56 protein-coding genes and 1 pseudogene (1 of these 57 cut by a window edge) are annotated in these 55,027 nt (G+C 65.2%); 30 read left to right on the top strand and 27 right to left on the bottom strand.

Going from position 1 to position 55,027, the window contains the following annotated elements; genetic code table 11:
* Positions 1-20, bottom strand: the start of a protein-coding gene (locus DFP85_RS00280; RefSeq protein ID WP_133634269.1) for a polysaccharide export protein. It extends 1,111 nt beyond the left edge of the window; 20 of the gene's 1,131 nt are visible here — the first part of the coding sequence; the start codon lies at positions 18-20; its stop codon lies beyond the left edge, outside the window.
* A gap of 385 nt (positions 21-405) precedes the next feature.
* Between DFP85_RS00280 and DFP85_RS18825 the strand changes: the two genes are divergently transcribed.
* The 5 genes from DFP85_RS18825 (at position 406) to DFP85_RS00255 (ending at position 4,997) form a co-directional block, all read left to right on the top strand.
* The gene (locus tag DFP85_RS18825) at positions 406-771 is read left to right on the top strand and encodes a hypothetical protein (RefSeq protein WP_166644556.1); all 366 of its coding nucleotides are present in this window, start codon (positions 406-408) and stop codon (positions 769-771) included.
* A 20-nt stretch (positions 772-791) separates the two neighbouring features.
* Positions 792-1,466 (top strand): YjbF family lipoprotein, encoded by a 675-nt coding sequence (locus DFP85_RS00270; RefSeq protein WP_166644555.1) that lies wholly within the window; start codon positions 792-794, stop codon positions 1,464-1,466.
* A gap of 20 nt (positions 1,467-1,486) precedes the next feature.
* The gene (locus DFP85_RS00265) at positions 1,487-2,248 is read left to right on the top strand and encodes a capsule biosynthesis GfcC family protein (protein WP_133633800.1); all 762 of its coding nucleotides are present in this window, start codon (positions 1,487-1,489) and stop codon (positions 2,246-2,248) included.
* Positions 2,249-2,352: 104 nt separating this feature from the next.
* Entirely contained in the window at positions 2,353-4,479 is a 2,127-nt protein-coding gene (locus tag DFP85_RS00260; protein ID WP_133633798.1) for a YjbH domain-containing protein, read from the top strand.
* 299 nt (positions 4,480-4,778) lie between these two features.
* Positions 4,779-4,997 carry a hypothetical protein gene (locus DFP85_RS00255; protein ID WP_133633796.1) on the top strand — a complete coding sequence of 73 codons (219 nt, stop codon included), beginning with the start codon at positions 4,779-4,781 and terminating at the stop codon, positions 4,995-4,997.
* Here DFP85_RS00255 and DFP85_RS00250 read toward each other — a convergent pair.
* Both DFP85_RS00250 and cysQ read right to left on the bottom strand, forming a co-directional pair.
* A complete protein-coding gene (locus DFP85_RS00250) occupies positions 4,982-6,400 on the bottom strand; it encodes an MBL fold metallo-hydrolase RNA specificity domain-containing protein (RefSeq protein WP_133633794.1) in 1,419 nt (472 codons plus the stop codon). The two genes, DFP85_RS00255 and DFP85_RS00250, sit on opposite strands and share 16 nt — an antisense overlap.
* Positions 6,401-6,496: 96 nt before the next feature.
* The gene (gene cysQ, locus DFP85_RS00245; RefSeq protein WP_133633792.1) at positions 6,497-7,372 is read right to left on the bottom strand and encodes a 3'(2'),5'-bisphosphate nucleotidase CysQ; all 876 of its coding nucleotides are present in this window, start codon (positions 7,370-7,372) and stop codon (positions 6,497-6,499) included.
* 117 nt (positions 7,373-7,489) lie between these two features.
* Between cysQ and DFP85_RS00240 the strand changes: the two genes are divergently transcribed.
* Positions 7,490-7,672 carry a hypothetical protein gene (locus DFP85_RS00240; protein ID WP_133633790.1) on the top strand — a complete coding sequence of 61 codons (183 nt, stop codon included), beginning with the start codon at positions 7,490-7,492 and terminating at the stop codon, positions 7,670-7,672.
* Positions 7,673-7,772: 100 nt separating this feature from the next.
* Entirely contained in the window at positions 7,773-8,219 is a 447-nt protein-coding gene (locus tag DFP85_RS00235) for a CopD family protein (RefSeq protein WP_133633788.1), read from the top strand.
* A 35-nt stretch (positions 8,220-8,254) separates the two neighbouring features.
* Here the strand turns inward: DFP85_RS00235 and mscL are convergent, their stop codons facing one another.
* A complete protein-coding gene (gene mscL, locus DFP85_RS00230; RefSeq protein WP_133633786.1) occupies positions 8,255-8,695 on the bottom strand; it encodes a large conductance mechanosensitive channel protein MscL in 441 nt (146 codons plus the stop codon).
* Between the two features lie 193 nt (positions 8,696-8,888).
* Here mscL and DFP85_RS00225 point away from each other — a divergent pair, with 193 nt between their 5' ends.
* A complete protein-coding gene (locus DFP85_RS00225) occupies positions 8,889-10,601 on the top strand; it encodes a PglL family O-oligosaccharyltransferase (RefSeq protein ID WP_133633785.1) in 1,713 nt (570 codons plus the stop codon).
* 188 nt (positions 10,602-10,789) lie between these two features.
* Here DFP85_RS00225 and DFP85_RS19025 read toward each other — a convergent pair whose 3' ends face one another.
* Positions 10,790-11,263, bottom strand: a complete 474-nt coding sequence (locus DFP85_RS19025) for a pilin (protein ID WP_208108418.1) — start codon at positions 11,261-11,263, stop codon at positions 10,790-10,792.
* A 396-nt stretch (positions 11,264-11,659) separates the two neighbouring features.
* On the opposite strand from DFP85_RS19025, the gene pilB reads away from it, so the two are divergent.
* Both pilB and DFP85_RS00210 read left to right on the top strand, forming a co-directional pair.
* Positions 11,660-13,426 carry a type IV-A pilus assembly ATPase PilB gene (pilB, locus tag DFP85_RS00215; protein WP_133634266.1) on the top strand — a complete coding sequence of 589 codons (1,767 nt, stop codon included), beginning with the start codon at positions 11,660-11,662 and terminating at the stop codon, positions 13,424-13,426.
* Positions 13,427-13,727: 301 nt separating this feature from the next.
* Positions 13,728-14,960 carry a type II secretion system F family protein gene (locus DFP85_RS00210; RefSeq protein ID WP_133633783.1) on the top strand — a complete coding sequence of 411 codons (1,233 nt, stop codon included), beginning with the start codon at positions 13,728-13,730 and terminating at the stop codon, positions 14,958-14,960.
* A 116-nt stretch (positions 14,961-15,076) separates the two neighbouring features.
* On the opposite strand, the gene DFP85_RS00205 is transcribed toward DFP85_RS00210, so the two are convergent.
* The gene (locus DFP85_RS00205) at positions 15,077-15,595 is read right to left on the bottom strand and encodes a L,D-transpeptidase (RefSeq protein ID WP_133633781.1); all 519 of its coding nucleotides are present in this window, start codon (positions 15,593-15,595) and stop codon (positions 15,077-15,079) included.
* Entirely contained in the window at positions 15,595-16,263 is a 669-nt protein-coding gene (locus DFP85_RS00200; RefSeq protein WP_133633779.1) for a TetR/AcrR family transcriptional regulator, read from the bottom strand. Before DFP85_RS00200 ends, DFP85_RS00205 begins: the two co-directional genes overlap by 1 nt.
* A gap of 403 nt (positions 16,264-16,666) precedes the next feature.
* Between DFP85_RS00200 and lexA the strand changes: the two genes are divergently transcribed.
* The 3 genes from lexA (at position 16,667) to DFP85_RS00185 (ending at position 19,236) form a co-directional block, all read left to right on the top strand.
* Positions 16,667-17,320 (top strand): transcriptional repressor LexA, encoded by a 654-nt coding sequence (gene lexA / locus DFP85_RS00195; protein ID WP_133633777.1) that lies wholly within the window; start codon positions 16,667-16,669, stop codon positions 17,318-17,320.
* Positions 17,321-17,344: 24 nt separating this feature from the next.
* Positions 17,345-18,403, top strand: a complete 1,059-nt coding sequence (gene dinB, locus DFP85_RS00190) for a DNA polymerase IV (protein WP_133633775.1) — start codon at positions 17,345-17,347, stop codon at positions 18,401-18,403.
* 137 nt (positions 18,404-18,540) lie between these two features.
* A complete protein-coding gene (locus tag DFP85_RS00185) occupies positions 18,541-19,236 on the top strand; it encodes a hypothetical protein (RefSeq protein WP_133633773.1) in 696 nt (231 codons plus the stop codon).
* A 71-nt stretch (positions 19,237-19,307) separates the two neighbouring features.
* Here DFP85_RS00185 and DFP85_RS00180 read toward each other — a convergent pair whose 3' ends face one another.
* Positions 19,308-20,285 carry an IS110 family RNA-guided transposase gene (locus DFP85_RS00180; protein ID WP_133633771.1) on the bottom strand — a complete coding sequence of 326 codons (978 nt, stop codon included), beginning with the start codon at positions 20,283-20,285 and terminating at the stop codon, positions 19,308-19,310.
* Between the two features lie 254 nt (positions 20,286-20,539).
* On the opposite strand from DFP85_RS00180, the pseudogene DFP85_RS19015 reads away from it, so the two are divergent.
* Together DFP85_RS19015 and DFP85_RS00170 are read left to right on the top strand one after the other, a co-directional pair.
* Positions 20,540-20,710, top strand: a pseudogene (locus tag DFP85_RS19015) (transposase); the annotation flags it as partial.
* A 449-nt stretch (positions 20,711-21,159) separates the two neighbouring features.
* Complete coding sequence (locus DFP85_RS00170; RefSeq protein WP_133633769.1) at positions 21,160-21,597, top strand: REP-associated tyrosine transposase; 438 nt, start codon at positions 21,160-21,162, stop codon at positions 21,595-21,597.
* 163 nt (positions 21,598-21,760) lie between these two features.
* Here the strand turns inward: DFP85_RS00170 and DFP85_RS00165 are convergent, their stop codons facing one another.
* Positions 21,761-22,432, bottom strand: coding sequence for an energy-coupling factor ABC transporter permease (locus DFP85_RS00165; RefSeq protein ID WP_133633767.1), 672 nt, complete (start codon positions 22,430-22,432; stop codon positions 21,761-21,763).
* A 244-nt stretch (positions 22,433-22,676) separates the two neighbouring features.
* Here DFP85_RS00165 and DFP85_RS00160 point away from each other — a divergent pair, with 244 nt between their 5' ends.
* On the top strand, positions 22,677-22,877 hold the full coding sequence (locus tag DFP85_RS00160; protein WP_243737163.1) for a type II toxin-antitoxin system HicA family toxin: 201 nt from the start codon (positions 22,677-22,679) through the stop codon (positions 22,875-22,877).
* A 17-nt stretch (positions 22,878-22,894) separates the two neighbouring features.
* The gene (locus tag DFP85_RS00155) at positions 22,895-23,299 is read left to right on the top strand and encodes a type II toxin-antitoxin system HicB family antitoxin (protein ID WP_133633763.1); all 405 of its coding nucleotides are present in this window, start codon (positions 22,895-22,897) and stop codon (positions 23,297-23,299) included.
* A gap of 76 nt (positions 23,300-23,375) precedes the next feature.
* On the opposite strand, the gene purU is transcribed toward DFP85_RS00155, so the two are convergent.
* Positions 23,376-24,230, bottom strand: a complete 855-nt coding sequence (purU, locus tag DFP85_RS00150; RefSeq protein ID WP_133633761.1) for a formyltetrahydrofolate deformylase — start codon at positions 24,228-24,230, stop codon at positions 23,376-23,378.
* A gap of 231 nt (positions 24,231-24,461) precedes the next feature.
* On the opposite strand from purU, the gene DFP85_RS00145 reads away from it, so the two are divergent.
* The 7 genes from DFP85_RS00145 to DFP85_RS00120 all read left to right on the top strand — a co-directional run bounded on the left by DFP85_RS00145 (position 24,462) and on the right by DFP85_RS00120 (position 28,944).
* Positions 24,462-24,740, top strand: coding sequence for a CopG family ribbon-helix-helix protein (locus tag DFP85_RS00145; protein ID WP_133633758.1), 279 nt, complete (start codon positions 24,462-24,464; stop codon positions 24,738-24,740).
* The gene (locus tag DFP85_RS00140) at positions 24,728-25,018 is read left to right on the top strand and encodes a type II toxin-antitoxin system RelE/ParE family toxin (RefSeq protein ID WP_133633756.1); all 291 of its coding nucleotides are present in this window, start codon (positions 24,728-24,730) and stop codon (positions 25,016-25,018) included. Before DFP85_RS00145 ends, DFP85_RS00140 begins: the two co-directional genes overlap by 13 nt.
* A gap of 44 nt (positions 25,019-25,062) precedes the next feature.
* Positions 25,063-25,191, top strand: a complete 129-nt coding sequence (locus DFP85_RS19175) for a hypothetical protein (protein ID WP_279512908.1) — start codon at positions 25,063-25,065, stop codon at positions 25,189-25,191.
* Between the two features lie 111 nt (positions 25,192-25,302).
* On the top strand, positions 25,303-26,337 hold the full coding sequence (gene dctP, locus DFP85_RS00135; RefSeq protein WP_133633754.1) for a TRAP transporter substrate-binding protein DctP: 1,035 nt from the start codon (positions 25,303-25,305) through the stop codon (positions 26,335-26,337).
* Between the two features lie 120 nt (positions 26,338-26,457).
* Entirely contained in the window at positions 26,458-26,907 is a 450-nt protein-coding gene (locus DFP85_RS00130) for a TRAP transporter small permease (RefSeq protein WP_243737162.1), read from the top strand.
* Positions 26,904-28,181: a TRAP transporter large permease gene (locus DFP85_RS00125; RefSeq protein WP_133633750.1), complete on the top strand. Its 1,278-nt coding sequence runs from the start codon at positions 26,904-26,906 to the stop codon at positions 28,179-28,181. The genes DFP85_RS00130 and DFP85_RS00125 overlap by 4 nt, the downstream gene beginning before the upstream one ends.
* Before the next feature lie 16 nt (positions 28,182-28,197).
* Positions 28,198-28,944, top strand: a complete 747-nt coding sequence (locus DFP85_RS00120) for a M15 family metallopeptidase (RefSeq protein ID WP_243737161.1) — start codon at positions 28,198-28,200, stop codon at positions 28,942-28,944.
* Between the two features lie 136 nt (positions 28,945-29,080).
* Here the strand turns inward: DFP85_RS00120 and DFP85_RS00115 are convergent, their stop codons facing one another.
* The 8 genes from DFP85_RS00115 to DFP85_RS00080 all read right to left on the bottom strand — a co-directional run bounded on the left by DFP85_RS00115 (position 29,081) and on the right by DFP85_RS00080 (position 37,504).
* Positions 29,081-30,349, bottom strand: coding sequence for an amidase (locus DFP85_RS00115; protein ID WP_133633745.1), 1,269 nt, complete (start codon positions 30,347-30,349; stop codon positions 29,081-29,083).
* 68 nt (positions 30,350-30,417) lie between these two features.
* A complete protein-coding gene (locus DFP85_RS00110) occupies positions 30,418-31,818 on the bottom strand; it encodes an amidase (protein WP_133633743.1) in 1,401 nt (466 codons plus the stop codon).
* A gap of 16 nt (positions 31,819-31,834) precedes the next feature.
* Complete coding sequence (locus DFP85_RS00105) at positions 31,835-32,305, bottom strand: RidA family protein (protein WP_133633741.1); 471 nt, start codon at positions 32,303-32,305, stop codon at positions 31,835-31,837.
* On the bottom strand, positions 32,289-33,572 hold the full coding sequence (locus DFP85_RS00100) for a M20 family metallo-hydrolase (protein WP_133633739.1): 1,284 nt from the start codon (positions 33,570-33,572) through the stop codon (positions 32,289-32,291). The genes DFP85_RS00105 and DFP85_RS00100 overlap by 17 nt, the downstream gene beginning before the upstream one ends.
* Before the next feature lie 9 nt (positions 33,573-33,581).
* Positions 33,582-34,859: a TRAP transporter large permease gene (locus tag DFP85_RS00095; protein WP_133633737.1), complete on the bottom strand. Its 1,278-nt coding sequence runs from the start codon at positions 34,857-34,859 to the stop codon at positions 33,582-33,584.
* Between the two features lie 41 nt (positions 34,860-34,900).
* Complete coding sequence (locus DFP85_RS00090) at positions 34,901-35,422, bottom strand: TRAP transporter small permease (RefSeq protein WP_133633735.1); 522 nt, start codon at positions 35,420-35,422, stop codon at positions 34,901-34,903.
* A 3-nt stretch (positions 35,423-35,425) separates the two neighbouring features.
* Positions 35,426-36,427: a TRAP transporter substrate-binding protein gene (locus tag DFP85_RS00085; protein WP_133633733.1), complete on the bottom strand. Its 1,002-nt coding sequence runs from the start codon at positions 36,425-36,427 to the stop codon at positions 35,426-35,428.
* An 84-nt stretch (positions 36,428-36,511) separates the two neighbouring features.
* The gene (locus DFP85_RS00080) at positions 36,512-37,504 is read right to left on the bottom strand and encodes an asparaginase (RefSeq protein WP_133633731.1); all 993 of its coding nucleotides are present in this window, start codon (positions 37,502-37,504) and stop codon (positions 36,512-36,514) included.
* Between the two features lie 266 nt (positions 37,505-37,770).
* Between DFP85_RS00080 and DFP85_RS00075 the strand changes: the two genes are divergently transcribed.
* On the top strand, positions 37,771-38,502 hold the full coding sequence (locus tag DFP85_RS00075; protein ID WP_133633729.1) for a FadR/GntR family transcriptional regulator: 732 nt from the start codon (positions 37,771-37,773) through the stop codon (positions 38,500-38,502).
* A 14-nt stretch (positions 38,503-38,516) separates the two neighbouring features.
* On the opposite strand, the gene DFP85_RS19010 is transcribed toward DFP85_RS00075, so the two are convergent.
* Positions 38,517-42,500, bottom strand: a complete 3,984-nt coding sequence (locus tag DFP85_RS19010; protein WP_243737160.1) for an EAL domain-containing protein — start codon at positions 42,498-42,500, stop codon at positions 38,517-38,519.
* Positions 42,501-42,862: 362 nt separating this feature from the next.
* On the opposite strand from DFP85_RS19010, the gene DFP85_RS00065 reads away from it, so the two are divergent.
* From DFP85_RS00065 to DFP85_RS00050, 4 genes are all read left to right on the top strand, one after another.
* Positions 42,863-43,621 (top strand): amino acid ABC transporter substrate-binding protein, encoded by a 759-nt coding sequence (locus tag DFP85_RS00065; protein ID WP_133633727.1) that lies wholly within the window; start codon positions 42,863-42,865, stop codon positions 43,619-43,621.
* Positions 43,622-43,638: 17 nt separating this feature from the next.
* Positions 43,639-44,313, top strand: coding sequence for an amino acid ABC transporter permease (locus tag DFP85_RS00060; protein ID WP_133633725.1), 675 nt, complete (start codon positions 43,639-43,641; stop codon positions 44,311-44,313).
* A complete protein-coding gene (locus DFP85_RS00055) occupies positions 44,310-45,071 on the top strand; it encodes an amino acid ABC transporter ATP-binding protein (RefSeq protein WP_133633723.1) in 762 nt (253 codons plus the stop codon). The genes DFP85_RS00060 and DFP85_RS00055 overlap by 4 nt, the downstream gene beginning before the upstream one ends.
* A gap of 169 nt (positions 45,072-45,240) precedes the next feature.
* Positions 45,241-46,884, top strand: a complete 1,644-nt coding sequence (locus tag DFP85_RS00050) for a ribonuclease J (RefSeq protein ID WP_424955068.1) — start codon at positions 45,241-45,243, stop codon at positions 46,882-46,884.
* 305 nt (positions 46,885-47,189) lie between these two features.
* Here the strand turns inward: DFP85_RS00050 and DFP85_RS00045 are convergent, their stop codons facing one another.
* The 7 genes from DFP85_RS00045 to mobA all read right to left on the bottom strand — a co-directional run bounded on the left by DFP85_RS00045 (position 47,190) and on the right by mobA (position 52,563).
* Complete coding sequence (locus tag DFP85_RS00045; RefSeq protein ID WP_133633719.1) at positions 47,190-47,480, bottom strand: H-NS family histone-like protein; 291 nt, start codon at positions 47,478-47,480, stop codon at positions 47,190-47,192.
* A gap of 260 nt (positions 47,481-47,740) precedes the next feature.
* On the bottom strand, positions 47,741-48,733 hold the full coding sequence (gene moaA / locus DFP85_RS00040; protein WP_133633717.1) for a GTP 3',8-cyclase MoaA: 993 nt from the start codon (positions 48,731-48,733) through the stop codon (positions 47,741-47,743).
* The gene (gene moaE / locus DFP85_RS00035; RefSeq protein ID WP_133633715.1) at positions 48,730-49,185 is read right to left on the bottom strand and encodes a molybdopterin synthase catalytic subunit MoaE; all 456 of its coding nucleotides are present in this window, start codon (positions 49,183-49,185) and stop codon (positions 48,730-48,732) included. The genes moaA and moaE overlap by 4 nt, the downstream gene beginning before the upstream one ends.
* 2 nt (positions 49,186-49,187) lie before the next feature.
* The gene (moaC, locus tag DFP85_RS00030; RefSeq protein WP_133633713.1) at positions 49,188-50,063 is read right to left on the bottom strand and encodes a cyclic pyranopterin monophosphate synthase MoaC; all 876 of its coding nucleotides are present in this window, start codon (positions 50,061-50,063) and stop codon (positions 49,188-49,190) included.
* Positions 50,064-50,075: 12 nt separating this feature from the next.
* Positions 50,076-51,329 carry a molybdopterin molybdotransferase MoeA gene (gene moeA, locus DFP85_RS00025; RefSeq protein ID WP_133633711.1) on the bottom strand — a complete coding sequence of 418 codons (1,254 nt, stop codon included), beginning with the start codon at positions 51,327-51,329 and terminating at the stop codon, positions 50,076-50,078.
* Entirely contained in the window at positions 51,326-51,922 is a 597-nt protein-coding gene (gene mobB / locus DFP85_RS00020; protein WP_133633709.1) for a molybdopterin-guanine dinucleotide biosynthesis protein B, read from the bottom strand. Before mobB ends, moeA begins: the two co-directional genes overlap by 4 nt.
* The gene (mobA, locus tag DFP85_RS00015) at positions 51,919-52,563 is read right to left on the bottom strand and encodes a molybdenum cofactor guanylyltransferase MobA (RefSeq protein WP_133633707.1); all 645 of its coding nucleotides are present in this window, start codon (positions 52,561-52,563) and stop codon (positions 51,919-51,921) included. Before mobA ends, mobB begins: the two co-directional genes overlap by 4 nt.
* Positions 52,564-52,756: 193 nt before the next feature.
* Between mobA and DFP85_RS00010 the strand changes: the two genes are divergently transcribed.
* Positions 52,757-53,341, top strand: a complete 585-nt coding sequence (locus DFP85_RS00010) for a cupin domain-containing protein (RefSeq protein ID WP_133633705.1) — start codon at positions 52,757-52,759, stop codon at positions 53,339-53,341.
* A 158-nt stretch (positions 53,342-53,499) separates the two neighbouring features.
* Here DFP85_RS00010 and DFP85_RS00005 read toward each other — a convergent pair whose 3' ends face one another.
* Positions 53,500-54,741: a uracil-xanthine permease family protein gene (locus DFP85_RS00005; protein ID WP_166644553.1), complete on the bottom strand. Its 1,242-nt coding sequence runs from the start codon at positions 54,739-54,741 to the stop codon at positions 53,500-53,502.
* Positions 54,742-55,027: the final 286 nt, after the last annotated feature.

The following is a 55,027-nucleotide window of genomic DNA, read 5'->3' as shown; positions in this document are numbered from 1 at the left end:
AAGGGCGTTGAATGGCGCATGGTGGTGACTGCCTGTGAGGTGGGAAGGCCGGAGCGTTCGGGCACGCTACCGCCCCGAGGTGTCATGGCGCATCCTCGAGGCCTGTCGTCGTTTGGCAACATGCAAGTATCTGCAAGTGACTGTAGGTATTGGAAAATACCGCCTGAAAGCGTGCGGACTTTACAGGCGCCCGAAGGATATTTCCACCGCCTGAGGATGACAAACCAGTTATTGTACGAGATCTCCTACACGCCGCATCGGCAACCTCGCATTTCAGGAAAATGTCATGCATCTTTTTGCGATATAGCCAAGACATCCCCGTATCCAGGACCTATCATGGGCCACGGTGACGCCTCATGATGGGCAGCCAATCATGAGTAGCCGCAACGCATAGGGAGAGACAGGATGTTCAACAAGACCGCTGCTTTGATCGCCATCACCGGCATGCTGGCATCGCCGCTGGCCGTGGCCCAGACGGAAACCGGCACCGCCGCAGGCGCTGGTTCCGGCGCTGGTTCCGGCGCAGGAGCAGGAGCTGGCGCAAGTGCGGGCGCTGGCGCCGGGGCGGCCTCCGCGACCGGCGTTGCTGCCGGCGGCGCCGCCACCTCTGGCGGCCTGGCCGGGCTGGCCGCCGCCACCGGCCTTTCCACCGCGGCCCTTACCGGCCTGGCCGTCGCCGGTGCCGTGGCCGTGGGGGTCGGCGTCAGTGCCGTGGGTGGTGGCGATGACGGTGGCAGCTCCGGCACCACGGGGACTACCGGCACCAACTGATCATGCTTCGAAGGTCCAGGATGGATAAGCACCGAGGCCGCCTGCGGGCGGTCTTGTCATGCATGCTGCCCCTGCTGCTGGCCGGCTGTGCCAGTTCGGGCACTACCCCGCTGGCGGCTTCGCTGCAGGCACTCCTGCCGGATGATGATCGCGTCGAGGCGCAGGCGGCCGCGATTCCCCACGCCACGCTCTCGGCGCGACTGGGCGACGTGCAGGGCCTTCTGGTGATGGGTGCCCAGGCGGGGGACGTCAGCTACTGGCCTTCCCGCGGCGGTGGCGTGCTCGAGCTTCACGATGGCGGACTGCACGCCACCGCCGGCCTGCCGGAGGATCTTCTCGGCACCCGCTATGGCAAGGTCCGGCATGGTCAGAGCCAGTATGGTTCCAGCCGGCCCTGGCGCCAGGACACCCCCACCCCGTTCACGCTGGTGCGCCACTGGCGCGACGATGAGGGGCAGGTGAGGCGCGGCGAGGCGCACGGCGAGTTGCGCTGCGCAGGGGCCGAGCCGGTCGCACTTCCGCTGGGGGAGCGGTCATTGGAGCGCTGCGAGGCGATCCTGGCCTGGGCTGGTGGCGAGACGACCAGCTCGACCTTCTGGCGTGACCCGGTCAATCGCAATCTCTGGGCGGTGCGTGAGACGCCCTGGCCCGGGGCCCCGACGATGCAGTGGCAAGTCGCCCGCCACTGGTGGTAATCCGCAAGGCACCCTTTCCCATGTACAGAACCCCGTTACTGGCCGCCCTGCTGGCCCTGCTCCCCCTTGCGGCCCAGGCCCAGCCGGCAACCGCCCCCCCCACCCTAGTGGAGGCCTGGCTGGCCTGGCAGGAAGAGCGCCAGGCCCAGGGCCAGCCGCCCTTCGACTGGGCCTACAGCTATGCGCTGCGCGAAAGCGATGCCGCCGAGCTGGAGCGTCGCCAGGCGCGCCTGGCGGCCGAGCTGGAGGGGCTGGCGGCGGTGGTGAGGGCGCAGGGCAAGCCCTCCACCGCCCGAGGCCTGGCCGCCTGGGGCCGGAACGTGGCCGAGCATGACACCCTGCCCGCCCGCACCCCGGAGCCGCTGGGTCTGCCGGCGCTTGCCAGCGACCTGCGCCATAACCCCGCGATGAGGGGCATCAGCCTGCTCGGCACCTGCACGCCACCGGCCTGGATCGAGGCCTGGACACGACACGGGGTCGAGCGGCTGGCGTGGCAGCCCGGCATGACGCTGGATGATGCCCTCGCCGCCCTGCCCGCCGGCGCCACCCGCGGCATCGACAGTGCCGTGGTGATCTCCCCCCAGGGCGTTCGGCACGAGCGGGGCTTTGCCGCCTGGAACCACCAGGCCGCCCCCCTGGCACCCGGCGCCCGGGTCGTTATCCAGCTGCCCGAGCGCGGTCTCGGTGGCACTCGCGAGGGCGACCTGATCAACCGCGAGCTCGCCGCCTGGCTCGCCACCCGCCTGCCCGGCGAGGACTGCAGCCTGTGGGAGGTGGAATGACACAGGCAAGGGGCAGGGGAATGAGTCAGCATTTGAAAGTAGAAAGTTGCGAGTGGAAAGTGGAAAGTGGAACGGAGGAGTTGGCAGCTATCGAATCGTCCAGTATGCAAGGGGTTAGGGGGTGCCTTTCTTCTTGTCACTTTCTACTTTCTACCATCCCGCTGCTTTCTACTTCCCTACCCGTGCTATTGGCCGTTACCCCTCTGCCATCGTTCGCTGCTGGCCTGGGCCCCGGCCAAAGTGACTTCGGCGGCATCGGCCTGATGCAGACCCCGACCGCTCGCATGGCTGAGACCGGCCACTTCGCGGCGAGTTGGAGCCGTACCGCGCCCTATCGCCGCTACTCGGTGTTCGTGCAGCCCACGGACTGGCTGGAGGCGGGCTTTCGCTATGTCTCGGTGGAGAACCGCCTGTTCGGCCCCAGCATCGCGGGTGAGCGGGACTACCTCGACAAGGGCATTGATGCCAAGCTGCGCCTGCGCGAGGAGAGCCGCTACTGGCCAGAGCTGGCGGTCGGGCTGCGGGACGCCGGCGGGACCACGCAGTTCGGCGCCGAGTACCTGGTGGCCAGCAAGCGCTGGCACGATCTCGACTTCACCCTGGGGCTGGGCTGGGGGTACCTCGGCAACGCCGGGGATGTGGATTCCCCGCTGGGCTGGCTGGACGAACGCTTCGATAGTCGCCCCGGGGATGCCGGCGGCGACCAGGGCGGCGAGTTCGCCCTCGATCAGCTGTTCCGCGGCCCCATGGCGCTCTTCGGCGGCGTGGAATACCAGACCCCCTGGGACCCGCTGGTGCTGCAGCTGGAATATGAGGGCAACGACTACGCCAACGAGCCCCAGCAGAACGACCAGCCCCAGGATTCACGCGTCAACCTGGGGGCCCGCTTGCGGCTCACCGACAACATCGAGCTGCGCACCGGCTGGCAGCGCGGCAACACCGCCATGGCCGGGGTGAGCTTCTCCACCAACCTGGCGGGGCTCGCCCAGGTGAAGCGCGACCCGCCTCCCCGGCCGCTGGATGCCGCGCCGGAAGAGAGCTGGCCGGCGGTGGCGAACCGTCTGCAGGAAAACGCCGGTATCCGCGTGCGCGAGATCCGCCAGCAGGGGGACGACCTGACCGTGACCGGCGAGCCCACCACCTTCCGCAACCTGGCGAAGAGCGAGGCCCGCGCCGGGCGAATCCTCGAGGCCAATGCCGACGAGACGGTGGAGACCTTTAGCTACCGCTGGCAGAACCGCGGCCTCGACCTGCGCGAGGACGTCCACGACCGGGCGGCCTTTACCGCCGCGGCGGCTTCCAGCGAAGAGGCGCGCGACCACCGTTATGGCCTCTATGCCCACGCCAACCTTGGCGAGCCCACCGGCGAGCTGCTCTACCGGGCCGAGCCTCGCCGCTTCAGCTGGTCGGTCGGCCCCGCCATCGAGCAGAACTTCGGCGGCCCGGACGGCTACCTCTATCGCCTCTCGGCCTATGCGTCCGCCGAGTATGCCACGGACCCCAACGGCTGGTTCTCGGGCAGCCTGACCGCGACGCTGGCCGACAACCTCGACGAGTACGACTACATCGCCGATTCCGAGCTGCCGCGGGTGCGCACCTTCATCGGCGACTACCTGGCCGAGGCCGACGTGGGGATCAGCAACCTGCAGTACACCCGCACCGCCCGGCTCGGCGACGACTGGTATGCCATGGGCTATGGCGGCCTGCTGGAGATGATGTATGCCGGCGCGGGGGGCGAGCTGCTCTACCGCCCCTTCAACAGCCCGCTCGCCCTGGGCGCGGACCTCAACTGGGTGCGCCAGCGCGAGTTCGACCAGCAGTTCGGTCTGCGCGACTACGACACCTGGACCGGCCACCTCAGCGCCTTCCTGGAGACGGGCATCGAGGACGTGCTGGCCGAGGTCAGCGTGGGGCGCTACCTCGCCGGCGACATCGGTACCACCCTCGACCTCTCCCGGGAGTTCGACAACGGCGTGCGGGTGGGCGCCTGGGCCACCTTCACCGACGCCGGCGACAACTTCGGCGAGGGCAGCTTCGACAAGGCGCTCTACCTCTCCATTCCCATGGATGCCTTCTTCGTGCGCTCCAGCCGCAACCGCGCCAGCATCGCCTGGCAGCCCCTCACCCGCGACGGCGGCGCCCGCCTGAATCGTCGCTACCGGCTCTACGACCTCACCGAGGAACGCGACCTCGGACGCTACTGGGAGGATTACGACCGCAGCTGGGAGTAATCGCCTGAGCCAGGCTGGGATCGTAGGAGCGGTTGGTTTACGTGGAAGCGTTGGTTTTCGTGGGAGCGGTGCTTGCACCGCGAATAACCAACACCATGCACCAAATCGCCGTGCAAGCACGGCTCCTACAAGTTGACTCGAACCTGATGTGCAAGCCGATGGTTCGACACCTCGACTGGCACCGCGAAGAAACCTAAACCACAACCGACGAGATCGCCTACACGCCGCAGCCGCGTTCTCGTACGAAGTCGGGCGGTGCGATGGCGTACCATCGGGGCAGATCCAGGGAGGGATTGCCCATGAGACCCATCACGCTCGACGTCGACCCCCAGGGCCGGCGCATCCTGTCCTGCGCCTGCGGCACCATCGAGATCGCCCGGGCCAATGACTGGCAGGAGTTCACGCTCGAGGCGGTCGACAACGACCTGGCCGTGGTCACCTGCGCCAATTGCGAACGGAATACCCGACTGGGCCGCCTCGGCGCCGAGGCGGAGACCTCCCCTCACTCCATCTGGTGATCCGCCCCCAGGCTCACCTCAACCTCCCGGCCGGCGTCCCTCGCCCACTGTTCGATCCTCGCCTTGAAGGCAAGTTGGGCGTCGCGCTCGCCGTGCACCAGGCGCACCTGGCGCGGCGGGTGGCGCATGCGGCGGATGAAGTCGAGCAGGTTCTGCTGGTCGGCGTGGGCGGAGTAACCGCTGACGGTCTCGATATGCGCGCGGATGTCAATGCGCTCGCCGTCGAGTTCCACCCAGCCGCCGCGGGGCCCGTAGCGCTGGATGTCGCGGCCCGGGGTGCCGGCGCCCTGGTAGCCGATGAACACCACGGCGTGGCGCGGGTCACCCAGCATGCGCTTGAGGTAGTTGACCACCCGCCCGCCGGTGACCATGCCGCTAGCGGCGATCACCACCGCCGGGCGATGGGTGCGGGCCAGGTACTCCACCGTCTGCTCGTGTTCCTCGTGAGAGTTAACGGTATAAAGATTCTCGAAGCTCAGCGGGTGGCGTCCGCCGTGTAGCCGGCGCTGGGCCTCGGCGTCCCACCAGGGCCTGAGTTCGCGGTAGACCCGGGTGAAGCGCGCGGCCAGCGGTGAGTCGACGATGATCTCGAGCTCGCGCCAGCGCGCATCCGTGGCGCCGTGGATCAGCCCCTCGAGCTCATAGAGCAGCTCCTGGGTGCGGCCGATGCTGAAGGCGGGGATCACCACGCTGCCGGCGTTCTGCAGGGCCCGGTCGATGGCGCCCTTGAGCCGCGCCCGGCGGGTGGTGCGGTCCTCGTGGGTGCGGTTCCCGTAGGTGCTCTCGATCACCAGGGTGTCGGCGCGATAGGGTGATCTCGGCGCCGGCAGCAGCGGCGCATAGGGCGCGCCCAGATCGCCGGAGAAGACCGTGCGGCTTGACTCGCCCGTGGCGTGGTCGCGCACGTCGACCTCCACATAGGCCGAGCCGAGGATATGCCCGGCGCGCTGCAGCTTGACGCGTATCCGGTGGTGATCGTCATCGATCACCGTATGCCACTGCCGGTACTCCAGCGGCACCAGCCGCCCCTCCACCTCGCCCAGGAAGCGCTCGATCAGCGCCCGGTCGCGGGTGAAGCCGATCTTCAGCGCGTCCTCGATCACCAGCGGCAGCAGCCGCGCGGAGGGCACCGAACACAGGATCGGCCCGCGGTAGCCCGCCGCCAGCAGGTAGGGCAGCCGGCCGATATGGTCGATATGCACATGGGTCACCACCAGCGCCAGCACGTCGTCCACCGGGAAGCGCACCCGGTGCTGTTCGAGGCTATCGAGGTGGTCGGCGTCCTGGCCCTGGAAGAGCCCGCAATCCACCAGCAGCGCGCGCTCCTCGCTCACCTGCAGGCGGTGGCAGCTGCCGGTCACGCCCTCGGCAGCGCCGTGGTGAACAATCCGTGGGGTCTGCATCCGGGTGGCCTCCCTGCCGCTATCCAATATCCATCTCCGATGCCCTCAGTGTAGGCAAGGTTGGTTTCCGGGGTAGCTGCCATGGGGCGCAGCCCCTCAGCGGCTCCCCGGGTCGACCTGCAGGGCCTTGGCCAGCGCCGCCTCCGAGCGCGCATCGCGCTGCCCGCAGGCGATGAAGCCGGGGTTGAGCAGGCTCTCCTGCTGGTTACAGCGCAGAGGCTGGAGCGTCTCGGCGTCGAGCACCTGGCCGCCGGCGGCGGTAACGATGGCCTGGGCCGCGGCGGTATCCCACTCGCAGGTGGGCGCCAGGCGCGGGTAGAGGTCCGCCCTGCCCTCGCCGATCAGGCAGAACTTCAGCGAGCTGCCGATATTCAGCGTGGCGTGGGCCGGCAGCGCCTGGCAGAAGGCCTCAAAGGCTTCCCGGCCATTGCGGCGGCTGCCCACCACTTGCCAGGGCTCGATGTCGGGATCGGGCAGAGCACGTACCCGGATCGGCCGGTCGCTGCTGCCTGGCTGAGCGCTTTCGCCCTCCCCCGCGATCTCACGCCGAAAGGCACCCTGCCCCACCTGTCCCCACCAGGTCACCGCGCCCTCCGGCAGCGCCGGGGCATGCACGATGCCGAACACCGGCACGCCCTCCTCCACCAGCGCCAGGTTGAGGGTGAACTCGCCGTTGCCGGCGATGAACTCGCGGGTGCCATCCAGCGGGTCGACCAGCCAGTAGCGCGCCCACCCGCGCCGGGTGGCAAAGGGGATCTCGCCGGACTCCTCGGAGAGCACCGGGATGTCCGGCGTCTCGCGCGCGAGCAGCGCCAGCAGGGCGTGGTGGGCGGCCATGTCGGCCTCGGTGAGCGGGCTGTCGTCGGCCTTGTGCTCGACAGCAAAGCCCCGGCGGTAGATCGCCATCACTTCCCGCCCAGCGGCCGCCACCCCGGCAATTAGCCGCTCGATGGTCTCCTGGTCCAGCCTCATGCATTTCCTCCCTTGCCATTACCTACGACCTAGGTCGTAGACAAGCGTTTGACCTTGGGTATAATGGAAAAAACTTCCACATATATTAGCGGGCCATCATGGCCCCGGAGACGCCACATGACCAACACCACCTTCGCCACCATCTGGGACCAGCCCCTTCCCGCCCGCCCGCTGCGCTCGGCCCGTCGCCGCCGCAGCACCGAGCGCTTCCTGACCATCTGGAGCCGCCCCGTGGCCTACCTGCCGAAGAAGGGCGCCCAGACATCCCGAGGCCGTCACCTGCCTCAGTTCTATATCTGAGCGCCCTCTTTATCTAAGCACCCGCTCTGATAGCCTGATTTCTCGCGACCAGCCCCATCGGGCCCCTGGGGCCTGATCTCACCGTGACCCAGGAGCCACCATGACCGCCATCCTGCTGTTGCTGCACCTGCTGGGCGCCACCGTCTGGACCGGCGGGCACCTGGTGCTGGCGGTGACCATCCTGCCGCGGGTGCTGAAGGGCAAGGACGTGGCGGCGCTGACCTGGTTCGAGCAGGGCTACGAGCGGATCGGCATGCCGGCGCTGGTGGTGCAGATCGTCACCGGGCTATGGCTGGCCTGGCAGAAGCTGCCCTCCCTGGCGCTGTGGTTCTCGGCCGAGGGCGGCCCGGTGGCGCAGCTGATCCAGTTCAAGCTCGCCCTGCTCGGCCTCACCGCCCTGGTGGCGGCTCACGCCCGCTTCCGGGTTATCCCGCGCCTCTCCCCCGCTACCCTGCCGCTGATGGGCTGGCATATCCTCGCCGTCACCTTGCTCTCGGTGCTGTTCGTGGTGGCGGGGCTCTCCTTCCGGGTGCGCTGGGGCTCCTGAATAGCCTGTCTTGCCGTCCCCGACCCAGGCGGTATCTACTCCTTGCCTGAAGCCTTGTGCAACGCATCGCGGATCTCGCGCAGCAGCAGGATCTCCTCCGGGGGCGCCGTAGGCTCGGTGGGTGCCTCGGCCTGCTGGCGGCGCAGGCGATTGATGCCCTTCACCAGCAGGAAGACCGCGAAGGCCACGATCAGGAAGCTGACCACATTGTTGACGAACACCCCGACATTAAGGGTCACCGCGCCTGCCGCCGTGGCATCGGCCAGTGTGGCATAGGGCCCCTCGCCCTTGAGCACCAGGAAGATATCGGAGAAATCGACACCGCCCATCAGCAGCCCGATGGGCGGCATCAGAACGTCATTGACCAGGCTCTTGACGATGGTGCCGAAGGCCCCGCCGATAATGATCCCGACGGCCATGTCCACCACGTTGCCGCGTACGGCGAATTCCTTGAATTCCTTGAACTCCTTGAACATGCCCGTTTCTCCTTCGCATCCCAGCGCACTGTGCAGCCGGGTTGATGAAGTGTAACGCGAAAGCATGGGAACCCCTTCCCACAAGGCCTCGCAACGCTTTACATCGGCTGCCCGCCCCGCGACACTAGTCATGTTACATTCCGATACGAATCGGCATTGAGAATACTGAGCCCATAGGGCCGCAGGGACTGCCATGACCACCGACACCGCCCCCAACCGCCGCCTGATCAAGTGGTTCATCGGCACGGCGATCTTCACCTTCACGGTACTACTGCACATCACCTTTCCCAATATGGGCGGCTCCGGGCTGCGCCTGCCCTTCAACGCCACCGTATGGATGGGCTTCGGCCTGATGATGGCGCTCTCCATGTGGCCCGCCACCCGAGGTGTGATCCGTTACAGCAAGTTCCATATCGGGCTCGGGTTGTTGCTGCTGGCCCTCTGGCTACCTTTCCTCTGGTCCTGGAACGAGGCCTCGCTGATTGCCCTGCCGCGAATGCTGACGGTGACCGCCGGCGCCATCCTGCTGCTGGGGCTCGCCCAGCTCCAGCTGACCCGCCGCGACTGGTGGTGGCTGGGTATGGCCATCCTGCTCGGTGTCCTGATGGAAACCATTTTGGGCTATGTGCAGTTCTACCTGCTCGAGCCTGGCAACTGGCTAGGCTACAACCCCGAGACAGGGCGACCTTACGGCATCTTCCAGCAGGTCAACGTGATGGCCAGTTTCCTGGTCACGGGCCTGGTGGTCTCAGCCTGGCTCTTTGGGGAGTCACGTGACAGCAAGCTCGAACGCGGCGTCGTCCTGCTCGCACCGCTCTTCATGCCGGCCCTGATCCTGGTTATCGCCTCACGCACCGGTTGGCTGGCGGCACTGATCGCAGTGCCCATCGTGCTCCTGCACCTGTGGCACCTTGACCGCTCCCGTTTCAGGCCTTGGGCAGGCGCCTTGGCCGCGGGCTGCCTGCTGGCGGTGATTGTCTTGATGACCCAGGGCGAAGGGGGGCGTAGCGCCGAGTCAATCGGGTCGCAAGGCTATCGCCCCCAGGTCTATGAACACAGCCTGCGCATGATCGCTGAGAAGCCCATTACCGGCTGGGGCTATGGTCGTTTCCAGCATGACTTTCTGCAAAGTCATGCCGATTGGCGAACTGCCGAGGAAGGCCGCGCAACGCTCAAGGAACATTACAGCCACCCACATAACGAGTTGCTCTACTGGGGCATCGAGGGCGGGCTGCTGCCGATGTTGGCGATACTGGCCTTCGCGGGATGGGTGGCCTGGCGGTTATGGGATCGCGGGCCACTGAGAGAGAGGCTGCTGATGGCCGCCCTGCTGCTGCCGCTGGCTATCCATGCAATGCTGGAATACCCGTTTTACCAATCCTTGGGCCATTGGCTAGCGTTTCTGTTGCTATTGGGGTTAGTCGCCCGCGTTAGCTGGCAGACGAAGACCAGAGCCAACAGGTATACTTTCGGCATTCGGGCAGGTACTTGGCTGTCGGTACCCATTGTATGGGTTTTCATGACATCCCACTTGCAGACTCTATGGCAGGTCAAGGCCTATTACGAAACCAGTGGCCAGAATACCGACTCCCTGACCAGCGTCATCAACCCACTGGGCATTCCTTACGACCTCGATTTCCTGGTGATGTCACAGAGACTCTCGGCCGCCACGACCCTGGACTCGACCGACATGGTCGAGACTTATCGCCAATGGGCAGAAAGACAAGTCATGCTGTTACCCAACCCTGAACTCTACCAGAATCTGATTCTGGCTGACGAGGCATCTGCTCAAAAGGACGGCGATACCCAACAGCGTTTCGAACAACTCTTCCCGCATTTTGCAAACAAGCTAGAGGCGCAGGACGCGGCCGGACTGGCGAGTCAGCCTGATACGCTGCAGCGATAGAGCACGCGGGACGCTATCAGGAGCGACCGACGGCTGAAGCAAGTCGCGATAAGACGGTCGCATTATAGCCTCAACTGCTTGGCAAGGCCGGAGACTTGGAAAAGCAAAAGCCATCGACCGGCATTTCTGCCGGCCGATGGTTGATTCAAGCTAGAAGGGAAATAGAAGTCTTGCCTCTATTATCGCTGTCACCTACAAGCGCTAGGCATGTGATTCACATCATCTAGACCAGCACAGGTCCAAGAAGCAATTTGATCACTAGCCGCGTTAAGAGTTGGAGTGAGAGTCAACGTATCGCCAGTATGGACACCACGTGCAAAATCTACACTGATAGAAATCGGAGCTGGAGTTGCGTCAATAGACACACCTGTAGCATCCACATATTCCCCTTCTAGGGTCTGGGCACTAGTAGCCAAGGGACTAGTGGCCTCTGCCATGCTTGCAAAAGTCGTGCCTTGAGTAAATTGTTCAGCAATATCTATTCTAAGTCCTCCAGCAAGATTAAGAGCCTCCGTTGCCTGTGCCCTAGCCACATAATCCTGGTATCTCGGAATTGCAATTGCCGCCAAGATGCCGATAATCGCCACCACGATCATCAACTCGATGAGGGTAAAACCGCCCTGCCCGGTCTTCACGTATTTCTGCATGCCTTGTTTCTTCATGGCCCTGCCCCTTGCTCCTGTCCGCCGTGGCGCGTCTGGCGTATGCCTTTTTCTCGTCGCCCGTACGGGTTCACGGTAGGTGGTCAGGATGAGGCGTCTCAGCCTTGCCCCGCCACCGGGTTCATCGGGCTTTATGCCGCCCGGTACGGGTTACATTAATTTACGATCTGCAACCCTGCAAGGGGCATTGTAGCCGAAAGGTGAGTGAGTAGCAGAATTTTCATACCAGCGTATGAGCCGAAGTGCGAGGAAAAGGTTGAATTGGCGTGGTGCCTTGCTGGGCGGGGCCATGCCACAGGGGCTAGAATCAGCCCAGACGACTCACTCTCGCTACCGCAGCACCTTGCTGCGACACCATGAGGCGCCATGAACGACTACCGCCCCCCCTCTCCCGAGATGCCCCCGGCCGCGCCGGAAGCTACACATACGGCGCTGCATGGCGCCACCCACCGCGGCGGGCTGCGCGGGCTGGCCAGGCGGCTTGTGAGCGACGGCCTGCTGGGTGAGGCGGCGGCGGTGCGTGCCGAGGGCGAGGCCCGCGAGGCAGAGATGTCGCTGCTCGAGCACCTGATCGAGGCGGGCATGGTACCTGCGCGCAAGGCCACGCTCTCCGCCGCCTGGGAATATGGCCTGCCGATCATAGACCTGGACGCGATCCGCCTGGAGAGCCTGCCGCCGGCGGCGGACTACCCGGACAAGATCCTGCGCCGGCTGGGGGTGCTGCCGCTGGTGCGCCATGGCCACCGGCTTACCGTGGCGGTGCCCTACCCCTCCACCCTGGCCCTGCTCGACGAGCTACAGTTCGCCACCGGCCTCACGCCTGAAGGCGTGCTGGCCCCGGTGGACCAACTCGGCCCGGTGCTGGAGGGGTACCTCGCCCGCAGCGAGCGCAGCATGCTCGACGAGCTAGGTGACGTCGACGACGCCGTGGGCGAGCTCGCCTTCGACGAGGGTGTCGTGGATGCCACCGACGAGCAGGCGGCGGTGGCCGCGGCCGGCGACGACGCCCCCATCGTCAAGTTCGTCAACAAGATCCTGCTGGACGCCATCCACCGCGGCGCCTCGGATATCCACTTCGAGCCGTATGAAACCAGCTACCGGGTGCGCTTTCGCATCGACGGCATCCTCCACGACGTGGCCCATCCGCCCTTCGCCATGCGCTCGCGCATCTCGGCGCGCCTGAAGGTGATGTCGCGGCTGGATATCTCGGAGCGCCGCCTGCCCCAGGACGGCGCCATCAAGCTCAAGCTTTCCACCACCCGCTCCATCGACTTTCGCGTCAACTCGCTGCCCACGGTGTACGGCGAGAAGGTGGTACTGCGCATCCTCGACCCCAGCTCGGCGCAGCTGGGTATCGAGCAGCTGGGCTTCACCCCCGAGCAGCGCACCATGTACGAGGGGGTGCTCGACGACCCCCAGGGCATGATCCTCGTCACCGGCCCCACCGGCAGCGGCAAGACGGTGACCCTCTATACCGGCATCAATATCCTCAACCAGGTGGAGCGCAACATCTGCACCGCCGAGGACCCGGTTGAGATCAAGGTGCCGGGGGTCAACCAGGTGAACGTGCTGCCCAAGATCGGCCTGGACTTCGCCAGCGCCCTGCGCGCCTTCCTGCGCCAGGACCCGGACGTGGTGATGGTCGGCGAGATCCGCGACCTGGAGACCGCCGAGATCGCCGTGAAGGCCTCCCAGACCGGCCACCTGGTGCTCTCCACCGTGCACACCAACTCGGCGGCGGAGACCCTGACCCGCCTGGCCAACATGGGGGTGGCACCCTTCAATATCGCGAGCTCCGTGAGCCTGATCATCGCCCAGCGCCTGGCGCGGCGGCTGTGCAAACGCTGCAAGCAGCCGGCGGACATCCCCCGCGAGGTGCTGCTGCAGCAGGGCTTCACCGAGGAGGAGGTCGCCGGGGCTACCATCTATGAGCCGGTGGGCTGCAAGCAATGCACCCAGGGCTTTAAGGGCCGGGTGGGCATCTACGAGGTGGTACCGATTTCCGATGACATGAGCCACCTGATCATGACCAACGGCAACTCGCGGGATTTCGATACCCAGGCGCGCAAGGAAGGCCACCCGGACCTGCGGCGCAGTGGGCTGCTGAAGGTGATGCAGGGGCTGACCAGCCTGGCCGAGGTCAACCGGGTGACGAAGGACTAGCGGCCAAGGGCCAAGGGCCAAGGGCCAAGCGGCACGCCATTGTAGGAGCGATGCTCGCATCGCGATGGGCGGAGGCTACCGTCAACAAGGTTGGCATGTCATCGCCGTGCAAGCACGGCTCCCACAATGGGCTCAGTGGCGGCATCAGCACCTGTGGGAGCGATGCTCGCATCGCGATAGGCATAGGCCACCGTCAATGAGGCTGATACTTCAGGCCATACAAGCACGGCTCCCACAAATAACACCAACAACCTCCGGGCAATACGCAGACAACACATAACGCAGGGACGGGACTATGAACATGGCAACGCAGCCCATGCGCAAGTCACAGAAGACCAAGCTCTACCGCTGGCGCTGGACGGGCAAGGGCCCCGGCGGGCGCAAGGTGGGCGGCGAGATCATCGCGGCCAGGCGCGTCGAGGTGGAGAAGACCCTCGGTGGCCAGAACATCATCGTCAAGAACATCCGCCGCAAGGGCGGGATCGGCGGCGGGATGGGCAAGATCAAGCCAAAAGACATCATGCTCTTCGCCCGCCAGATGGCGACCATGATCCGCGCCGGCGTGCCGGTACTGCAGGCCTTCCAGGTGGTGGCGGAGAGCCTCAAGAAGCCGGCTATGAGCGCCCTGGTGCAGGAGCTGATGAACGATGTGGCGGCCGGGGCCAGCTTCTCTGAGGCGCTCAAGCGCCATCCGGAGCACTTCGACCGGCTCTTCGCCAACATGGTGGAGGCCGGGGAGCAGTCCGGGTCGCTCGATCGCATGCTCGAGCGTGTGGCGACCTATAAGGAGAAGATCGAGTCGCTCAAGAGCCGGGTCAAGAAGGCGCTCTGGTACCCAGCGGCCGTCATCGCGGTGGGCATCGGCGTCACCGCCTTGCTGCTGATCAAGGTGGTGCCACAGTTCGAAAGCCTCTTCCAGGGCTTCGGGGCCGAACTGCCGGCCATGACCCGCATGACCATATCGCTATCCGAGTTCGCCCAGCAATACTGGTGGTGGGGTCTGCTCGGCATCGCCGCCTTCATCTTCTTCATCCGCACCGGCATGAAGAAGTCCGAGGCCTTCCGCTTTCGCATGCACAAGCTGGCACTGCGCATACCGGTGATCGGCGACATCCTCGACAAGTCCGCCGTGGCGCGCTATTCACGCACGCTGGCCACCACCTTCGGCGCCGGCGTGCCGCTGGTGGAGGCGTTGGAGACCGCCGAGGGCGCGGCGGGCAACATGGTCTACGAGCGCGCCATCGCCCAGATCCGCGAGGACGTGGCCACCGGCCAGCAGCTCAACTTCGCCATGCGCCTCACCGAGCAGTTCCCGGCGCTGGCGGTGCAGATGGTGGGGATCGGCGAGGAGGCCGGCTCGCTTGACGCCATGCTCAACCGGGTGGCGGACTACTACGAGGAGGAGGTCGACAACAAGGTCGACACCCTCACCTCGCTGCTCGAGCCCTTCATCATCGTGATACTCGGCGTGCTGGTCGGCGGTCTGGTGATCTCGATGTACCTGCCGATCTTCGAGTTGGGGAGTGTGATCTAGGGGCCGAGCGCCCTTGTGGGAGCGGCCGGTTCGGCGATTCGACTTGCACGGCGAAAGGCTGAGAGCACCAAATCGCCGTGCAAGCACGGCTCCTACAACACACTGCCCGCTGCCCTTCAATCATGCAGCCACACCGGCGTGCCCGGCACGGCGATCTCGAACAGCGCCAGCAGGTCATCGTCGCGCACCCGGATGCAGCCATGGGAGCGGGCCACGCCCATCGGCTCGCTGGACGGGGTGCCATGCAGGTAGATGTAGCGACGCTGGGAGTCGACGCTTCCGCCGCGGTTGCGGCCGGTCTCCAGGCCGCTGAGCCAGAGGATGCGGGTGAGGATCCAGTCGCGGCCCGGTTGCGCGGCGGCCAGAGCCTCGCTGAAGACCTCGCCGGTGGGCCGCCGCCCCCGATAGACGGTGCCCGGCGGGTTGCCCGCGCCGATGGCGGCGCGAATGGTGTGCCAGCCCAGCGGCGTGGCGCCGCTGCCCTCCTCCTCCCCGGTGCCGTTGGCCGCCGTGGAGACCGCGCAGGACCACTCGAGCTCGCGCCCCCGCCTGACGGAAAGCCGCTGGGCGGCGGTGTCGATCTCCAGCCACACGCCCTCCTCCGGAGGAAGTTCGGTGAGCAAGGGCGTGCGCATCAGCCCGCCTGGCGCTGGGCCGGGGCGGGCTCGGGCAGCGGCGCGTTCATGGCCGCCACCACCACCGGGCGCAGGCGACGCACCAGGTCGCGTACGCTGACATGCTCGCCATAATCCTTCTCGGCGATGTCGCGCAGAGCATCCAGGCCGGAGAGGGTGAAGATCACCGTGCCCAGCATGAAGTGCAGCCGCCAGAAGCGCTCGGCATCGGGCAGCTCCGGCGTGGCCAGCCGCACCAGCTCAGTGAAGCGGGTGAAGACGCCGCCGTACTCCTCCTGGATGTAGCGGCGCAGGTGGCCCTGGGCCTGGCTGTAGGCGAGCCCCAGCAGGCGCATGAACACCTTGAGGCTGTTGCGCTCTGCCGGCACCTCGAGCACGCTGCGCGCCATGGTCTCCAGCAGCTCCTCCAGCGGGATGACGCCACCCGCGTGGTCCGCCTCGAGTTCGTCGAGGGCGGCATGGAAGCGTACGGTGAAGGGGTCGAGGTAGCGCGCGAACACCGCCTGGATCAGCGCCTTCTTGGAACCGAAGTGGTAGTTGACCGCCGCCAGGTTGACCTTGGCCTTGCTGGTGATGTTGCGCAGCGAGGTCTCGGCGAAGCCACGTTCGGCGAACAGCACCTCGGCGGTATCGAGGATGCGCGTGACGGTGTCGGGCTGCTGGGCCATGGGCAACGGCTCCACGTCATTGGAAACAATTGTTTGAAAGTCCCGCGAGTGTATGACAGCCAGGGGCATGGCTCAATGCCGCAGGGGGCTGGGTGTTTGAAACGGGGGGTGAATAGCGCCAGGGCCCTGTAGGAGCCGTGCTTGCACGGCGATGATGTGCCAGCTTCGTTGACGACGGCCTATGACCAGTGTGGGAGCCGTGCTTGCACGGCGATTCCTGCTAACCGCTTATCGCGATGCGAGCATCGCTCCTACAAAACACCAAACCCACAACACGACCGTTCCTGCAAAGCAGCACCGCTCGGCGCTCCGTGCTTTTACTGGACAGAAAGACATGCTGTATACTTGATCAGACGCGTGGCGAGGCACTCGCCACCCCCTGGTTACCGACCCTGGAGGCCCCATGAGTCGTTCCCTCACGGCCCGGCAGCAGAACGTGTACGACTTCATCGTCAAGACCATGAACGAGCTGGGCTACCCGCCGACCCGGGCAGAGATCTCCCGGGCGCTGGGGTTCAAGTCCGCCAATGCCGCCGAGGAGCACCTGCGCGCCCTGGAGCGCAAGGGGGCGATCAAGGTGATCCGCGGCACTTCGCGGGGCATCCGCCTGCCCGCCCAGGAGCCGGAGGCCGCCAACGACGAGGGGCTGGACGAGCCGGCCCAGGGCCTGCCGATCATCGGCGAGGTGGCCGCCGGCAGCCCGATCCTTGCCGCCGAGCACATCGACCGCTACTGCCCGCTGCCCCCGGAGTACTTCACCCCGCGGGCCGACTACCTGCTGCGGGTGCGCGGCCTCTCCATGAAGGACGCCGGCATCCTCGAGGGCGACCTGCTGGCGGTGCACCGCACCGAGCGCATCCGCGACGGGCAGATCGTGGTGGCGCGCCTGGAGGACGAGGTCACCGTCAAGCGCTTCCATCGCCAGGGCCATGTGGTCACCCTGGAGGCCGAGAACCCCGATTTCGCGCCCATCGAGGTGGACCTGCGCCACGACCCGCTTGAGATCGAGGGCATCGGCGTGGGCGTGATCCGCGGCGGCAGCGGCCAGGCGCTCTGATCGACGCCTACTGCCCCTCACCCCATGACCGAGCGCGTCCGCAAGATCCTCCACGCCGACTGCGACTGCTTCTTCGCCGCGGTGGAGATGCGTGACAACCCCGCCCTGCGCGACATCCCGCTGGCCATCGGCGGCTCGCGGGAGCAGCGCGGGGTGATCGCCACCTGCAACTACCCCGCCCGCACCTACGGCATCCACTCCGCCATGCCCACCGCCCGGGCGCTGCGCCTCTGCCCCCACCTGACGCTGATGCGCGGCCAGTTCGAGAAGTATCGCGAGGTGTCGCGGCAGATCCAGGCGGTGTTCCACGAGCTCACCCCGCTGGTGGAGCCGCTGTCGCTGGACGAGGCCTTCCTCGACGTCACCGAGGTGGAGGGCTTTCGTGGCAGCGCCACCTGGATGGCCCGGTGGCTGAAGGAGGAGTGCTACAGGCGAACGGGTATCACCGTCTCCGTGGGCGCGGCGCCGTCGAAGTTCCTGGCCAAGATCGCCAGCGACTGGGAGAAGCCAGACGGCCTGACGGTGATCCCGCCCGAGCAGGTCGATGCCTTCGTGCGCGACCTGCCGGTCAAGAAGCTCCATGGGGTGGGGCCGGCCACCGGCGCCAGGCTCGATGCCATGGGCATCCGCACCTGCGCCGAGTTGCGTGAGCTTCCCATCGAACGCCTGCTGGACGAGTTCGGCAAGTTCGGCCGCCGGCTCTACGAGCTCTCCCGCGGCATCGATGAGCGCCCGGTGCGCGTCGAGCGCGAGCGCAAGTCGGTTAGCGTGGAGACCACCTTCGACCACGACCTGCCCGACCTTGCCACCGCCAGCGCCGCCCTCGCCCCGCTCTGCGACAAGCTGCAGGGCCGCCTGGAGCGCCATGGCCACCCGCCGATGGCTGGGCTTTTCGTCAAGGTGCGCTTCGACGACTTCAGCCTTACTACCCTGGAGAGCCGCGGCCTCACGCCTACGCCGGAAAGCTACACCCGCCTGCTGGAACAGGCCTGGGCCCGCGCCCGCCGCCCGGTGCGCCTGCTCGGCGTCGGGGTGCGCCTTCTGCCGGAAGATGCCCGCCAGCAGCTGTCCCTGCCGCTGTAAGCCTCAAGAAAACCATGCTGGTGTAACTTTGCGTAACCAGCTTTATTGCAAGGACGGCATGGCAGGGGTGGAGGCTCGGAAGATCGATGCAACGCCGCCGGCCATCACGCTCTCCCTCCAGCTGGTGAGGTGTCGGCATGCAGAGCCTCAAGATGGCACCACTTATCCCCCTCCTGTTGGCCATGTTCACCTCCGCCTGCGCGACGGTGGGGAAGCATGATCCGGATACCTTGAGCACCATCGACTTCGGCCCCGTGGAAACGCTCAGGGTGTGCTTGCTCGTCGACGAGGGGATTACCGAAAGTCGCGCCAGAACATTGTTCAAGAAGGTGGGTGAAGAGCTCTCTGTCTTCGACCTGGAGGTGGAAATCCCCTGGGTGAGGCCATGGAAGCGACCGGCGTTCTTGATGAATGGCATCCTTGAGGATGTCGCGCTTCAGCCCCTGGCACCACCTTGCGACCGGCTGATGGCGGTGGTAGGACGCAACGTCGGTGACTTTTTCGTCTCGTGGCTGGCACCGGAAATACTGGGTGTCGTCGAAACCAATACGCACACCCGAGGGTACGTGGTCGGACAGTCGGTCTCATTCAACCAATTGCTTAACAGGCCAACGGACGTGGCCGTCCATGAAGCGTATCACCTGCTGGGGTGTGCTCATGGGCTGAGCCTGGCGGAATGTTACCCCTATATCCTGGAGCTCAAACGGACTGCGCGCGCGAATCGTGAGGAAGGTAATGACTTCTTCCCGGGCATCTCGCTCGACAGGAAACCCATCACGTCACGCATGGAAACCGACGCGATCATCCGGACAGTGGTTGGACGGGCAGAATGACCCGGCAGAGCGCCCATCAAGGCGTCGAATCGACTAGATACCATCTCTCCTGACCGGCCACAAACATCCCATCAGGCGGTTTGTGGCCGATATTCGGTTTGGGTCTTGAGAACACCATAGGCGATGTGGATCAGCTTCCGCATCGCCGCCCCCAGGGCCGCCATCTTGCTCTTGCCATTTCCTGTTAGCCGCTGGTAAAGCGCTGAGATATCCGGATTTCGCCTAAGCCCGACGACGGCTGCCATGTATAGGCTCTGACGCAGTTTCGGATTGCCGGCTTTCGACAAGCGGGGCCGGCCCCGTACGGAACTACCCGATTCCCAACTGACGGGCACGAGCCCCGAAAACGCTGCGGCCTGACGGGCGCTCTTGAAAACACGGCCACGCAGCATCGTCAATAGTCGGAGAGACACCGCAGGGCCAACGCCGGGAATCGTTTGCAGCAAGGCACGATCATGCTTCAAGCCAGGGTGCTGATCGAGGTGGTCATCGACCTCCTGCTGGAGACGATCCCGCTCACGCGTCAATGCCAGCAGGATGTCATCAATCGAGCGGAGGATATCGGTTGCCATGGCGAACTCGGCTTTCTCGCGCCGGTTTCGCTCACGCTGAATGTCCTTGTCCAGGGCATCGAGTCTCGCTGCCAGCGCCTTGAGCTTGCGCACTTCCTCGGGCTCTGGCTGCCAGGCTTCGGGGCGTTGAGTCGCACCATACCGTGCCAGCACCACACTGTCCTTCTTGTCCGTTTTGCCACGTACCCCCAGGCTACGGGAGAAATCGCGCACCTGCGCCGGGTTGAGGACATAAACCTGGATGCCGGCAGCATGCAGCCAATACGCGAGGGTTTCGTGATAGATACCGGTGGCTTCCATCAACACATGAAACTGATCCTGTGGCTCCCCGGTCTGGTGTTCGAGCCATTCAAGCAAGCGAGGAAAGTCCTGCCGACGATTGGGGAACACCCGGGTTTTGACCTTGCCACTCGCCACGTCGCGCAGCCAGGCGCAGTCGATCTTCTGCTTGCTGACGTCGATACCGATTACAGCCATGCTCTCGTCGCCTTTCCTTGTTCGTGCAGCCTCACTCCGGGTGGGAGGGGCTTGGATACCATTCAAGCTATCGAGATAGAGGGCATCAGGGGGCATAATCTAGGTCCCAGGCTGTTGCGCCTCAGGCTCTGTGGATACTCACCCTGATGCCAAGGCCTGCTGGTAGCTAATCAACAAGCCTGGAGAGACACAAGGCTCTGTCCGAAAACTCGAATTTGCTAATGTCACCTATGCCTCAGCAGCATAAGTGACCCATGGCAGGACGCTACGAGATCTCCGACAACGGCTGGGCCCTCATCGAGGACATCGTGTCGCCGCCGCAGAGAACGGGGCGCCCCCGCCGCGATGACCGCCAAGTGCTGAACGGTATCTTCTGGATCCTCTGTTCGGGCGCCAAGTGGCGTGATCTTCCAGAGCGCTACGGCCACCCGCCAATGGCCGGGCTCTTCGTCAAGGTCCGTTTCGACGACTTCAGCCTCACCACCCTGGAAAGCCGCGGCCTCACCCCCGATGCCGAGAGCTACACTCGCCTGCTGGAACAGGCCTGGGCCTGGGCCCGCGCCCGCCGCCCGGTGTGCCTACTCGGCGTCGGCGTGCGCCTGGTGCCCGAGGAAGCCCGGCAGCAGCTGGCGTTGCCTCTTTAAGCGGCCAAGCATCAAACGGCCAGAGGCTTCAACCCTGCTGTGGGAGCCGTCGGTTCGACGCTTCGACTTGCACGGCGATTGCATGCCGGTCTCCGAAATTCGCGGTGCAAGCACCGCTCCTACAAGGGCAAGACGCTATCTACCTGAAGTGGGAGCCGTGCTTGCACGGCGATGCCTTGCTGCTTTCACGGCTAATCTGAGAACTACAGGAAGTGGAGAGGTCGCGCGGCATGCCACAACCCCACAGCCATGACCTTCGCAAGGGCCGCAGGTCCATTCCCGGGTACTGTTACCTGCTGACAATTGTCACCCAGGATCGGAAACCTCATTTCAGCAACGCGATCAGGGCGAGCCTGGCCTGCCGCTACCTGTATTGCGATGCGGTTCACCGGCATGTGGATACCCTGAGTTTTGTGCTGATGCCTGACCACCTGCACTGGCTGATTCAGCTCAAGGGGTCTTCGATTTCTACCGCGGTAAAGCTCTACAAGGCCAAGGTAGCCCGAGATATCGGCGAAGCCGTGTGGCAGCGCGGTTTTCATGACCATGCCCTGAGGAAGGAAGAGGACCTGAAGTCGGTTGCCCGCTATATCGTGGCCAACCCCCTTCGGGCAGGCCTGGTGGACAATATCATGGACTACCCATACTGGAATGCGGCGTGGCTGTAGGGAGGTGGATGTGGGAGCCGACCGCTCCTACAGATATTCTGAACCTGATGTAGGAGCCGTGCTTGCACGGCGATTTTCTGCCTGTCTCCGGCCTTTCGCGGTGCAAGCACCGCTCCTACAGCTTCGGAGCCCTAAACCTTTCGCGGTGAGGCCGCTTGGCCGCTTATTTAGTATCGATATACCGATGATCGTTGAAGGTCGCGACCCAGCCCGGGTGGTAGACCAGCAGGATGCTCATCAACATGCCAGTGATAAAGGCCTCGCTCGGCATCAGCAGCGGCAGGAAGCGGGCATACTCCAGCGCCTGGCGCAGCGCCTCGGCGTCACTGGCGCCCAGCGCCATCAGGCCCACGGCGGCGAGCCCTGCCGCCAGGGTGGCGAGCGCCGAGCCGAAGAAGCCGCAGACGAACAGGAAGACCATCAGGTTGTCGGGCAGGCGCCGGTCGACGATCCGCCAGACGATGCCCATCACCAGCGCCGGCACCACCCCGGTGACCAGCACGTTCACCCCCAGCAGCGGCCAGTCAATGCGCCCCAGCAGCACCATGGCGATATTGATCGCGGTGATCGAAAGCAGCGCCAGCGGCGCCTTGAAGACCAGGGTCAGCAGGGCGGTAAACATCAGGTGCAGGGTCAGCCAGTCCACCGCCTGTGCGCGCAGCTGCCAGAGCAGCATCACCATCACGGTGGCGGCGAGCCAGCGATGCTGCAGGGCATGGTCGTCGAGCAGCGCCACCCAAGGTCGGCGGCTCAACGCCAGGCCGACCACCGCCAGCGAGACCAGCCCGCAGAGCCACAGCAGCCAGGGAGCGAGCACCGGCTCGGCAATGGTCATGGAATCACTCCGTCAGGCAAGGACAAGCGGCAGGCAGCTGTGGTGGGACGGTAGTCGGGTAACATCGAATGATCCCGGTTTGCGGCTAAGACTGGGGGCGACAGTGTACCAAAACAGGGGCTTCGGGCACGCCCGGGCCTGCGTCGCAGATGTGACGAGAGTCGTCAATGGAGGCCATCCTGGTGGCGGCAAGAGGTAGCGGAGTGTACATCGTAGTACGGCTGGCCGTATAATCAGGGCTACAATGCAGCGGGAGAAAACGGTGAAAAGCAGCGAACTCATCAAAGAGCTGGAAGCTGCTGGCTGGGTGCTGGATCGAATACGAGGCAGCCACCACGTTTTCAAACACCCCAAGAGGCCCGGTGCCCTTCCTGTCCCACACCCGAAGAAAGACTTGCCGAAAGGCACAGTCCACCAGATTCGCAAACAGGCGGGGCTTTCCTGACACTGCGGAGGCACACGATGCAATATCCCATCGCTATCGAGTGGGGAGACGAGAACACCGCTACAGGCATCGTTTTCCCCGACATTCCCGGCGCCATCAGTGCCGGGGATACCCCGGAGGAGGCCTACGATAATGCCGTCGAGGCCGCGCATATTGTGCTTCAAGAGATGGTGGCTCGCGGCGAGCCCGTCCCCAAACCGGGCAGGATCGACGAACACCGCCGGAATCCGGACTTCGAGGGCTGGGGCTGGGGGATGATCGATATCGACCTGACCCCGTACCTGGGAAAAGCCGAGAAGGTCACCGTCACCTTGCCAGGCACGGTGCTCCGGCAGATTGACGAGTACGTGACGCTGCACGGCGTAAAAAGCCGGTCAACGTTTCTGAGCAACGCCGCTCTGGAGAAGCTGCGTCACTTATAGCGAACGAGCGCCCTACCTATAGAGAGATCGCCTGCGCTGACCTGGACACGGTCGATCGCAACGTCACGAGATCACCTCACGCAAAGACCACGGTCTTGTTGCCGTGGATCAGTACGCGATCCTCCAGGTGCCAGCGCAGGCCGCGGGCCAGCACCGCCTTCTCGACGTCGCGGCCGAAGCGCACCAGGTCGCTGGGCGTGTGGCAGTGGCTGACCCGGTGGATGTCCTGCTCGATGATCGGCCCGGCATCGAGCTCCTCGGTGACGTAGTGGCAGGTGGCACCGATCAGCTTCACGCCGCGCTGGTGCGCCTGGTGGTAGGGCCTGGCGCCGGCAAACGACGGCAGGAAGCTGTGGTGGATATTGATCATCCGCCCCTGGAAGCGCTCGCAGAGTTCGGGCGGCATGATCTGCATGTAGCGCGCCAGCACCACGCAGTCGGCGTGGGCCTCGTCCACCAGCCGCTGCACCTCGGCGAAGGCGGCCTGCTTGTCGTCGGCCTTGACCGGGACATGGTGGTAGGTGATGCCGTGCCACTCCACCAGGCCACGCATGTCCTCGTGGTTGGAGATCACGCAGGCGATATCGCAGTCGAGCTCCCCCGCCGTCCAGCGATAGAGCAGGTCCACCAGGCAGTGGGTCTCCCGTGACACCATCAGCACCACCCGCCGGCGCTGGCGGGTGTCGGTGAGCGCCCAGGTCATCTCGAACTCGGAGGCAACGGGCGCAAAGGCCTCACGGAGCGCCTCCGGCGGCATGCCCACCGAGTCCGCCAGGATCTCGTAGCGCATGAAGAAGCGCCCCCCCTCCAGGTCGGAGTGCTGGCTCGCCTCGGTGATCGAGCCGCCGTGCCCGGCGATGAAGTTGGAGACCCTGGCGACGATGCCCAGGCGGTCGGGACAGGAAACCACCAGGCGGTAGTAGTGTGACATCGGATGATCCCGGGTTGCGGCTATGGCTGGGGGCGACAGTGTAGCCAAAACAGGGGCTTCGGGCACGCCCGTGACGGCATCGAGAACCCATCTGATCCCCTTCCAAGGCCCCTGCCCGGCCTGCCGCCTCCAGCCGTGGCACCAGCCAGCCCACCATGGGCTGACCATCGACAGATCAGCCGACAAGACCTATAGTAACAATAGGTATTACCTTTTGCTACGGAGGTCGGCATGGCAAAACCAACATCCATCAAACTCGACGACGATCTGAAAAAGCGGGTGCAGCGTCTGGCCGACGCCCGTCAGCGCTCGGCACACTGGCTCATGCGTAAGGCCATCGAGGAGTATGTTGAGCAAGAGGAAAGAAGAGAGGCGTTCAGGCAGGACACGCTCAACGCTTGGGAGGATTACCAAGCGAGTGGATTGCATGCGACCGCTGACGAAGTGGAGCAGTGGCTGGTCAGTTGGGGAAAGGATGATGAGGTGTCCGCACCAACATGCCACAAGTGATCTTTTCCCCGTCAGCAGTCCGGGATCTGGAGCGACTGCGTGAGTTCCTGCGGCCGAAGAATCCAGCAGCAGCCGAGAGAGCCGCCAAGGCGCTCATCCAGGGCCTCGAGGAGCTTGGCAAATTCCCACATATCGGCCGCCCGATTGATGATCTACCCGAGGAATACCGGGATTGGCTGATTGATTTTGGTGATAGCGGTTACATCGCCCGGTACCGTCTCGATGGGGACACTGTGGTGGTACTGACCATCCGTCACCAGAGAGAAGCCGGCTTCTAACGGGCACCAATCCATAGTGAGCCTACTCACCGCCACGATCTCGCGTGGTTCCCAAGCGGTCTTCAGGAAGCAGGAAGCGCCTTAGCGAGGTCCACCTCAAGGGCCACCATCAGGCGCTCGGCCTCGGCATCAAGGTGATCGAGGCGGGCCGCCTGCTCAGCGCCAAGCGTTGATGTAAAAGCAACGCTCAGGGGGTTGGTCAGTCAACGCCACAACGCCTAGCCTGCTCATATAGCGGCCTACAGGCCGGCCGTTCCGCCAACAACAACGCCCGGAGTTAAAGCATGAATCCCACTCGATCGTTTGCCGTGTCCTCCCTCACCGCTGCCGTCCTGGCCGCGGGTGTGCTGGCCAGCCAGGCGCATGCCGCCACGACCGTGGACCTGAGCTACAACGGCGCCCCGGATCCCGACAAGAACGCCGTGCATGTCTTCGCCACCAACCTCAAGGAGCTGGTCGAGGAAAAGACCGACGGCGACATCGAGCTCAAGCTCTACCCCAACAGCATGCTGGGGGAGGAACAGGAGCGCATGGAGCAGACGATGAACAGTCCCAGCCTGAACATCGCCTCCTTCGCGGGCATGTCTCCCCTGGTGCCGGAAGTGTTCGTGAGCGCCATTCCCTTCCTCTTCGATGACTTCGAGTCGGCACGCACCTTCTTCGACGAAGGCCAGTACTGGCAGGCCGTCGTGGACGCCCTGCGCGAGCGCACCGGCGTGGAGCTGCTGGCCGTGGTCGAGGAAGGCGGCTTTCTGGCCTTCACCAACGACGAGAAACCCATCTCCTCGCCCAGCGACTTCGAGGGGCTGCGCTTTCGCGCCATGGACCCCAGCCAGGTCGCGCTCTATGAGGCCTTCGGGGCCTCCGGCACGCCGATCCCCTGGACCGAGGTCTACATGGCGCTGAAGACCGGCGTCGCCGATGGTCAGATGAACCCGCCGATGTACATCATCATGGGCAGCCTCTATGAGGTTCAGGACTACCTGACGCTGGCCAACATCCAGTACTCCGACCAGTTCCTGGTCGGCAACGGTGCCATGATCGACGGCTGGGACGAGGCGACGCGCGAGGCCTTCATAGAGGCCGTGGAGGAGGCCAACCAGATGGCCCGCGAGCACAACGAGACCCGTGTCGACGAGCGTATCGCCTACCTCGAGGAACAGGGCATGGAGGTGATCCGGCCCTCCGAGGAGGAGCTGGCCGCCTTCCGCGAGCAGGGCCAGCCGGCCTATCTGGACTGGCTCAGCGAGCAGGACATTGACCCGTCCTTCATCGACATGGCACTCGAGGATGCCGGAATGACCCATCTGGCCGATTAAGCCATACCATCCCTCAGACGTCCTGCAGTTCGGGCAGGGGGCTACCCTCCCCTGCCCCATGACAGATGGCATCCCTCCATGACGTTATCGAACTCTCGCGTACTGGCCATCAGCCGGTCCGTGTCACTGACTGTTGCCAGCAGCCTTCTGCTTATCGACCTGGCGGTGATCCTCTTCGGCGTGTTCATGCGCTACCTGGCCGGCGGGGCACCCATCTGGACAGACGAGCTGGCCCGCTTTCTGATCATCGGCAGCGTGCTGCTCGGGGCCGGTGCCGTCTGGGTGGAGGGTGGCCACATGCGCGTCGCGCTGATCGAGCGTCTGCTTCCAGCCCCGCTCTGCCGCCTGCTCAACCTCTACCAGTGGCTCCTCACGCTTGGCATTGCCGTCGTCGCCGCCATCATCAGTTATCGCTACGCGATGTCCGTATCGATGTTCACCAGCCAGGGGCTGGGCATCAGCAGGACCATTCCCATGCTCTCGGTGCCGATCGGTTTCGCGCTGCTGGCCTGGCATGCCCTGTGGCATGGTCCGGCGCCCCTCAAGACGCTCACGGAGGACCCCGCATGACCTTGACCATGCTGGCTGTCTTCCTGGTGCACGTCCTGCTGGGCTTGCCGCTGTTTATCTCGCTGCTTGCCACGGCGGTGGTGGGTTTTCTGTTCGTCGATCCCGCGATGATCCCGCGCATGATGCCCCAGCAGTTCTTCGGCGGCATCAATGCCTTCTCGCTGATGGCCATTCCGCTGTTCATCCTGGCCGGCAATCTGATGAACGTGACGCGGCTGACGGACCGTCTCATGGCCTTCGCCAAGCTGCTGGTCGGCCACCTGCGCGGCGGCATGGGCCATGTCAATGTGGTCTCCAGCATCTTCTTCGCCGGCGTGAATGGCTCCGCGGTGGCCGACACCTCGGCGCTGGGGTCGCTGATCGTACCGCCCATGCGCAAGGAAGGCTACTCCACCGCCTTCGCCGCGGGCCTGACGGCCGGCAGCTCGCTGATCGGGCCGATCATCCCGCCCAGCATCTTCATGATCCTCTACGCCTCGCTGACCAATACCTCGGTCGGTGACCTGTTTCTTGCCGGTGTGATCCCGGGCTTGCTGCTGGGCCTGGCGTTCATGACCATGAACGCCTGGTATGCCTGGCACAAGGGACTGGAAAAGCGTGGCGGACTCCCCTCACGCCAGGAGCTGGTGGTCACGGCGCTGGGCGCCCTGCCCGCGCTGGTGGCACCGTTCATCATCGTCTCGGGGATCGTCATGGGCTTCGTCACGCCCACCGAATCCGGGGCCCTGACGGCGCTCTACGTGGCGCTGTGCGGCCTGGCGCAGGGCAATCTGCGCCTCGCCGACTTCTGGAAGGCCATGGTCGACACCACGCGCCTGACGTCGGCGATCTTTTTGATCATGGCCGCCTCGGCCACCATCAGCTGGCTGCTCTCCTATGCCCAGGTACCCAACGAGTTTGTGGCGCTGCTGGCGCCCTACATCGAGCAGCCGGTGGTGATCCTGCTGCTGCTGAGCCTGATCACCTTCGTTACCGGCATGTTCATGGAGGAGGTCTCGGCCCTGATGCTGCTGACGCCGATCTTCTCGCCCGTGGCCATGATGGCGGGCATCGACCCGGTACACCTGGGCATCATCATCACCTTGAACATCACCATTGCCCTGATTACCCCGCCGATGGGCGCCTGTGTGTTCGTCGCGGCCGCGGTAAGTCGGCTGGAGATCACCTCGCTGTTTCGTACCATCTGGCCGTTCGTAGTGACGGCGATCCTGGTACTGATCCTGCTGATCCTCTTCCCTTCCCTGACCCTCTGGCTACCAACCCAGCTTGGTTGACCTCATGGAGACCCTCGTGAACCGCTCCCTGTCATCGCCCATCGACCGCCATCCCGACCCCGACTGGTCGGTGGTGAGCCGCATCCCCATCACGGGAAGTGATGAGCCATTGGTTCCCTTGAGCCTGGCACCGTCACCGATCAAGATCTTCCCGGTCTATGCCAAGCAGGACATTCCCGGGGCGGTCAACGAATGCTATGTCCGTGAAGGGGTCTACCGGCGGCTGCTGAAGGTGGCACGCTCCCTGCCCGCCGAGTACGGGCTGGTGGTCCTGGACGGCTGGCGGCCCTGGCGCGTGCAGCAGTACCTCTTCGATACGCTGCAGGAGGCTATCCGCTCTCACCATCCCGAACTCAGCGACGAGACACTGCTGGAGCGAACGCGGGAATTCGTTTCCGTGCCCAGTCGCGAGGCGAGTTCGCCGAGCCCTCATCTTACCGGCGGTGCCGTGGATGTGACCCTGAGCGATGCCGACGGGCTGCCGCTGGACATGGGCACTTTGTTCGACGAGGCCGTGCCGGCCTCCCATACCGTCGCGCTGGAAGAGATTGTCCACCCGAACGCCCGACAGCGACAGGCCCGCGACAACCGCCGACGCCTCCATGGCGCCATGCGCGAACAGGGCTTTACCAACTTGCCGAGCGAGTGGTGGCACTACGATGCCGGCGACCAGCTGTGGGCCCATTACAGCGGCCATGACCAGGCTCTCTATGGGCCGGCGGAACTGGAGACCATTGAAAGTCGCTGGCGGCGGCAGCTGTGAACCAAGGGGCTGCTGCGCCGCTGGCCTGACGAGAGTAGCGATCGCGAAAACGCGTCCTGATGCCCGACGGGGGTAGATATCAATACGATCCACGTCGCGTGGGCAACCAGCCGTTCAGTGACCGCATGCTTGGCACCTACCCAGTTGCCGCCACCAGCGTTCGCGCAATCGATAGCAGACGTTCGTCCTGCCAGCGGTCGGCGATCAATTGCACCCCCACCGGTAGCCCTTCTTGCCCCGTGTTCAGCGGCAGGTTGAGACACGGCACGCCGAGCAGCGTCCAGGCCCGGCAGTAGATCGGGTCGCCGGTGGCATCCAGCCCTTGCGGGGCAATCCCCGGGGCGCTTGCCGCCAGGATCACGTCGACCTCCTCGGCCAATACCCGCGACAGCGCCTGTCGGCACGCTTCGGCCGCCAGCAGGGAGGCCCGATACTCGGCATAGGAGGTCGCCAGACCCTGCTCGATCAGCTCGACCAGCCTGGTCCCCATCTCCTCGCCATGCTGCTGGAATTCACTGGCCAGCGTCTGCGCGGCCTCGTAGGCCAGCACCACCTGGTGATGCCTGACGAGATCGTCATAGCGGGTATCCAGCGGCAAGGCAGACACCCGGGCGCCGGCCTGCTCCAGGCGACTGGCGGTGCTGGACAGGGCCTGCGCGACATCGGGATCGAGCGCCCTGTCGCCCGGCAGGCTACGCAGCCCGACACGGATGCCGCCGAGATCGGGCAGCGCCTCGATAGGGTCAGCGCGGGTCAGGGCCGTGAAGGTCGTGCAGATGTCCTCGATGTGGCGGGCAAACCAGCCCAGGGTATCCATCGAGGGCGCAAAGGCCTTGATCCCCGAGAAGGACACCGTATTGACGGTGGGCTTGAAGCCGAAGACGCCGCAGTAGCTCGCCGGACGGATGATGCTGCCGGCCGTCTGGGTGCCCAGGGCAAGCGGTACCATGCCGGCCGCCACGGCGGCGGCCGAACCACTGGATGAGCCGCCCGGGGTCCGTGAGAGATCATGCGGGTTACGTGTCTTGCCGGGCGTGAAGTAGGCAAACTCGGTGGACACGGTCTTGCCGAGCGGCATGGCCCCCTGACGCTTGAGCAGGGTGACCACGGCGGCATCCACGACAGCGCCCGGCGAGACGAGATAGCCACCGGTCCCCCAGGTGGTGGGCATCTCGGCGGTGTCGATGATGTCCTTGATGCCCACCGGCACCCCGCGCAACAGCTGCCCGGCACCCGGCAGGATCGTGCTCGACGTCGCTGGCATGAGGCACTCCCAGGCCTGGACATCCGCTTCACGCGCCTCGATCCGCGCCTGGCAGGCATGCCACCAGGCAAGCTCCTCGCATTCGCCTCGGGCCACCCGGGCCCGGAAGGTGTCTATGGTGTCGTCGACACTGTCCGTCATGCCTGCTCTCCTCTCTGCGCTATTCTGCGCTATAGGTCACCGGCTGCCGTGACCGAGTCACTCTGCTATCACGCGGCCGGCGGGGCGCCGAGGATGGCCAGGCCGTTACCCAGCTCGGCCTCGATGGCCTGACCGATGGCCAGCAGCCGGGCGTCCTGCCAGGGCCCGGCCAGCACCTGCAATCCCACCGGCATGCCCGCCTCATCCTTGCCCACCGGCAATGTCAGCCCGCACAGACCCATGAAGTTTCCCACCACAGTATTGCGCAGGGCCTGCATGTTGGCCCTGGCATAGGCCCCGTCCGGCTCGAGGCTCTCCAGGGTCGGCGGCGTCAGGGTCACGGTCGGGGTCAACAGGGCATCGACACGAGTCAGGCACTCGGCGGCGCTTGCCGACAGCGACTTGAGCACGTCACAACGACGCACATATTCCCAGCCGGGGATGTCGTCGGCTGCCTTGACCCGGGCCGCCACATTGGGATCCAGGCCGTCGATGGCCTCGGGCAACTGGGTCTTCAGGAAGGCGGCCAACTCGACCGCCGCCAATCCGCCCTGCCGAAACAGGGTGAAGAGCTCATCGGTGCGGGGCAGATCGAGACGCACGATGCGCGCCCCCGCGGCTTCGAGCTGACGGATGGCGGCCTCAACGGACTCGGCGATGCCCGGGCTGCACTCCTCCCAGAAATAGGCCTCCGGAACCCCGAAGGTCAGGTCGGCAAGAGATGGGCGCGACGGTACGCGGCGGGATCGCGACGTCAGGGCACCGTCCAGCGCATCGAAGGCAAAGGCCAGATCGTCGACACTGCGGGCCAGCAAGCCCGGCGTGTCCAGCGTGGCTGACAATGGCACGATCTGTGACGTGGACCAGCGCCCGACCGTTGTCTTGAGACCTGCCACGCCGGTCATCGCGGCAGGCACACGTACCGAGCCTGCCGTGTCCGTTCCCAGCGCCAGACTGGCCGTGCCGTTGACCAGTGACACCCCGGCACCGGCACTCGACCCACCGGGCGTCCGATGATGGACCTGATCCCAGGGATTGCGGGGCGCCCCCCAGTGCGCATTGGTGCCCAGGCCGCCGAAGGCGAACTCCACGGTATGGGTCTTGCCCATCACGCTGGGTAACTGCCGCAGCAACGCCGAAACCATGGGACCGGGCGCCTCCCAGTGCCGCGGCAACCGCCGAGCGGATCCGGCATAGGTCGGCAATCCCGGTACCGCATAGATATCCTTGATCGACACCGGCACGCCCATCAGCGGCCCCGTATCACCGCCGTTGGCCAGCACGCGATCGGTGGCCCTGGCCGTCTCCAGGGCGACCTCGCCGTTCCAGGTCAGGTAGGCATGATCCCGCTGGCCGCGGGTTCGGTTGGCCTCCACAGAGGCCTCGGCCAGGGCGGTGGCAGTGAGCTTGCCACTGCGAAGCCCGGCGTGCTGTTCGCTCAGCGGGCGCATCAAGGGTGAATCCGTCATGGCGTGACTCCTGGTATCAGTCGCGAATCTCGAAGATCGCTTCGACTTCGACGGCGGCGTTTCCGGGCAGCGTGGCGACACCGATCGCCGTGCGGGCATGGCGTCCGTTATCTCCGAACAAGGCAATGAAGAGCTCCGATGCCCCATTGATCACCAGCGGCACGTCGTGGAAGCCGGGCGCCACGTTCACGAACCCGTTCATGCGCACACAGCGCACGACACGACTCATGTCGCCAGCCACGGCATCGCTGAGCGAGGCGAGAAGATTGAGCGCACAGGCCTGGGCGGCCAGCTTGCCCGTCGCCAGATCGAATTCGGCGCCCACCTGACCCGGATAGAGGACCTCGCCATCTCGCTCACAGATCTGTCCGGCCAGGAACAGCTGGCTGCCAAGCCGTGACCAGGGCAGGAAGGCGCCGCGGGGAGAGGGGATAGCGGGGAGGGTGAGCCCCCGAGCGGCGACGGCCGCGTCAATGGTCTGGGTCATGGGCGTTATTCCTTGTCATGAGAAGTGTCTCGGCAACATGCGCAAGGGCACGCACCGCGATGTCGGCATCCTGCCGCTCGATATGCTCGTCGGGATGATGACTGATACCCGCTCGACAGGGCGTGAAGAGCATGGCCGTCGGACAGACATGGGCCAGATGAATGGCATCATGGAAGGCACCCGACACCAGTTCCGGCGCCTCTGCACAGACACTGCCGGCACTCTCGCGGAGAACGGCCAGCAGAGGCTCGTGAAATGCCACCGGCGCCACCCGCGAGGTCACCTCGAGGGTGACATCACAGCCACTCCACTGCTCCTCGGCCAGGGCATGGAAGTGACGGTCAAGTGCCTCCAGCAGCTGTGCGTCGGGATGGCGCAGATCGATGGTGAAGGTGGCCCGTTGGGCAATGGTGTTGACGGCATCGGGCCACACAGAGAACTTGCCGATGGTGAAGCGAAGATCATCGTCCTGGTCACGTGTCGCCGCCTTCAGCGCCGTCACCAGCTCATGGGCACCATCGAAGGCATCCCGTCGCGCCTGCCGCGGCGTGGTGCCGGCATGGTTGGCCACCCCTTCTACCTGGATGCGATACCAGTTGACCCCCTGGATGCCGCTGACGACCCCCACCGGCTTGCCCAGCTGTTCCAGCACCGGCCCTTGCTCGATGTGAAGCTCGAGAAAGGCGTGCGGTACAAAGGGGGCCGGACGGTACTCGAGGCCCTCGTCCTTGAGCAGGGTCAGGCACTCCTTGAGGGCATCGCCGAAGCGCAGGCCGTCGCCGTCCAGGGCGTCCACGATCTCGTCATAGTCCCGCTGCCCGGCGAACCAGGAGGACCCCGAGGCACCCGGTGCAAAGCGCGCGCCCTCCTCGTTCGTCCAGGCGACGATCTCGAGCGGGCGAGAGTGCTCGATGCCCTGCTCCTGCAAGGTCCGAAGCACGGCCAGGCCAGCCAGAACGCCCAGGGCCCCATCATGCGCACCGGCCTCGGGCTGACTGTCCATGTGGCTACCGATCAGCAGCGGCGCCAGGGAGGCCTCCTGCCCCTCACGACGCAGGAAGAGATTGCCCAGGGCATCGTAATAGACCTGGCAACCCAGCGCCCTGCCCTGCTCGGCGAGCCACAGGCGAGCCTGATTGTCCTGGGCGTCGAGGGCCAGCCGTCGAATTCCCTTGGGCTCGAGGGCGCCGATGGCCGCCAGCGCCTGGACATCGTCCCAGAGGCGTTGCCCGTCCAGCGCTTCATGTAGATGCGCTATCTGTGTCATGACGCCTCCTCAGCGGTAGATCAAATCAGGCAGAGCGGTGCTGAACCAGGGGACGTAGGTAATGATCACCAGGGACAGCAGCATCAGGCCGATCAAGGGCAGACAGGCCTTGAACACCTCGGGCAATGTCATCCTGGAGATGGCCATGGCCACGAAGAGGTTGAGGCCCACCGGTGGGGTGATCATGCCGACCGAGAAGTTGATCAGCGTGATCACGCCAAAATGGGTCGGGTCCACTCCGACCTGGGCGGCAATGGGCTGCAGCAACGGCGCCAGCACGATGATGGCCGAGGCACTGTCGAGGAAGAAGCCGGCGACGATCATGACCACATTGAACAGTGCCATGACCTGGATGGGGTCCTCGGTCCAGGAGAGCACCTCCCCCGCCAGTTGTGTCGGTGCCCCGGTGATGGCCAGCAACCAGGAGAAGGCCGATGCACCTGCGGTGATCAGCAACAAGGTCGCCGACATCAGCCCCGCACTGTTCAGCGTCGACAGCAGGTTCTTCAGGTTGATCTTCCGATAGACCACCATCCCCACGAACAGGCCGTACATGCAGGCCACGGCGGCGGACTCGGTGGGGGTGAACACCCCGCTGTAGATCCCGCCGAGCAGGATGACCGGCAGGCCCAGGCCCCAGGCCGCTGCCTTGAAGGCCGAGCCGATCTCGCGCAGCGAGGGGAAGGCAGTGCGGCCATAGCCCTTGAAGGACGCATAGACGATGCAATAGGCAATGAGGATCGAAGCAATCAAAAGAGCGGGCAACAGGCCGGCGGCGAAAAGACGCCCCACCGAGGTGCCGGTGACCGACCCGTAGATGATCAGCGCGATACTGGGTGGGACGATGGGCCCAAGGGTGCCGGCCGTGGCAATCACCCCGATGGCGAAACGCTTGTCATAACCGGCCGCCACCAGGGCGGGAAACATGATACTGCCGATGGCCACTACCGTGGCCGGGCTCGACCCCGAAATGGAGCCGAAGAAGAGGCAGGAGAGCACCGTCGCCGCTGCCAGCCCACCGGGCACCCAGCCGACGAGCGCCTTGGCGAGATCGATGAGGCGATCCGACAGCCCGCCGATGCGCATCAGTTCGGCGGCAAGGATGAAGAAAGGGATCGCCATCAGCGAGAAGTTGTTCATGCCTGAGAACATGCGCATCGGCACGATGATCGGGTCGGTACTGCCAAAGAACTGGATGGCCAGCATCACGGAAAAGGCCAGCGCCGCAAAGATCGGCAACCCCAGAAGCAGCACCGCGAAGAAGATGGGCAACAAGGCCGTAATCATGGGGAATCCTCGTGGTTGTCACGTAGCGTGGCGTGAGCCCATCACACCAGGTTTTCTTTCTCGGCAGCGAGCTCTTCCGCCATGCTGACGGGGGGCTTGCGCCAGACCTCACGGATCAACCAGCAATAGCGAATGATCAGCAATACCCCAGACAGACCGATCGGCAGGTATACCCAGGCCATGGGCATGCGCATTGCCGGGGACAGCATGCCCCGCTCGAGTGTCAGGGAGAAAAGCTGAAAGCCGAGGTAGGCCAGCATCATGGCAAAGACGATGCCGAGCACCGCGGTGAGGATGTGCAACCAGCGATTGACGGCCGGTGGCGCGAAGGCATTCAGCACGTCCACCGAGATGTGGGCCCCGTGTCGAACGCCCATGCTGGCTCCGACGAAGCTCATGCAGACAATGGAATAGATCACGACTTCTTCCGCCCAGGAAAGCGAGCTGTTGAAGCCGTAGCGATAGACGACCTGGAAGGTGGTGATGATGGTCGCAATCGACATGAAAGCGACCATCGCCACCTTTTCCAAGCGATCAATGAGCTTATTGAGCGCTTCGAGCATGGCTCAGTACTCGATGCCGACTTCGTCGTAGACCTTGTGCAGGAGCTCAGGAGTCACGATGTCCTTGTACTCCTCATGCACCGGCATGCTGGCCTCGATGAATGCCGCCCTGGCCTCGTCGGTGATCTCGTTGATCGCGATTTCGCCTTCGATCTCCTCGAGAATGCGTCCCTCGTCCTGCAGCGTCAGCTCGCGTGAGGCGTCGCGACCATTGTCAAACGCCTCGACCATGACCTGTTGCAGATCCTCCGGCAGAGAGTCCCAGGCATTCTGGTTCATGACGGCGGCGTAGGCATGGTAGGCATGGTTGGTCAGGGACAGATAGTCCTGAACCTCGTAGAAACGCATGGTGTAGATGTTGGCCAGCGGGTTCTCCTGACCCTCGACAACCCCCTGCTGCAGACCGTTGTACACCTCGGTGAAGGCCATCGCCGTGGCATTGGCGCCGAGGTTTTCATAGGTCGAGATGATGATCGGCGCCTGCATGGTCCGCATGCGAACCTCGGCAAGGTCTTCCGGGGTCTCGATCGGGCGGACATTGTTGGTGATGTGCCGGAAGCCAGCTCCCCAGAAATTCACGCCATACATGTTGTCGTCACTGAGGGTGTCGAGGATCTCTCGCCCCACGTCACCATCGAGCACCTCGACCATGGTGTCGTAGTCAGGCAGCAGGAACGGCAGATCGAGGATCTGCATGCGCGGCTCGAAGTTCCCCAGGGTGGCGGTCGGCGGAATACCGATATCGACCAGCCCCATCTGGATCTGCTCGATGATCTCGACATCACCCCCCACCTGGGCGGCGGGGAGCACCTCGATACTGATGCGCCCATTCGACTTTTCCTCGACCTCCTCCTTGAAGCGCAGTGCCGCCTGACCGTTCGGGGTTTCCTCGATCAGTACGTGGGCAAAGGTGAAGTTGAAGTCTGCCGCCTGGGCCTGGCTGATGCCGAACGATACTGCCGCGATCGCAGCCGCCAGTGATACCTTGGTCAACTTGTTATTCATTGTATGCACCTATCTGTGGTGGTGGGGCCAAGCGCTGGCTTGGCGTCAAGTACCTGTCGAATCGGAACCCCCGACTCAACAGAATCAGGACATCGTTTGTTCGAAGCGAGCCGCCACGCCCTCCGGGCCAACGGAGGAAAGCAGGACAGCCAGGGTCAGACGCGCCTTGCGCGCACTCAAGTCGCGTACGGGGATGGCGCCGTGGGCCTGGAGACTGGCCAGACTCCCGGGGAACTCGTAGCGAGTGTTGACCGGTCCTTCATGGCAGCCGGACACCACGGCAATCGGAATTCCCCCCCGCGTTACCTCACCGATGGACTCCAGCCATGTCGGCGGGACATGCCCGCGGCCGAGGCCCTCAATCACCAGCGCCTGCGCGCCGCTGGCCACCGCGGCCTCGATGAGTTGCGGGCTGGCATCCAGGTAGCTTGCGAGAATGTCGATCCGCGGCAGGCGATCGCCAAGGGGTAGCGGCGCTGACCGCTGCGGAAGTTGTGCGAGATGCATCCGCTGGCCATCCACGTATCCCAGTGCCCCTGCATCCGGGGCACCGAAGCCGTTCACCCGATAAGTGTTGAGTTTACGGACGCTTCGTGCGGCAAAAATCGACTCATTGAAGACGACTGTCACGCCGATGCCTCTTGCTCGGGGGTCAGCGGCAACGGTTATGGCATTGGCAAGGTTGCGAAAGGCGTCAGTGCCCTCCTCGTGCGGGGCACGTTGCGAGCCGGTCATGACCAGGGCGCAGGCGTCGAGCGAGAGCGTGATGTCGAGGAAATGGGCGGTCTCTTCCAGCGTATCGGTGCCATGCGTGATGACGATGCCGATCACATCCGGCTCCTGCTCCAGGGCCTGGCACTGGCGACTGAGCGTGACCAGGTCATCCAGGCTGATGGCATTGCTGGGCTTTTGCAGTATCGAGCGGACCTCGACCTCGAGGTCGGGCGTCTGCGGCACGGCCACACGTTCCAGCAGCGACTCGCCTGACATGGCCCCGGACACGTTGCGTCCGTTCCCGCCGGGTGTGCTGGCAATCGTGCCACCTGTCGTGAGCACAATGACGCGCTGTCTGGTCATGGCATAGCACCGAATCTGGTTGTCTCGTGCCCTGATGGGCCTCTCAGGCAGGTCTTCTTGACGACATTCTCGTTCCTGAACCTGCCAACTGATGAGACATCTGATGTCTGACGTCTTGGGTCATGCTAGACTCAGCCCATGTCGAGATGCAAGCGCCGTTTGTCACGCACCCACATTGCGCAGAGTGATGTCTCGCCACAAACGACCGGGCTCAGCACGCCAGCGATCCCTGCTCTCGTGACTCAACGACAGCAAGAGAACTTTTGATGAACACCTTGTCCCATGCGGCCGCATCGCCTGAGCAGCAGGAACGCTTCGGCGGCTCCCTCGAACGCAGCTCGATCGCCTTTCAGATACTGGAACGGATCAAGTCCGCGCTGATTCGTGGTGACCTCAAGCCAGGTGACTACCTGCCCTCCGAGACCGAACTGACCCAAAGCCTGGGCATCGGCAAATCGAGCGTTCGTGAAGCTATCAAGATGCTCCAGGCGATCGGTATCGTGGAGGTCCGGCGAGGCCATGGCACGATCATCCGGCGCGAGCCGGGAGATCCTCTGGTCGATCCCATGGCCTTCGGCATGATCCTGGCGCGCGGCATGACACGCGACGTGCTGGAATTCCGGGCGATGTTCGAACCCGCCTACACCCTCCAGGCAATGGCCAACGCCACTGATGAGGACCATCAGCGCATTCAGCAGGCCATTGACGACATGGCCACGGCGATTGCCAACGGTGAGCAGACGTCGCGCCACGATGTCAGCTTCCATCGCGCCATCCTGCATGCCACCCACAACCCCATGACCATCCGGGTCGGCCGGACGCTACTGGAGCTGATCGAGGCGGCCCTCGAGACGTCGATGCAGACACTGCCGGAAACCGCCCTCAACGATCACCAGGCGATCTATGCTGCCTTCCGGGCGGGTGACGCCGAAGGGGTAAGACGGGCGATCGAGCACAGCGCGGAAAGCTGGGAAACCAACCTGACGTATCGGGATTGAGCTCGACGGCAACACTACTCTTCCAAGGAGACCGATCGGCGCTCGCCGAGGAATTCGATGAGCCGCTCCAGGGGCATGGGACGCGCAAGGTAAAAGCCCTGGAAGAGATCGCAGCCATGGGTCATCAGCACGTCGTGCTGCTCCTCATGCTCGATGCCTTCGGCGACCACCTGCAGACCGAGGTGGTGCGCCATGGAGATGATGCCCTGGATGATGGCGGCATCCTCCGCACTGCGCGTGACCTCACTGACGAAGCTGCGATCGATCTTCACCGTGTCGATGGGCAGGTGCTTGAGGTAGCTGAGGCTGGAAAAGCCGGTCCCGAAGTCGTCGATGGCGACGCCCACGCCCATGCCCCTGAGGGAATGAAGGATGTCGATGGCACTCTCGGTATCGTTCATCAGCACGCCTTCGGTCAGCTCCAGGGAGAGTTTCGGTGCCGGTAAGCCGGAGACGGCCAGGGTCTGGCGCAGGTTGCCGAGAAAGCTCGAGCGGCGGAACTGCAGCGGCGAGAGGTTGACCGCGACACTCAGGATGCCCTGCCCTGCCTGGTCGAGCATGCGCAGGTCATGGCAGGCCCTCGAGAGCACCCACTCGCTGATCGGGATGATCTGGCCGGTCTCCTCGGCCAGGGGAATGAACTGTGCGGGCGAGACATAGCCGCGCAGGGGGTTTGGCCAGCGCAACAGCGCCTCCACGCCCACTACCCGCCCATGGCGATCGATCAACGGCTGATAGTGCAACTCGAAGGCCTGCACATCGATCGCCTCCTGGAGCTCATTGCGCAGCGCGACGCGATCACCCAGCCGATGGGTGATCTCGGGCGTGAACCAATGGCAGGCGTTACGCCCTTGCTGCTTGGCGAGGTACATGGCCATGTCCGCCTGCTGGATGAGCTCGTTGGGCTGGGAGAGCTCCGCATTGCTGACGGCGATGCCGATGCTGCAGGAGAGCGAAAGCTCATGCTCGCCGACCCGATAGGGCCGCGCAATGAGCGCCAGCAGCCGCTCTGCCACCTGCAGCGCCTGCTCCTCATCGTGCAGGTCCGGCAGCAGCACCACGAACTCGTCGCCCCCCAGGCGCGCCAGGGTATCGCCCGCGCGCATCGCCGCGGACAGGCGCTGCGAGACCCCCAGCAACAGCTGGTCCCCGATGGCATGCCCCAGGCTGTCGTTGATCGGCTTGAACTCGTCGAGGTCGACGAAGAGCACCGCCAGCAGAAGCCCATGACGCCTGGCCAGCTCGAAATCATGGACCAGCCGATCCTCCAGCAGCGTGCGGTTGGCCAATCCGGTCAGGGCATCGTGGCTGGCATGGTAGGCCAGGCGGGCCTCATAGGCCTTGCGTTCGGAGATATCATGCTGGATGCCCACATAGTGGGTGACCTGCCCCTCCTCGTCGCGCACCGGGGCGATGTAGAGGTCGTTCCAGAAGGGGGTGCCATCCTTGCGATAATTGCACAGGGTGACATGCACCTCGCGCTTGAGAGCCAGCTGCTGGCGCACCTGCTGCACTACCGCCATGTCGGTCTCGGCGCCCTGCAGGAAGCGACAATTGCGGCCGATGATCTCGTCGCGCGTGTAGCCTGTCATGCGCTGGAAGGCGTCGTTGGCATAGATGATCGGCAGGTCGGGCTCGCCTGCGTCGGCGATCAGCACCCCGTTGACGCTGGCCTCCACCCCACGCTCGAGGATCCGCAGCCGGGTCTCGTGTTCCCGGCGTTGCGTCACGTCCTTGGCGATGCCGTATACCCCCTGGATACGCTCATCGACCACGATCGGCAGGTTGGTGATATCCAGGCGGCGGGTCTTGCCATCCCGATGAGGAATCTGCAGTTCGTAGCGGCAGGGTTCGCCGGCCGCGGTGGTCTCGAATTTCTGCTGAACATGCGCCAGGTCGTCGGGCTTGAGGAATTGCGAGAAGTGAGCGCCCAGGATCTGCTCGATGGGGAAGCCGGTCAGCGCAGCGCAATGCTCATTGGCCGTGGCGAAGTGTCCACCCAGATCCAGTGAGAACACCGCATCCGGGTTATAGGCGAAGAGCGAACGGTAGCGCTGCTCGCTCTCCCACAGCGACCGCCGGTCCTGCTCGCGCTCCACCGCCAGCGCCACTAGATCCACGGCCTGACGCGTCATTTCCAGCTCGGCAGCGTCTGGCCTGGCCGGCCGCCGATAGTAGGTCGCAAAGGTACCCAGCAACCGGCCATCACGGGCGATGACCGGATAGGACCAGCAGGCCCTGAGCCCCTGCGTGGCGGCCAGGGTCCTGAAGCCCTTCCAGCGGGGGTCACGTTCGAGGTCCTCGCAGACTACCACCTCACGGCCATGGGCCGAGCTGCCACAGGCGCCCATGCCGGCGCCGATGGGAATCGCGCCGATCGCCTCCCGGTAGCCCACCGGCAGGCTCTGCCCCGCCACCAGGCGCAGCTCGCGGCCTTCGTCGTCGGCCAGCATGATCGAGCACAGCCCGCCGTGCAGCTGCCCCTCGAGCAAGCGGCAGATGGCGTCGAGGGTCTGACCGAGCGGGACCTCCTCGGCAATCATCGCCTGAATGGCGTGTTGCTGCTCGAGCTGCTCCCGTGTTGCCATCAGCTGCCGGGAGTGCCCCAGGACCAGGCGGACCATCCCCAGGCTGAAGACCAGCAGATAGGTCAGCGTCAACCCGCCCAGGCCCACGGCTGACGGCACGATAGCGGCCTGCAGCCAGCTCGCCTGCGACGCGGGGTGCACGGAAGGGCTGAGCATCGGTCCGCCCGGCAGACCGATGTGGCGTGCCGCGAAGGTCGGGGACTCCGTCACATCACGTGCTGCCCTCCCCGGCGCCGCCAGGGAGAGAAGCACCTCGTCATCACGGGAAAGGTTGACCTGGAAGCCGTCCAGTTGAAGGCGCAGCCCACGGGACAGGAGCGCCGCCATGTCCAGCACGGCCACCAGCTGTTGGTCACGACGCGGTACCGCGATCGCCATGATCGCCAGACTCGGCGCGCTATCATCGGGCACGATCATGCGCGGCTGGGGAAAGGGCATCGCCAGCCAGTCGCTGACGCGCGCGGCATCCATCCAGTGCGCCAGCCAGCGCCGAGCCTCATCGCTGCGCGCCCGATGCCAGAGGAGGTCCTGGTCGCTGCCCAGCAGGCCGATCACCTCGAGGCTAGGGGTATCACGCAGGTAGTTGTCAGCATCGCGATTCAGCACGGTGGGTTCCAGGCCAAGGGCTGAGGCATCCAGCCGCTCCGCCATGCGTTGCATCAGCATCAGATGCGACCCCATCACCTGCTCGGCATTGAGGCGAACGTTGTCGAGCAGATGCTCCGCCTGCTGGTTGATCCGCTGTTGCTGCTGCCAGCCAAGCAGGTACCACGCCAGACTGCTCGCCATCACCCCGGCCAGGCCCGCCATGACGGCCGCCCTTCCCAGCTTGAGCTGCCGCTTCACCGACCTGGCACTCGCCGCCAGCATGGCGCTGCCAAACATCAACGCGAACAGGGCCACCACCGGCGGAGACGAAGTCATCGCCATCCATCCGGGACCATGCGCCGAGACGACGAGCATCATCCCCAGCACGACGAGCCCGAAGAGCAACATCAGGCACCCGCACAGCTGCCACAGCCGGCGCAGCGCCTTCCGCTCGCACCCCGCCAGGAGACAGGCGGCCACCATCACCAGCAGGAAAGCCAGGAGGGAGGCAACCCGCGACTCCCCGGAGAGCCAGGAGACGCCCGCCAGGCTCCCGCCGAGCAGGGCATTGTGAATCAGGGTGTAGCCCATCAAGGCCAGCAGACCGCCACCTGCCAGAAGGCGCGTGCACTGCCAGTGCTGCACCACGGCCAGTAGGCCAACACCGGACAACATGGCGGCCAGCGAGGCATCCGGGACCAGCAGCCTTTGCGGGGGGAAGTGTACCCACTCCAGCATCCCGGCCAGGCCCATCAGCACGAAGGCCGCCGACACCATCAGCAGCCAGCTATCCAGGGCGATATCGCGGGTCTTGAACGGCATGAACGGGGTGCTCCCTGCGCGTGATCAACAAGGTATCTGGAAGAGCCCGCTGCAGAGGCCTGCTTGTTGCGGTGCTCAAGATGGTGCAGTGCTACGCTTGGGAACACCAGCCTGTGTTCTCATCCAATAGGCTGAGAGTCCTCAGCTTACCACTCCCGAACCATGCTGTTGTCGGCATCCGTCCGTTGGGCAGCCGGGCAGGGGCCATTGCCAACCGGAAGGAAGTTTCGACGGCTGCCCACTCGACTCATAACCAAAGGCTATTGGAAAAACGATCTCTTATTCTCTAGTGTATTTTTCCAAAGACGCCACGAACACCGTGACGTCTTCCCTCGTTTCAGCGAAATCACAGGAGCAATCCCATGCTCAAGCGCATAGCCCTTACCGCCATCGCCGCGGGCCTGATGACCGCCGGCAGCCTGGCCCAGGCCGATAACCACGCCATCAGGGTCGGCATGTCCGGCGGCTACTTCCCCTTCACCTTCGTCGAGCAGGACAAGCTCCAGGGCTTCGAGGTGGATGTCATGGAGGCCGTGGCCGAGGAGATGGACGTCGAGGTCGAGTTCGTCACAGCGAACTTCTCGGGACTGTTCGGCATGCTCGAGTCCGGCCGGATCGACACCATCGCCAACCAGATCACCATCACAGAGGAACGGGCCGCGAAGTACGCCTTCACCGAGCCCTACGTCTATGACGGCGCCCAGGTCGTGGTCAAGGAAGGCAATGAGGTGATCCAGGGCGTCGAGGACCTGAAGGGCAAGACCGTTGCCGTCAACCTCGGCTCCAATTACGAGCAGTTGCTGCGCGAGTTGCCCTATGCCGACGAGATCGACATTCGCACCTACGAGAGCAACATCGAGCAGGATACCGCCCTGGGCCGCGTCGACGCCTTCGTCATGGATCGGGTGAGTGCCAGCCAGGTGATCAAGGAGAAGCCGCTGCCGCTGGCACTGGCCGGCCAGCCCTTCTCCGAGATCCGCAATGCCCTGCCGTTCCGCGACACCGAGGAGGACCGGGCCCTGCGTGACCGGGTCGACGCCGCGCTTTCCAGCCTGCGCGAGTCGGGCGAACTCACGGCCATCTCGGAAGAGTGGTTCGGCACCGACATCACTCGTCCGTGAGGCATTGAGTCGCTCCCATGCCGTTGCTTGATGTCGACTACATGCTGGGGCTGGTGCCCATCCTGCTGCGCTACCTGCCGCTGACCCTGCAGATGGCCGCCGTGGGGATGGCACTGGCCCTGGTGCTGGCCTGCGGCCTCGCCGTGATCCGCGTGCTGCGCATCCCGGGCCTGAATGCCGCCACCCTGCTGTTCATCTCCTTCTTCCGCGGCACGCCGCTGCTGGTGCAGCTGTTCCTGTTCTACTACGGCTTGCCCCAGCTGCTGGCCTTCCTGACCCAGATCAACGGCATCACCGCCACCATCATGGGCCTGACCCTGCACTTCTCGGCCTACATGGCGGAATCCATCCGCGCCGCCATCGTCGGGGTCGATCGCAGCCAGACGGAGGCCGCCCTCTCCATCGGCATGACCAACGGCCAGCTGATGCGGCGCATCGTGCTGCCCCAGGCCACGCGTGTCGCGGTGCCGACGCTGATGAACTACTTCATCGACATGATCAAGGCGACCTCCCTGGCCTTCACCCTGGGGGTCACCGAGCTCATGGGCGCCACCCAGAAGGAGGCCGCCGGCAGCTTCCTCTACTTCGAGGCCTTCATCACCGTGGCGATCTTCTACTGGGTGATCGTCGAGCTGCTGGCCTGGTTCCAGCGGCGCCTGGAAACCCGACTCAACGAGGCCTATCGCCGATGATCAAGGTAGAAGGACTCATCAAGCGCTTCGACGGGACCGCCGTGCTCGACGGCATCGACCTGGCCATCGAGCAGGGCGAGATCATCGTGGTGATCGGCCCCTCGGGGACCGGCAAGTCGACGCTGCTGCGCTGCCTGAACTTCCTCGAGCGGCCGGATGCGGGCCGGCTGACCATCGGCGACCTGGATGTCGACGTCACCCGGGCCAGCCGGGCCGACATCCTGGCGGCACGGCGGCGCACGGCCTTCGTGTTCCAGAACTATGCGCTGTTCGCCAACAAGACGGCGCTGGAGAACATCGCCGAGGGACTGATCGTGGTCAACCGCTGGCCCAAGGCGAAGGCCCATGCCCGCGCCAGGGAGATCCTGGAGCGCATTGGCCTGGCCGACAAGGCCGATGCCTACCCCGCTTCCCTGTCCGGTGGCCAGCAGCAGCGAGTGGGCATCGGCCGCGCCATGGCGGCCCAGGCCGAGGTGATCCTCTTCGACGAGCCGACCTCCTCGCTGGACCCGGAGTGGGTCGAGGAGGTGCTGGGGCTGATGAAGCAGCTCGCCCGTGAGCGCCAGACCATGCTGGTGGTCACGCACGAGATGAGCTTCGCCCGGGACGTGGCGGACCGGGTGATCTTCATGGAAGGCGGTCGCATCGTCGAAGAGGGACCGCCCGGCCAGCTCTTCGGTTCGCCCAAGGATCCCCGCACCCGGGACTTCCTGCGCAAGGTACTGGCGACACAGGTGTCTATCGACTCCCCGACCTGAGCCGAACGCCTGATGGCCGCGTTGTGGGCCCCGGCGGGCTTCCCGTATAGTGTTGGTACACTTTTCCAGGCCCGCGCCCTCCTCGATGCCACAACCACGCGCCCAGATCCGCCCTCGCCGCCGCCCTCCCCTGCATTTCCTGCCGCTGGGCGGATGTGGCGAGATCGGCATGAACCTCAGCCTCTATGGCCTGGGTCGTGAAGAGAGAGGTCACGGGGAGAGGGGTCAAAGGGAGAGGGACCACAAGGCTGAGTGGATCGCCGTGGACTGCGGCATGATGATCCGCCAGGACCTCCCGGACAATCCGCTCCAGGTGCCGGATCTCTCCACCCTGGAGACGCTCGGGATCCGTCCGCGGGCGCTGATCATCACCCATGGCCATGAGGACCATATCGGCGCCGCCGCCTGGCTGTGGCCCAAGTGGGGCTGCCCGATCCACGCCACCCCGCTGGCGGCCGGCCTGCTGCGCGCCAAGTTCGCCGAGCGCGGGCTGGCAACCGACGCCATCAAGGTCATCGAGCCCGGCGAGGCGCTGGAGACCGGCCCCTTCACCCTGCGCTTCCTGCCGCTGACCCATTCGATTCCGGAGAGCTGCGCGCTGCTGATCGCCGCCGGCGAGCATCGGGTGTTGCACACCGGGGACTGGAAGCTCGACCCCGAACCGCTGATCGGCCCGGCGATCTCCGCCGCCACCTTCCGCGCCATCGCGCCCGTGGACCTGGTGGTGGGCGACTCCACCAATGCGCCGATGCCCGGCCACTCGCGCAGCGAGGGCGAGGTCGCCGAGGCGCTGACCCACGCCATCGCCCGCTGTGAGGGACGCGTGGTGGTGAGCTGCTTCGCCAGCAACCTGGCGCGGGTGCTGGCCATCGGTCGCGCGGCCGAGCGTTGCGGGCGCCGGGTCAGCCTGATGGGGCGCTCCATGGAGCGCATGGTGGGCGTGGCACGCCAGCTTGGCTACATGGACGACCTGCCGCCGCTGGTGCCGGTGAGCGACCTCGGCTACCTGCCGCCGGAGGAAGTGCTGGTGATCGCCACCGGCAGCCAGGGCGAGCCGCGCGCCGCGCTGTCGCGCCTCTCCCGGGGACGCCATCCCCATTTCGAGCTGATGGCCGGCGATACGGTGATCTTCTCCGCCAAGGCCATCCCCGGTAACGAGCGACTGATCGAGCGCCTGAAACGCGGCCTCAAGCACTTCAGCGTGGCGATCCTCGACGACGAGAATCACCCCGAGCTGCATGCCTCGGGCCACCCGGCCCAGGACGAGCTGCGCACCTTCTACGGCTGGGTGAAGCCACGCCACCTGCTGCCGGTGCACGGCGAACCTCGCCACCAGCAGGCCCACCAGGCGCTGGCCGAGGAGCTCGGCATAAAGGCGCCGCTGGCGCCGGTGAACGGCGACCTGATCCGCCTGGATGCCGAGGGGCTCTCCCTGGAGGCGCGCCACCCCCAGCAGCCGCATATCGTCAGCCAGGATGCGGTCTCCGCCCTGCCCGGCCTGGGCGGCCACGACGGAGGCAATCGTTCACGCCATGGCAGCCTCTATCTCGCCATCTCGGTGGCCGCCACCGACACCGGCTGGACGCGTATCGGCCGACTGATGCTCGACGCCAGCCAGACGAGCCCCATGGATGAGACCGCCTTTGCCGACTGGCTGGATGACTGCCTGGAAGAAACCCGGGTGGACTCCCTGGCGGAATTACGCCTGGCCCTGCAGCCGAGGCTGCTCGGCTGGCTCGCCGATCACCTGCACCGGGTACCCGAGGTGCACCTGCAGATACTGGCGGTGGAAGCCGAGATGCTGGGGAAGTAGAACGGAGAAGTCTCAGGTCATTAGTAGGAGCGGTGCTTGCACCGCGAATAGCGGGGACCAACACCCAATCGCCGTGCAAGTCGAGACGTCGAACCGACGGCTCCTACATCGGGTTCAGATTATCAGTAGGAACCGACGGTCTGGCGGTTTAGCGGTTTGCCTTGCACCGCGATAAGTGAGGATCGGCAAACAATCGCCGTGCAAGCACAGCTCCTACGATTGGCGCATAGCCTCTGTGGGAGCGGTGCTTGCACCGCGAAAGACAGGCAAACGGTAATTCGCCATGAAAGTCGAACTCTAAAACATCAAGCCTTGCTGGCATTCTTCGGCGGACGACCGCGCTTGCGCTTGGGCTGCTCGGTCACCAGGTCGTCCAGGGAAAGGCCGGCTTCATTGATCTGTTCGCGGATCTCGGCGAGTTTCCTGGCCTTCTCGGCTTCCTCTTCCTGGCGCTGAACTTCTTCGTCCTTCTTCTGCTCGATCACCTCACCGATGACCTCGGCCAGCTTGTGGAGCTGTTCCATGCTCAGCTGGCGTGCCGCGGCACGAGCCACGTTCTTGTTGCGGGCGATGCGCTCCAGGGATTCGCTGGACATTGGCGGTCTCCATGCCGAATGTTGGACGGTTGCGTTGTGTAATGACACGTCAAAAGTATATGCACTAGCGTGACATTGGCAAGAAAAGTCGCGGGAAAAATCGACAGAAAGAAAGGGAAAATTGCCGCACGCCGAGGCAGACAGCCGAGCGGGATTCGCGAAATGCCGGCAGGATTTCTCTCGCCCACATACAGACGGGCGACACCGTGATGTCGCCCGTTACGTCCTGATGCCGGCTGCCGCCTGGCTAGGGTGACGTCTCAGCCACCGGTCATGTTCATGAAGCGGACCACCTGGACGTCGCCATCGGTGGTGAAGTGATGTCGTTCAGGCTTGAGCGGCATGGCGCGCACGATGGCCTGCTTTAGCGCCTCCATATCGCCGGGGTGGCGGCGCAGCACGGCGCGCAGGTCCACGGAGTGCTCGTTACCGAGGCACAGCAGCAGGCGCCCCTCCACCGTTACGCGAACCCGGTTGCAGGTGTCGCAGAAGTTGTGGCTGTGGGGAGAGATGAAGCCGACCCGGGATTCGCTGTCGGGCATCATGAAGTAGCGCGACGGCCCGAGGGTCGACTCGGTGGTGGGAATCAGCTCGTGGCGGGTCTCGATCCGCTCCTGCACCTCGTCGCTGGAACAGAAGGTCTCGGCACGGGAGTGGTCCGACACGTCACCCAGCGGCATCTCCTCGATGAAGCTGATGTCGAGGCCCTCGTCACGGGCGAAGTCGACGAGATCCAGCACCTCGTCATCGTTGCGCCCCTTGAGGATCACGGCATTGAGCTTGATGCGCTCGAACCCGGCATCCCGCGCGGCATGTATGCCCTCGATCACCTTGTGCAGGTCACCGGTGCGGGTGAGCCGACGGAAGCGGTCGGGATCCAGGGAGTCAAGGCTGATATTGAGGCGCTTGAGCCCCCCCTCGCGCAGGCGAGAGGCGAATTTGGGCAGGCTCGCGCCATTGGTGGTCATGGCGAAATCCTTGAGCCCCGGAAGCGCGCCGATATCCGCGACGAGACGATCGATGTCACGCCGCACCAGGGGCTCGCCCCCGGTCAGGCGGACCTTCTCCACGCCCATCTCGGTAAAGGCGCGAGCGACCATCGCCAGCTCCTCCAGGGTCAGCACCTGGGCACGCGGCAGGAAGGTCATCTCCTCGCTCATGCAGTAGACGCAGCGGAAATCACAGCGATCGGTGACCGAGATGCGCACGTAGCGCACTCGCCTGCCGAAGTCGTCGATCAGCTCATCGGTCATGAAGACATCTCCCAGCGACGGGCATCATGATGGTCACCGTCGCGCTCCGAAACCCAGTAGTCCCCGCTGGCGGTGTGCTCCTTCTTCCAGAAAGGCGCGCGGGTCTTGAGGTAATCCATGATGAAGTCGCAGGCCTCGAAGGCGGCGCGACGATGCGCGCTGGCGACCACTACCAACACGATAGGGTCTGCAGGCGTGAGGCGTCCAATCCGGTGGATCACGGTCACGCCCTGCAGCGGCCAGCGGGACTCGGCCTGCTCGACGATCTCGCCCAGGGCCGCCTCGGTCATGCCCGGATAGTGTTCCAGGGTCAGTGCCTGGACCTCGGGGCGCTCGTTGAAGTCACGCACCAGGCCGGTGAAGCTCACCACCGCCCCGATGTCGCTGCGCCCCTCGAGCAGGGCGCGCTGTTCAACGCCGACATCGAAGACGCTTTCCTGCACGCGGATCATTGCTAGCCTCCGGTCACCGGGGGAAAGAAGGCGACCTCGTCATTGTCGGTCAGCGGCGTGGCATCCCCGGCCATCACCTGATTGACGGCACACAGCACGCGCCCCTGGTCGAGGCCCTCGAAGCGCGGATCCAGTGCCTTGAGCGCCGTCTTGAGGCCGGCCACGTCGGAGCTAGGCAGGCGGTCAACCGGCACCGAGACATCGCCGACCCCGAGGCGCTCGCGCAGCTCGGCCAGGCACTTCACGCGGATGCAGGGCGCGGCGATGTCGCAACGCTGCCCCACAGACACCTCGCCGGAGGCCCCCTCGCCGGTGACGATGGGCGACGAGGCGGACTCGATGACGGAGGGAGCCACCGCTCGCTCTCCCCGGGCCTCTTCGCGACGATAGTCACCGGACTTGCCGCCGGTCTTGGTGTCGAGGTGGATGGCGCCGATCTCCATGCCCTTGTCCACGGCCTTGCACATGTCATAGAGGGTCAGGCAGGCCACCGAGACCGCGGTCAGCGCCTCCATCTCCACGCCGGTGCGCCCGTTGAGGCGGCAGGTGGCGGTGACATGGACACAGGATTCGACCTCGTCGAGCTCGAACTCGATGGCGACCTTCGACAGGGCCAGGGCATGGCAGAGCGGGATCAGCTCGTGGGTGCGCTTGGCGGCCTGGATGCCGGCGATACGCGCCGTGGCCAGCACGTCGCCCTTGGGCAGGCCGCCCTCGGCGAGCAGCGCCAGGGTCTCGGGCCGCATGCGGATGAGGCCCGAGGCGCTGGCCTCGCGGCGGCTCTCCGGCTTGTCGGCGACGTCGACCATGTGGGCCTCGCCGCGGGCATTGAGATGGGTCAGGGACGGGTTGGTCAGGGACTGGTCGGTCAAGGACATGGGGTCAGCGTCTCATGGCAGTCGATAAAGGGGTTGAATGCTCACCGTGTCACCCGAGGCCACCCCCTCGCGGTCGTCGGTGAGCTCGATCAGGCAGTTGGCGGCCACCATCGAGGAGAGGATCCCGGAGCCCTGGGCCCCGGTGCTGCAGACGTGCAGCCGGCCCTCGGCGTCGGCGCGGAAGCGGCCGCGCAGGTAATCGGTGCGCCCGAGACGGCTCTCCAGGGCCTCGTCGGCGATGGCGACCAGGCGCTCGGGCTCGTGCACCGGCTTGCCTTGCAACTTGGACAGCAACGGCGCCACGAATTGCAGAAATGTGACCATCACCGCCACCGGGTTGCCGGGCAGCCCCAGGAAGGGCACACCGCGCTCGCCCAGCAGACCACAGGCCAGCGGGCGCCCGGGACGGATGGCGATGCGCCAGAAGGCCAGGCGGCCGACCGCCTCCAGGGCCGCGCGGGTGAAATCGGCATGGCCGACCGACACCCCGCCGCTGGTGATCACCATGTCGGCGCGCCCGGCGGCATCGCCCAGGGCAGTGACCATGGCCTCCCGGTCGTCGGGGAGGATGCCCAGGTCAATGACTTCGGCACCCTGCTCGGCCAGCAGGCCGGCCAGGGTATAGCGGTTGGCATCGAAGATGCCCGCCGGGGGCAGCGCCTCCCCCGGGGCGGTGACCTCGTCGCCGGTGGAGAAGATCGCCACCCGCGGGCGACGATGCACGCTCGCCTCAACCAGCCCCAGGGAGGCCAGCAGACCCAGCTCGGCCGCCCCCAGCCGGGTCCCGGCGGCGAGCGCCGTCTGGCCCCGGGGAATGTCCTCGCCGGCCCGGCGCACATGCTGGCCACGCCTCACACGCTCGGATTGGAGGACCGTGACCGTCTCGCCTTCCACCTCGAGCTGCTCGAGCATGATCACGGTGTCGGCCCCTGGCGGGAGTGGCGCCCCGGTGGTGATGCGTACGCACTCGCCCTCACCCGGCGCCTCCTCGAGGCGGCTGCCGGCGAGCACCTCGCCGACGACTCGCCACTCCCCCGGCCACTCGTCGCCTGTCGGCCAGGCCAGGGCGATGCCGTCCATGGCGGCATTGGTGTTCTGCGGCACGTCGATGGGCGAGACCACATCCTCGGCCAGCACACGGCCGTGGAGCTCGGCCAGCGCCACCCGCTCGGCAGGCAGCGGCGCCTCGACCAGGCCGGCCAGGCGGGCACGGGCCTCCGCCACCGGCAGCATCCGCTCGCCGAGGTCGAAGCAGGAGAGCGTCATGGCGTGGCCCCCTCACGGGTGCGCTCGCGGGGCCGCTGGCTGGCCGGCCAGCGGGCGGGCCAGGCGGCGATCCAGTCGGTGAGGGCCTCGAGGTCATTGAGGTCTAGCGCCTCGACCCCCTCGGGCAGCGCGAGGATCGCGTCACTGGCCACGGCGCGCACCCACCGGTCCTCGGCGACGCGCAGCGACTTGCCCACCTCGGGGCGATGGAGCTCGAGCTTGGGCAGCGGCCAGGCCTTGAAGCCCTCCACCAGCACCAGGTCGGGATGCTGGGGGCGGACCATGTCGATGAGTTCGGCGAGATCGGCCTCCTCGCGCCCGGGGGTCTCCATCATCAGCGCCACCCGGGCGCGGGAGGCCACCAGCATCGGCGAAGCACCGGCCTGGCGCAGGCGGTGGCTGTCCTTGCCGGGCTGGTCGACATCGAAGGCGTGGTGGGCATGCTTGATCACCGCCACCCGCAGGCCCCGCTCGCCGAGGCGCGGCAGCAGCTGCTCCAGCAGCGTGGTCTTGCCGGTACCGCTCCAGGCGGCGATGCCGAGCAGTGGCAGGTCGTCGTCGAACGACAGGCTCTCGGGTACGCCATCGCTCATGGGCTCAGGGGCTCCTTCTCTCCTCCGGTGCCCGAGTCTCCCTCGCTCAGGGCGTGCTCGAGCCGCTGCTTCTCGTCATCGGTATTGAGGTTGGCGAAGGCGTCCGGGCAGTCGCTGACGTCCACCCGGCACCAGGTGTGGCGGGCGTACCAGCGATCGATCTTGCGCTCGCCGTCGGCCAGCGCCGCCGCCAGGTCATCCACCAGGGCGGTGCGGATCAGCGCCACCACCGGATGCAGCCGCTCGCCGTCGAAGGCCACGGCGATATCGCATTCGCCTATGCCAGCCACCATCCGATCCACCATCCGCTCCACCAGATCATGGGGCAAGGCTGGCGTGTCGCAGGGCACCACCAGCAGCCAGGGGGTGTGCGCGGCCCGCAGGCCGCTGTAGATGCCCATCAGCGGGCCCTGGTAGCCGCCTTCGGCATCCTGGATCACGCGGTCGGCCAGCGGCGCATAGGCCTCGGCATTGCGGTTGGCATTGATCAGCACCTCGGCGACCCGTCCCGCCAGGCGCTCGCGAACATGGGCCACCAGCGGGCGTCCGGCGAAGGGTTCGAGCCCCTTGTCGCGACCGCCCATCCGGCGCCCCTGGCCGCCGGCCAGGATCAGGCCGGTCAGCTCGTCTCGGGTGATCATGTAGGCTCCTGACGAATCGGTCATGTCGTGAGTCATGATGCCTCAGCACGGCGGCGGGTGCCATGCCGGGCGTCCACGCTGGCCCCCTGCCCTGACACCGGTCAAGCCGTGGCTTATCCCCGTGCCTCCAAGGAGGTACACTATGTTGAAAATATTCTACGAATGCGGCAATCACCGCGGTAAGGACCGATCCATGGAAGAGGCATTCGATGTAGGCGCCCGGCTCAAGCAGCTGAGGCTTTCGCGCGGGCTGTCACAGAGAGAACTGGCCAAGCGGGCCGGCGTCACCAACAGCACCATCTCGCTGGTCGAGCAGAACAACGTCAGCCCGTCGGTAAGCTCACTGAAGAAGATACTGGACGCCCTGCCGGTGTCGATCAGTGCCTTCTTCGCCGGCGACGAGCCCAGCCAGCCGCAACCCTTCTATCGCCGGGACGAACTGACCGATATCGGCGACGGCAGGCTTTCCTGGCGGCTGGTGGCCGCCCGACGCCCCGACCGGCGCATGTCGATCATCCACGAGCACTACCCCCCAGGGGCCGACAGCGGCGAGGAGATGCTGGAGCACGACGGCGAGGAAGGCGGCGTGGTGATCTCGGGACAGATCGAGATCACCGTCAACGGCGAGGTGGGGGTACTGGGCGCGGGCGACGCCTACTACTTCGACTCCCGCCTGCCCCACCGTTTCCGCAACCCCGGCGACGAGGAGTGCGTGATCGTCAGTGCCAGCACCCCGCCGACCTTCTCCGACGCGGGCCAGGAGCAGCACCACGCCTGACAGGTTCCTGTTGAACTGACCACCACAACACGACTGTAGGAGCCGTGCTTGCACGGCGATAGTGTGCTCTCCGCTTATCGCGCTGCAAGCAGCGCTCCTACAGAGAGTCCCAGTGCCCACCGCTATCGCGCTGCAAGCAGCGCTCCTATAGTGATCGATTACTCCTCCTCGGCGCGGGGCAGCACCCAGTTGAGGACGATGCCCACCAGGGCGGCGAGGCTGACCCCCTGCAGGGTGAACTGGCCGTTGCCGAACTGCATGCCGCCGATGCCGAAGACCAGTACCAGCGAGACCACCACCAGGTTGCGCGGCGCGGTGAGCGGCTTGCCCGCCCGCACCAGGGTGTTCATGCCGACCACGGCGATGGAGCCGAAGAGCAGGGTCATGATGCCGCCCATCACCGGCCCCGGGATGGTCTGCAGCAGCGCGCCGAGCTTGCCGACGAAGGCCAGGACGATGGCGATGCAGGCGGCGACCACCATGATCCTGGGGTTGAAGGCACGGGTCAGGGTCACGGCCCCGGTGACCTCGGAGTAGGTGGTATTGGGCGGTCCGCCGAAGATCGCCGCCGCGGTGGTGGCCAGGCCGTCGCCCAGCAGGGTGCGATGCAGGCCGGGCTTCTCCAGGTAGTTCCTGCGCGTCACCGAGCCGATGGCGACCATGTCACCGATATGCTCGACCGCCGGGGCGATGGCGACCGGAATCATGAAGAGGATCGCCGCCCAGTGGAAGCTCGGCGCGGTGAACGACGGCAGCGACAACCAGGCCGATTCCTGCACCGGGGTGAAGTCCACCACCCCCATCACCAGCGCCAGCAGATAGCCCGTAACGATACCGCCCATGATCGGGATCAGGCGGATCAGCCCACGGCCGAACACCGCCAGCACGAGGGTGACCAGGAGGCTTGCCATGGAGAGGAAGATCGCCGCGCCATAGCCGATGTTGTCACTGGTCTCGCCGGTGGCCATGTCCACCGCCACTGGGGCCAAGGCCAGGCCGATCACCATGATCACCGGCCCCACCACCACCGGGGGCAACAGCCGATGCAGCCAGGCGGTGCCCTTGAGACGCACGAACTGCGAGATCACCACGTAGACCAGGCCGGCGGCCATCAGCCCACCCAGAGTGGCGGGAATACCGTAGTTCGCCACCGAGCCCTGGATGGGCGCGATGAAGGCAAACGACGAGGCCAGGAAGACCGGCACGCTGACCCGGGTCACGCCATGGAAGATCAGGGTGCCGATGCCCGCCGTGAACAGCGCCACATTGGGATCAAGGCCGGTGAGCAGCGGCACCAGCACCAGGGCGCCGAAGGCCACGAAGAGCATCTGCGCCCCGGTCAGCAGGGTACGCAACGGGGAGTCGGTGGGCATGGCGGCCGCCGCCGAGTTGTCGGTCATGGTCCAGGGCTCCGGAAAGGTCGAGAGGAACGGGTCGCGCGGCATTCTACCAGCCTGGCATCCCCTTAGCTTCTCGTGCCTCAACGCTTTGCTGCGCTATCGCAGTAGCTGCCATCGCTCAGGGCTGACCTGTCGGCAAGCCTGCGAGGAGGCGCTGTGAATACTTCCCTGTACGCTACCGACGCCATCCATGGCGTAGGACCTTGTGTCTCTCCAGTGAGGGGTGATTAGCTACCACCGCTCACAGCCTGGGTGTATCCCGAGTAGGACCGAATGGCCTCGAGCC

This window comes from Halomonas ventosae (assembly GCF_004363555.1).
GTDB lineage: Bacteria > Pseudomonadota > Gammaproteobacteria > Pseudomonadales > Halomonadaceae > Halomonas > Halomonas ventosae.
Note: the sequence above shows the minus strand (reverse complement) of the source record. Positions and strands in the feature narration are given on the sequence as shown.

Bases quoted from the DNA above. Each gene is read 5' to 3' on its own strand.
- mobB (WP_133633709.1), bottom strand. From the start codon at position 51,922: ATGAGCGATGGCGTACCCGAGAGCCTGTCGTTCGACGACGACCTGCCA.
- DFP85_RS00115 (WP_133633745.1), bottom strand. From the start codon at position 30,349: ATGACGGACAGTGTCGACGACACCATAGACACCTTCCGGGCCCGGGTG.
- DFP85_RS00260 (WP_133633798.1), top strand. From the start codon at position 2,353: ATGCAAGGGGTTAGGGGGTGCCTTTCTTCTTGTCACTTTCTACTTTCT.
- DFP85_RS00045 (WP_133633719.1), bottom strand. From the start codon at position 47,480: ATGTCCAGCGAATCCCTGGAGCGCATCGCCCGCAACAAGAACGTGGCT.
- DFP85_RS00250 (WP_133633794.1), bottom strand. From the start codon at position 6,400: ATGCAGACCCCACGGATTGTTCACCACGGCGCTGCCGAGGGCGTGACC.
- DFP85_RS00075 (WP_133633729.1), top strand. From the start codon at position 37,771: ATGAACACCTTGTCCCATGCGGCCGCATCGCCTGAGCAGCAGGAACGC.
- DFP85_RS00155 (WP_133633763.1), top strand. From the start codon at position 22,895: ATGCAATATCCCATCGCTATCGAGTGGGGAGACGAGAACACCGCTACA.
- mobA (WP_133633707.1), bottom strand. From the start codon at position 52,563: ATGATCACCCGAGACGAGCTGACCGGCCTGATCCTGGCCGGCGGCCAG.
- DFP85_RS19025 (WP_208108418.1), bottom strand. From the start codon at position 11,263: ATGAAGAAACAAGGCATGCAGAAATACGTGAAGACCGGGCAGGGCGGT.
- DFP85_RS00125 (WP_133633750.1), top strand. From the start codon at position 26,904: ATGACCTTGACCATGCTGGCTGTCTTCCTGGTGCACGTCCTGCTGGGC.
- DFP85_RS00080 (WP_133633731.1), bottom strand. From the start codon at position 37,504: ATGACCAGACAGCGCGTCATTGTGCTCACGACAGGTGGCACGATTGCC.
- DFP85_RS00010 (WP_133633705.1), top strand. From the start codon at position 52,757: ATGGAAGAGGCATTCGATGTAGGCGCCCGGCTCAAGCAGCTGAGGCTT.
- dinB (WP_133633775.1), top strand. From the start codon at position 17,345: ATGACCGAGCGCGTCCGCAAGATCCTCCACGCCGACTGCGACTGCTTC.
- lexA (WP_133633777.1), top strand. From the start codon at position 16,667: ATGAGTCGTTCCCTCACGGCCCGGCAGCAGAACGTGTACGACTTCATC.
- DFP85_RS00050 (WP_424955068.1), top strand. From the start codon at position 45,241: ATGAACCTCAGCCTCTATGGCCTGGGTCGTGAAGAGAGAGGTCACGGG.
- moaE (WP_133633715.1), bottom strand. From the start codon at position 49,185: ATGATCCGCGTGCAGGAAAGCGTCTTCGATGTCGGCGTTGAACAGCGC.
- moeA (WP_133633711.1), bottom strand. From the start codon at position 51,329: ATGACGCTCTCCTGCTTCGACCTCGGCGAGCGGATGCTGCCGGTGGCG.
- mscL (WP_133633786.1), bottom strand. From the start codon at position 8,695: ATGTTCAAGGAGTTCAAGGAATTCAAGGAATTCGCCGTACGCGGCAAC.
- DFP85_RS00065 (WP_133633727.1), top strand. From the start codon at position 42,863: ATGCTCAAGCGCATAGCCCTTACCGCCATCGCCGCGGGCCTGATGACC.
- dctP (WP_133633754.1), top strand. From the start codon at position 25,303: ATGAATCCCACTCGATCGTTTGCCGTGTCCTCCCTCACCGCTGCCGTC.
- DFP85_RS00145 (WP_133633758.1), top strand. From the start codon at position 24,462: ATGGCAAAACCAACATCCATCAAACTCGACGACGATCTGAAAAAGCGG.
- DFP85_RS00255 (WP_133633796.1), top strand. From the start codon at position 4,779: ATGAGACCCATCACGCTCGACGTCGACCCCCAGGGCCGGCGCATCCTG.
- moaC (WP_133633713.1), bottom strand. From the start codon at position 50,063: ATGTCCTTGACCGACCAGTCCCTGACCAACCCGTCCCTGACCCATCTC.
- purU (WP_133633761.1), bottom strand. From the start codon at position 24,230: ATGTCACACTACTACCGCCTGGTGGTTTCCTGTCCCGACCGCCTGGGC.
- moaA (WP_133633717.1), bottom strand. From the start codon at position 48,733: ATGACCGATGAGCTGATCGACGACTTCGGCAGGCGAGTGCGCTACGTG.
- DFP85_RS00200 (WP_133633779.1), bottom strand. From the start codon at position 16,263: ATGGCCCAGCAGCCCGACACCGTCACGCGCATCCTCGATACCGCCGAG.
- cysQ (WP_133633792.1), bottom strand. From the start codon at position 7,372: ATGAGGCTGGACCAGGAGACCATCGAGCGGCTAATTGCCGGGGTGGCG.
- DFP85_RS00060 (WP_133633725.1), top strand. From the start codon at position 43,639: ATGCCGTTGCTTGATGTCGACTACATGCTGGGGCTGGTGCCCATCCTG.
- DFP85_RS00100 (WP_133633739.1), bottom strand. From the start codon at position 33,572: ATGACACAGATAGCGCATCTACATGAAGCGCTGGACGGGCAACGCCTC.
- DFP85_RS00180 (WP_133633771.1), bottom strand. From the start codon at position 20,285: ATGGCTGTAATCGGTATCGACGTCAGCAAGCAGAAGATCGACTGCGCC.
- DFP85_RS18825 (WP_166644556.1), top strand. From the start codon at position 406: ATGTTCAACAAGACCGCTGCTTTGATCGCCATCACCGGCATGCTGGCA.
- DFP85_RS00225 (WP_133633785.1), top strand. From the start codon at position 8,889: ATGACCACCGACACCGCCCCCAACCGCCGCCTGATCAAGTGGTTCATC.
- DFP85_RS19010 (WP_243737160.1), bottom strand. From the start codon at position 42,500: ATGCCGTTCAAGACCCGCGATATCGCCCTGGATAGCTGGCTGCTGATG.
- DFP85_RS00235 (WP_133633788.1), top strand. From the start codon at position 7,773: ATGACCGCCATCCTGCTGTTGCTGCACCTGCTGGGCGCCACCGTCTGG.
- pilB (WP_133634266.1), top strand. From the start codon at position 11,660: ATGCCCCCGGCCGCGCCGGAAGCTACACATACGGCGCTGCATGGCGCC.
- DFP85_RS00185 (WP_133633773.1), top strand. From the start codon at position 18,541: ATGCAGAGCCTCAAGATGGCACCACTTATCCCCCTCCTGTTGGCCATG.
- DFP85_RS00240 (WP_133633790.1), top strand. From the start codon at position 7,490: ATGACCAACACCACCTTCGCCACCATCTGGGACCAGCCCCTTCCCGCC.
- DFP85_RS00095 (WP_133633737.1), bottom strand. From the start codon at position 34,859: ATGATTACGGCCTTGTTGCCCATCTTCTTCGCGGTGCTGCTTCTGGGG.
- DFP85_RS00205 (WP_133633781.1), bottom strand. From the start codon at position 15,595: ATGCGCACGCCCTTGCTCACCGAACTTCCTCCGGAGGAGGGCGTGTGG.
- DFP85_RS00005 (WP_166644553.1), bottom strand. From the start codon at position 54,741: ATGACCGACAACTCGGCGGCGGCCGCCATGCCCACCGACTCCCCGTTG.
- DFP85_RS00105 (WP_133633741.1), bottom strand. From the start codon at position 32,305: ATGACCCAGACCATTGACGCGGCCGTCGCCGCTCGGGGGCTCACCCTC.
- DFP85_RS00210 (WP_133633783.1), top strand. From the start codon at position 13,728: ATGGCAACGCAGCCCATGCGCAAGTCACAGAAGACCAAGCTCTACCGC.
- DFP85_RS00170 (WP_133633769.1), top strand. From the start codon at position 21,160: ATGCCACAACCCCACAGCCATGACCTTCGCAAGGGCCGCAGGTCCATT.
- DFP85_RS00270 (WP_166644555.1), top strand. From the start codon at position 792: ATGGATAAGCACCGAGGCCGCCTGCGGGCGGTCTTGTCATGCATGCTG.
- DFP85_RS00265 (WP_133633800.1), top strand. From the start codon at position 1,487: ATGTACAGAACCCCGTTACTGGCCGCCCTGCTGGCCCTGCTCCCCCTT.
- DFP85_RS00165 (WP_133633767.1), bottom strand. From the start codon at position 22,432: ATGACCATTGCCGAGCCGGTGCTCGCTCCCTGGCTGCTGTGGCTCTGC.
- DFP85_RS00085 (WP_133633733.1), bottom strand. From the start codon at position 36,427: ATGAATAACAAGTTGACCAAGGTATCACTGGCGGCTGCGATCGCGGCA.
- DFP85_RS00055 (WP_133633723.1), top strand. From the start codon at position 44,310: ATGATCAAGGTAGAAGGACTCATCAAGCGCTTCGACGGGACCGCCGTG.
- DFP85_RS00090 (WP_133633735.1), bottom strand. From the start codon at position 35,422: ATGCTCGAAGCGCTCAATAAGCTCATTGATCGCTTGGAAAAGGTGGCG.
- DFP85_RS00110 (WP_133633743.1), bottom strand. From the start codon at position 31,818: ATGACGGATTCACCCTTGATGCGCCCGCTGAGCGAACAGCACGCCGGG.
- DFP85_RS00140 (WP_133633756.1), top strand. From the start codon at position 24,728: ATGCCACAAGTGATCTTTTCCCCGTCAGCAGTCCGGGATCTGGAGCGA.
- DFP85_RS00160 (WP_243737163.1), top strand. From the start codon at position 22,677: ATGCAGCGGGAGAAAACGGTGAAAAGCAGCGAACTCATCAAAGAGCTG.